Genomic DNA, 54627 nt, shown 5'->3' on the forward strand with positions numbered 1-54627 from the left:
TCCTGCTTCGTTTTAGTCATAAACACAGTCGTATGCCTACCCGCTATTGTAAGTGGGGGACTGTGTCCGGCGATTCAGGGGGCCGCTCCAAAGCCGCACCGCGCAAACGCGTGCGCGGAAGTTGGCACGCTGAGCCTCGGGCAAAGCTTGGTCGTCGACCGCGGGCCACGTCGCCAAGTTGATCTCGACGTCTGACGCATCAGCAGCAACGGTTCGGGCTCGCAGACGTAATCTGGCGCGCACTCTACGGCCCTCCATCCCGCTCCAACTAGACACAACATTAGGTGAAATCGCTTCCCCGGAACACAACTTTCCGTGGGAAAGGCAACGCACCTAGCGAGGTAGAGCCTAGCAGCGCCCTGATTTGAAGGGACTTCTCGAGTCTCGGTGTCGATTGACCAGAGTCACAACTTTAGGTGTGCGAGCGCCGAGCCGGTGTCGGCGAGATTCTATTGGCGGCCGGGCAGGGCGGAGGGGGAGGGTGATAGTTCGGTAGAGCCATGCGTATGACCTCGCGAAAGATCGGAAAAATAGGCATATTCTGGCGATCCGCGTTCACGCCACGATCTGCGCGCCAGTGAGATCTCCATTGAAAGCGCCCGCGAGCGTCGGCAGGAAAAAGGGCATTTTTCCTTCATCATATCCATCCATCCTGGCTAGCCCCCACACTTGCAGAATTAGTGAGCGCCATTAGCCGAAATAGTGATCTGCAACAGCAGCACGCTTCGGTGTGGGCCAGAAAGCAGATTGATGCGCGCTCTAGTTAGCACGCGCACCATGGAGCCGCTGAAGATAATGGGACGCTCTTTGGTCATGCTAGGATTCCTTCCAACACATTTGGAGGCTTCCCGATGCATCAGCGTCAAGATAAGACTTTCGCTCTGCAGGCCTCTGGCGATTTTCTGGAGAAGCTCCGTGGGAGTTTGGGCGCCTCACGGGTATGGTCTCGCATGAGAGGGGCTATCTTTATCAGGTAGTGACGTGTGCGAGCGATGCTTGGCACATGGCGGACTGGGCCTTCCTGGCGTTAGGCAACTGCGTGCACGCTACTAGCGGTATCCGTCACTCGTCGCTTTCTTGTTCTGGCGGCCGAGAATCGCTCGGAGTTTCGCTTGCTTGCTTCCGCGCGTCGCAATCAAGGGAAGCCATATCTGGCAGGGTGCAATTTTGGAGTCCTGCGGGGAAATTGGTGGGACTGTAGCGACGCGACGAATCGAGCATTCGCCGCGGTTTGTGCTGGCCAGAAGTGGACGTTGGCGCGAGCTCATATACTGCACGAGTGAGTATCCGTCCGAGCGCCTCCTGGCAATAAGAAGCTGTTGCGAACTTACCTCATGAGTGGCTGCTTACCGTCATAAGAACCCTAGGCGCGCTAGTAAAACGTCAGCCGTCGCGCCAGCTCCACGCCCCGTGGCGCGGCTGCTCCGGGTGCCGCAGCTGGTGAAAAAGCCAATGTTGCTGGTTCGGCCCGCATTCTGACTTGCCTATTCTGTAATCTTCCTTGGGCCCGCACGCAGGCCGCATGTACTGTGGAAGCAAGTCTTTCAGCGGGTACCACAAGGCGCGTCCGCATCAGCGATGCATGCAGGCGGCCGCGCGCCTGCGAAGGCCCGCAGGCAGGAGCTGCCATGATCGAAATCCTGGAAGGATTCCCCGGCAACGTCGTCGCCGTGCGTGCGTCCGGCGAAGTAACACGAGATGATTACGAGCGGGTTCTGATTCCCGCCGTGGCAACCACGATGGAGCGACACGACAAGGTTCGCGTCTACTATGAGCTCGGGCCCGGTTTCACGCGGATGGCCGCAGGTGCGGCATGGGATGACCTGAAACTGGGAATCGCCCATTACTGGCACTGGGAAGCCATAGCCGTTCTGACAGATCATGACTGGATCCGCCGCGCAGTCGATGTCTTCCGCTTCGTGGTGCCGGGCCACATCAGGACATTCCGGGTCGATCAGGCCTCGGAGGCGCGGGACTGGATCGTAAGCCCTCTCGACCAGCCCACGACTCGCCCGAGCTGATTCGAAAGCCGTGACAGCGCATCCGGCCGCGCGGGCCTGCCGTCCAAGCGCTGCTCGGGCATGCCTCGGTGCAGGCCACAGCGGCCTACGCCAGGACCGACCTGGGCCAGTTGCGGACCTTCGTCGAGCAGACATTTACGGAACCCGCGCGGCAGCTCAGACGGTCCTGGCCTACAAGAGCCTGGCGCAGGTCGAGCGGGCCTTCCGCTCGATGAAGACCATCGATCTGCACGTGCGTCCGATCTATCACTTCAGCGTGTCGCGCGTGCACGCACATGTGTTTCTATGCATGCTCGCCTACTCCGTCGAGTGGCATCTGCGCGAAGGGCTCAAGCGACTGCTCCACGACGATGAGGATCTGGCAACGCTGGGTGATCAGAAATCCGGGGTGCCGACGCCAAAGCTGCGCCACCGTACCGACGACGACCTACCCGTGCATAGCCCGCAAACGCTGCTGCGAGACCTCGCCACGTTGACCTATGAACCGCGAACGGTACGTCAGCGGCATCCCGGCCGGTGCCGATACGGAGCAGCCCCGTCGGGATCGATAAGCCAGAGGGATCGAGCAGGTATCACCGGTGGGACAAGTACACTTCTACCACCGCATGGAAATCCGGCGGGTCCGTTGTCGGGTCCGATCCATAGTCCAGGCATGCTGGACATGCGCGCCGGAATGCTCAGGGCGCGGCAGATCGCAATCATCAGGTGGGCGAAGTCTCGGCAGACACCGGTGCGTTCAACGATGGTATCGACCGCCGACGTGCGCTCGTTGGTGGAGCGCGAGCGAAAACGCACGTGATTGCGCACCCACTCCCGAATCGCATAGACGCGGGCATAACCGCACTGCATGCCCCCGAACTCACGCATCGCAAATTCCATCAGACGGTCAGATTCACAATCTAGGTGCCAGGTAGTGCCAGGCAACGAACGGTAGTTCGGCAACAGGCACTTCTGACAATCGATCGCTGTCGTCCAGGCAGTGATCGATATCAACGACTGCCTCATAGCGGATGGTAAGGCAGTCCTTCGTACGCGCATCCTAAGCAGGCGGTTGCACAAGATCTGTGTAGTGGGTTGCCTGAATTGACGGGGGAAAAATCAATCGCTCGGCGACGACGAACTGCCGGGAAGTCCTGGCAGCTTCAATGTTGAGCAGGAAGTCCACCATGGGATCCATGACCTCGTAGGACAGGCTCACCGAGTATCGGAGACGGTTCATCTCAGGCCTCGCGTTAACGACGATCTGAAGAAAAAGAAAAGAGATCCGGCCAGCGAAGTTTGCTGTGGATTTCCATTTCAGTGTAGAGCCAGCGGTGGACGACCGGTCCGGGTTAGTGGGCGCCGCAGGTGCGCGCGCAACGCCTGCCAGGCCATTTTGTAAGGGCGTTAGGACGGCATGCAACGGCCCCCTATACTGTTAGTTGTAGCGTCCTTGAAGCCGCGTGCTTTTGGTTCGCCTATCACTCGTTTCCGGGCCTTCCCCCTCGATGACGTCTTAGGACTGGTGACTCCTGAAGTCACTCACGGGGATTCCTGGAAATTTCATGCAAGATGCCACGCGGCGACCTCTGTTCGCCCACTCCCCCAGTAACCAAGGAAGCCGGTCGTTCGCCAAGATCGATGCAATCGATGTCCGGCGATTGGGATTATTTGCCGAAAAACCGATCGCAAGGTTGATTTCCGCTTTCCTTGCTGCTCTTCCGCGTTTCAGGCTAGCCGAGTCGCGATCTCATCGTGACGATGATGCCGTAAAGATCCTCAGCAATGCGGGACGGATGGAAATGATTACCCGTTCGCAATGGAAGATCGGAGCCCACAGCGGTGGCGCTTGGTCACAACTGCAGCACAACCTTGCAAGCAATAAAGGAAAAATCGTGCCGAACAATCCTGCAAAGACCACCTACCGGGCCATTCCCGCCACGCGCCTACTGCGCGACCGCCAGGTCGGCCAGTCGCCGAAGGGAACCATCCAGCGATTTGGATTCATACGATTGGTGGCAACACAATGGCATCAGGCAGCCACGCTACTGATTGACTGGGATCGCGCTGTCAACGAAGGCTGGCCTAACCTGCGCTGGAGCCTAAGCCGGAATCATTCCGCAAACATCCGCCGGTTCGCCGGAAGTGGAAATTGAGATTGAGTGAGGTAACACCATGCGCACGCTGCTGTATTTCAGGCTGAAAGACGCCGTCACGGCGAGGCTGGCGCAAGCGCGATTAGGCGACTTGGCCGGTACATCAGCACTCGTCGCGGGACCGTGGTTTGTCCAGCGCGACAATCAGCCAGTTGACGGATTGCCGAAGATTGACGTCGGCCAGACTACGTATCGCGAAGAAGCGGCGATCACCGGGATTTTCGTGGGCGCGATCCTCGCCGCGCTGGTAATTTTCAGATACGGAGTCTCCGCCGGTACGGGCGCCACTGCCATTGCGTATGTTGGCGCCATCATGCTCGGCGCGATGATCGGCTGGTGGATCGGCGGATTGGTCGGCGCCAAGATCGGCCGCCTCGGGCTGGGGCGGCAGAAGGCGCAAATGACACCGGGCCAGTTGCTGATGATTGCCAGTTGCGACTCGAAATCCAAGGAATCCATGAAGCAGATGATCAACGAACTGGGCGGCGTCAGTATCGACGAGCACAGCGACCTGATGCCGAACTTCAGGTGGGTATGATTGGGGCTTCGCGTCACCGACGGCGGCGACCATGGCGGTGGCGGTGGCGGTGATCGGAGCGATGCCAACCTTACTCATCCACGGGGCGCGGGCGGTCCTGCGCTACGCAACGACGAAAGCCGATCCGCAGAGCGTCTGGCTGCAGCAGATGATTGCGCGATGCGGGGGCACAACTGCGCGGTGGTCGCGCTGGCCAACACGAACCGAACGCGCGCGTCATCCAGGCGCTGCTCAGCAGCGACTCGACCTATATGACGCGAAGCGCGGCAGCATAACAAGGCTGCTTGCAAGGAGAGGGATACCCACGCAGGTTTGCGAAGCTTCTCAAAGCGATGACGAAATTGGTTGAACCAGCATCCTGTTTTTTCGTGCCGGCTGCCGTGTTCGGCGATCCGCGGCGCGTCATGGGTGCCGCGATCTCATATAGCCGCGCGTCATAAGCCCGATAAGAAAACCGTCTGCTGCGATGCGTCGGCGTGACGCTTACGGGCCTATGCTATGGGGACGGTGCCCCGGGTGACTGACCGGCGCGACGTGTTCTCCGATGGAGCTCGGGTGTAAGTGACCGGCGCGACGTGTTCTCCGATGGGGCCTGCACGGAGGGCGACCGGTAGCGTGTTTGCTGGCCAGCAATTAGTGTGAATTATTGGCTAGCAATAATTTATGGCGCTAGATTTCGACTGATCGAGAGGTGGCATGCGGCCCGAAGCGGGGCACGCAGCTTGCACCCTTTCATAAACGCGGCATTCCGCCGCACCATGGAGAGCACGATGGGACAGCAACAGCAACCCGGCCAAGGCCAGCAAGACCAAAGCAAGCAACAGCAGCAATCCGGCCAGCAAGGCGGCCAGTCTGGCAGCCAGGACCAGAAGGGCGGCCAACAACAGCAACAGGATCGTGGCCAAGGCCAACAAGGCGGCCAGCACGACAAGGAAGGGCAACAAGGCCAACGGACCGACCAGGCTGGGCAGCAGAACCAGCAAGGCCAGAAAGGCGGCCAGCAATAATTACCTGCTGGCATAAAGACTAAAAGCTCGCGGCGGCAATCCAGGCCGCCGCCAAGCGCCGCTTCCGCGTGCATGCGTGGAGGCGGCTTTTTTTGCCTGATGTGCGGCAGCATGTCGGCGGGCAGCACCTTCGAGGAGGCTGTCACATTACCCGCCGCGGGCCCACGTCCTGCGCACCAATGCCCCGTGCACAGGACTCGCGTCGGCTGGCGTGTTGGACGCCTTCCTGTGGGGGGTAAAGCCGTTCAGTTAAGAACTGAACGGCATTTTTTATGTGCGCCCAGCATGGGCGCACTCTTGTGGGTGTCCCCCCGTAAGTTGATCACAGCGAACGAAGCGAAGCGCAACTGCTAAAGGGCGACCGATCGTGGGGAGGAAGCTGCGAGCCGAGGAACACGAACCGGATCGAAGGCGGTGCCGACCAGGGCGAGCGGGCATAGAACCGCGAAGTTCTCGTGATCAAGGGAAGGCGGCGTAAATCCGGCGGTTGTGCAGCGAAATTGCTGGCACCAACTGCCGAGCCGGCGACCAGGCCTTCCCCGGCGCCTACGGCCGCACCGGAACCGCCGTTGATGGCCGCCCCTGCCGTAGAACAAAGCAATTCTGTCACTCCGGAATGGGAGCGTTAAAAACCTTGGGGTTCGGCTTCAGCCATCCGTCCTAACCGGTCGAGGAACTCGGCCACTTCGGGGGGCATCTCCTTTTCTGGGTGTTGCATTCGCCCCAATCGGTGATGGTCTCCTCGCGAATGATGACTTTCATCTCGGACCTCGGCAGGCGACAAGTCGCTCAATGCTAAACGCCGACCCCAAGGTTCTTAACACTCCCAGATGGCTGTTTGAGGCGTGCTTTCTCCGCCTTGGCCAGATAGGAGTGCAGCTTCTTAAGGTGCTCGGACATCAACAGGGAGGCTTGTTCGACCTCGCGCGCCCGAAGGTGTTGCAGAATGCGGAAGTGCGTCTTAACGGTCGTCGGCAAGGGCACCGCATTGTCCCGCTGCAGTAGCGAGGAAACCAGGTCGGTAAGGGCGCCGACCAGCAGCACCATCACCTCGTTGTGTGTGGCCCGTGCGAGGACGCGATAGTAGTCCAGCAGTTGGGCTCGGCGCTCTATCAGTTTGCCTTCCTTGGTGAGCGCCTCAGTCAACTCGATGCTGCGCTGTAGCGCGTCGAAGTCCGCCTCGGTGCCGCGCATGCAGGCGAGGCGAATGACTGCGTCCTGAACGATGGCCCGGCTCTCCGTCAGATCGTGGATCGAGATGCTGCCAAAACTCAGCAGGTCGTTCAGCGAGCTGGAGACCACGGACGAGCCAACCTGCGCGATGTAGGTTCCGCCCTTTGGACCTTTGCGCAGTTCGATCACGCCTGAACGCTCGAGGCTTCTCAGTGCCTCCCGGACTGCCGACCTGGAGGTTTGAAATCCCTCGGCGAGATCCCGTTCCGAAGGCAGCCTGTCGCCTGGCTTGAGGGCGCCGCTTGCCAGCTGCTCTTTGATCCTTTCGCAGATGTCCTCGAAGACCCGTGGCGGCCTGTCAGTCGTCGCGCTTGAATCTGGAGTTGGCACCATACTTGGAAATCGCACTGGATAGATGAGCAAAATGTGGGGCCGAGGATGAACAGCTCTCTTGTCGCGCTGGCGCTACTCAGCAACTACGCCGGCAGCCTTGATCATGGCGGAGGTCTGCTGGCTTTCGGCTCGGATTGTATCAGCCAGCATCTTGCCATCGCCGGCTACAACGGTGAGACCCTTCGCATGGACTTGCTGCTCGACGAACACCGGATCCCTCAGCACTTCCGCTACGGCCGCCCGGATCTCTTTGACTACGGCGTCGGGTGTACCGGCCGGCGCAAACAGCGCATACCAGATCGAGCTCTTGGCATAGGGAAAACCTTGTTCCACCGTGGTTGGCACGGACGGGTACTGGCTCAGTCTGGTATTTCCTGCCACTGCCAGCGGCTTGAGCCTGCCGGACTTGATATGGGTTTCCATCACGGCGACGCTGCCGCTGGCAAGCTGCACGTCACCCGCGAGCAATGCGGTCAGATTCTGCGAGATGCCGTTGTAGGGGACATGCAGGAGTTGAATCTTCTCGTGATCGTTGATCGCGGAGAAGAGCAGGTGCGGCTGGCTGCCGTTCCCGTAGGAGCCGAAGTTCAGGCTGTCCGGTTTCTTCCTGGCCAGTTCCACCAGCTCCCTGAGGGAATTTGCGGGTAGCTTGGCATTGGCCACGATCAACTGGTCGGCCTTGACCATCATGATGACTGGCGCAAAACTCGTCTCGGGATCGTACGACAGCTTTTTGTACAGGAAGCGGTTCGAGACGACAGTCTGGTTCACCGTTGCCAGCAGTGTGTAGCCGTCTGCAGGCGCGCGCGCCACGAATGCCGCGCCAATCGCGGAGCCCGCGCCGGCCTTGTTATCCACGACGATCGGCTGCTTCCAGCGGGCAGTCAACCGACTTGTCATGGCGCGGACGAGGACGTCGATGCCGCCCCCGGCGGCGAACGGGACAATGACGGTGACGGGCTTTTCCGGATAGGCAGCCAGCACCGGCGCGGCAGCGAGCAGCAGGGCGCTGGATGCGAACAGCGTTATCTTCTTGAACATGTTGTCTCCTGATCTTCTTGTCCGGGTGCCGCCGGCAGTCCTTGCCTGCACCGGGTTATCGGACATCGTGGCGCGGTCGTCGCGATGTTGGTCACAAGGCCCGGTCCGTTTTAGTACGCACGTGGTGCAACGGCTTCGCGTTCCTTGACGTCCAGACTCATTTCACCCACGCCCTCGATGGCGATCTTCAACGTATCGCCTGCCGCGAACGGTCCAACGCCTTCCGGCGTGCCGGTGGCAATGACATCGCCAGGCGACAGCGGCAGCACCGACGAGATCAACTCGATCAGCTCCGCCACGCCGACGATCATGTGCTGTGTTGAAGCTTGCTGGCGCAGTTCGCCATTGACCCATAGCTGGTTGCTCAACCCCTGCGGATCGCCGACCTCGTCGGCCGTGACGATCCATGGCCCCAGCGGGGTGAAACCCTCGAAGGATTTGCGCATCGAGCGCTCTTCTTCCGCGACGCCGGGTTCGATACGCATGGTGGCGTCGATCAGGCAGGCATAGCCGAACACGTATTCCATGGCGTGTTCGCGCGGAACATCGCGACCCGCTTTCCCAATGATGACCGCCAGCTCGGATTCGTGATCGAAGCGCCGGGTGGAACCCTTGGGCAGGAAAATCGTACCGCCGGCCCCAATTAGGGAGCCGGGTGCTTTCAAGAAGAAGCCTTGTTCCCTGGCGCTGCGGCCGCCCTTGGTGACGACGCGGTCCCCCAGTTCGCCGATGTGCTTGCGGTAGTTTGCCGGCGCGGCAAATACATGCGGCGGGCAGGGCGCGGCGGGAAGCAGGCGCACCGTATCCAGGCGTCGAGGGAGGCTTGCCGCGCGGCATCGCTTGAGTTCCTCCTGAACACTGTCCCAGTTCGCGACGAGCCAGTTCAATCGCTGCTGCGGAAAAGCGTCGATACCGGAAGGCACCACCGCGGTGACATCGTACAGTTGGTCTCCTTCCACCAGACCAATCCGGTAATTGTCGAACGACCCGATCTTCATGCCAGTTCCTCTCTAAAGTAACCCAATGATTTCAGTACCGGCAGATCGTTGACCTGCCACAGCAGGGCGTCTTGCCCGCCGGTGTTCTCATGTGCGTGCCAATCCCATGGCGCAACCGTGAAGAGGTCGCCGGCGCACCACGCGAAGCGCTGGTCCCCGACGCTGGTCGCCCCTTCGCCGCGCATGACGTAGTAGAGCTTGCTGCCGGTGTGGCGCCGCTTCCGCCCGACAAAGCCGGACCTCAGCAGCTGCATCCTCATGGCGAGCGTTGGCATGGCAGGGCCGCCGCCCAGCGGATTGCGATACTCGAGCGCAACATCGTCATACGCATCACCCGGCATGCCGGCGGCGGCAGCGATAGCCTTCTCGGCAATGTCGAAAGGGTAGGCCAGCAGCGGGTTGGCGCCGCCGGCGCGAGGCTGCGCGCCGGGAGGCATCATCAAGCCGCTGCCGAACTGGCGCCAGCTCCGATCCGGCACCGTGTCCACCGGCTGCAGGTCATCCGTGTAGGGTTCGAAGAACGTGGCCTCCAGCGCTTGCATCAGCGAGATGTCAAGGACATCGAGCCAGATCATCGGCTGGTCGCCCCGATGCACGTGATCGTGCCACGCCCATGATGGCGTCAGCACGAGATCGCCCGTGCGCATCGGATAGCACTCGCCATCCACCGTCGTCCATGCTCCCTCGCCTTGCATGATGAATCGCAGGGCGTTGGCAGTGTGGCGGTGCGCGGTGGCGACTTCGCCGGGCAGGATGACCTGGATCGACGCCCAGAACGTATTGGTGGTGCCGCGCGGCAGGCCGGGATTGTGCAGGCGCAGTGTCCGGCGCGGCCCACCTGCGGTCAGGTCGACCTCCTGTCCGATGCGTTCCAGCAAGGGGGACAGATCCTCCCAGCGCCAATGTACGGACTGGGTCGCAGGCCGCGGGCTGCGCGTGAACAATGGGGGATCATCTGGCTGGTGCACTCGGCAGTGGTACTTTGCCAGGTCCTGCTTCAGGGCACGTCTGCGATCCGCGTCCTGGCCGATGAACTCGTCTGACATATCAGACCTCCGCCAGTTGGTAAGCGCGGCGCGGAACAGGACTGCCGGCGGCGCCCATGCCCCGCACGACATCGACGATGCGGCGGGCATCTGCGGGGACAGTGTCGCCACGCCATGCCACTGAGCCGTCCGGTCGTACCAGCACCAGGCGGCGTCCATAGACGGCCTGGGCTTCGCCTTGCGCGATATCGGCCACCTCCAGCGGCAGACCGACCTCCGCAGCCGCCTGCGTGATGGCATCCACCCCGGGAGGATGATCGCCAAAGCGCAGCAGTACGTAATGCTTGCCGAAAAGGTCCAGCGTGGACTTTTCTTTGGAAAGCCACACGTGGGGCGCGCGCGATCCCGGCCTCGCGCTCTGCGTGTACCGTGCCACCTCGTTGGGCGGGGCGGGCGTGCCATCGGGAACGACGATCGGCGAATCCTCATAGACATAACCGAGATGGATGCCGATGGAGAACCATTCGCGCTTCATCATCTCCGTATAACGCGCACCGTACTCACGGCGTGCCGCATCGATATGCACGTTGTCGCTGTCGAAGATGGCCGCTTCGGGCTTGACCACCCGCGGCGACAGCATCCGCCGGAGATTCTCTCCGGCTTCTGTGACGTTGCGCACCGCGACCGGCCGCTGCTCATCCTCGTAGGAATCGAGCAGAAGGGGGCCGCCCCAGCCCTGCAGCGTGCCAGTCAGCTTCCAGCTCAGGTTAACCACATCGAGGATGCCCGTGTTCATACCGAAGCCGCCTGTCGGGGAGGTCAGGTGCGCAGCGTCGCCGGCGATGAAAACCCGTCCCTTGCGGTAATGGTCCGCCACCAGTTGCCGCCTGACCCAGGGCAGGACCGAGAGGATCTCGAAGTCGAACTCCCGTCCCACGGCTCGAACGATGGCGCGGCGGATCTCGTCCTCGCCGAGCGTGCGCTTTTCGGCGTTGCCTACCAGAGAGAATCGCCATTGATCACGGCCATTGATGGCCACCAGCGTCGCCCAGGTGCCCTCTGGTCCGATGAAGATATAGCGGTAGCCGGGCTGCTTGGTGTGGAGCCGCTCGAGCCCGTCGCAGCGGAAGATGACGTTGGTCGTGTAAGTCAGCACGGCATCGCCCGACATGCCGATGCCGAGTGCCTGGCGCACTGCGCTGGCACCGCCGTCGCAGCCCACCACGTACTGCGCTTCGATCTGGCGGCGTGCTCCGGTTTTCCCATCCTTGACCGTCACGGTTACGTGGTCGCCACGGTCTTCCAGTGTTTCCAGCTCCGTCTCGTACACCAACTCCGCGGCCCCCGTGCTGGCGGCAAAGCGCTGCAGCACCGGATCAAAGAAGTTCTGTGGGCAGCGCTCACGCTTTTGCGGGCTTTGCGGCGGACATGCTTCGTTTTTTGGCGCCGGGAATGTCTCCCGGCCGAACTCATATCCATTCAAGTCGGTCACCCAGGCACAGTCCTGCGGGTAGTCCCGGTTGTAGCCGGCCTGTTCCACCGCCTCGACGATGCCCCAACGCCGGCAGAACTCCATGGTTCTGATGCCGACCATGTCCATGCGAGGCTGAGGAACGATTCCGTTGCTCCTTTCGATCAGGGTGCACTCGACACCACGCCATCCGAGATCGCCCGCCAATGCCAGGCCGACTGGTCCACCTCCCACGATCAGCACCGGGGTCTTCTGAATCATCTGTCCCTCCATTCTTCATTTAAGCCGACGCTGCCGCCCGCTAGCCAGAACCGTCGACATGACTCGACAAAGCAGTCCGTACCTCGGGGCATGCGCCGGACAATATTAATTGGTCAGACCATGTTGGTAGGACCATGTTGGTCTGACCAAATTGTAGCGAAATAGATGGTGTGCGCGAGTTGGTAGAAACCCTGGGGGCGACGATCGAGGGCAGCTATACCGTTGTGGCGTATAATTTCACTATCATGAAACAACCTGGCGAGCAGCCTTCATGCTGACTTCCCTTCTTCACGGGACGGGTCTCCATGCCGCGACCACTACCTGATCCGACACCACCTTCGCGCGCGACAATTCGCAGCATTCACCAACTGGGCGACCGCATTCGCGCAACGCGGGCAGGGGAAGGGATGCCAATTGACCAGGCGGCGAGGCATTGCGGTGTCTCCATCGGCATGCTGTCCAAGCTAGAGAACGGCAAAGGTGTCAATCTCGAGCACGCCCTGCGTGTGATGGACGGACTGGGTTTAACGATGCTGGTCGTTCCCAAGGCTCATGCACCTTGGCTTGAACAGGCAGCGGCCCATGCGGCCAAGATCGGCGAGGATGCGGCCAGGGAATAGCATGCCTGGCTGGAAGCGTAGGGGCGCGATTTGGATGGGCGTCATTCTCGGATGCGGTCCTCGATCGGTGCGGAAATGCAATTCGCTTGGCGTGCGGGCGCGCCTTACGTCTTGCTGGTTCATCCGATGCGGTGCCGCTCCTGCGGGCGGCAACCCATGGGGGCGGAATCGGCGAAGAAGCGCTCGTAGGAACCCAGCTGCAGGGAAACAATCATTCTGTCCCGGCTCCTCCCACCATCCGATACCCCATTGCCCGGTACCCTCGTTGGCGCTTGTCCCACATCCGCAGAAATGCCGCATGGCCCGTATCGACAAAATCGATGATCCGGACGTCGGTCTTGTCGGCATGCTCCCGGTGCAGCCGGCCCGCGTACTGTTGCAGGGTTCCCCTCCACGACACAGGCATCGCCAGCACCAGGGTGTCGAGTGGCGGGTGGTCGAAACCCTCACCAACCAGCTTGCCGATCGCCAGCAAGACGTGAGGTGCGTCGGCTGGCAGGGCGTCGAGCGCCGTGATCAATGCGGCGCGTTGCGGCTTCGACATCCGTCCGTGCAGCACGAATAGCGGGGAAATTTGCCCGTCCAACGCAGCCTGGATGGCGTTGAGATGTTCGGTGCGTTCCGTCAGCAGCAAAATCTTGATTGCTTGCAGGACAGCTATTAGGCTTGCACCGTTCTTCGGTGTACCGGTTGCGTCGACGCTTTCTAGAAGACCAGGTGACAGCGTCATTGCTCCCGTCTCCGCCTGGACCACGGCGAGGGCAATACATGTTATCGGAGCAGGTGGAGGCAATCGTTCAGGATGTCCTATCCGATTGGCTTCCGCGGCAGAAGCATCTAGCCCATCCCCTTCATGCCATTTGTCGAGAGGTCCGCATGCGGTGCACCGCTGCATGCGCCACACCACCTTCGCGCGCAACGATATCCCGCCGGTGGGCTGACCACCGTGACAAAGAATGCATGAAGCTTTCGGACGCAGCGCCGGGCCACTTTGCGGCACGGCATCCATTGGATATTGTGCAGATCGATCACACGCTTGCCGACATCATCCTGGTTGATGAGGCGTATCGCCACACGATTGGCAGACCGTGGCTTACTTTGGCAATCGACGTTGCCACACGATCGGTCGTGGCCCTGTATGTCGGTTTCGACCGCCCTAATGCGGCGACTGTCGCTCTACTTCTCACGCGGATGGTCCTGTCGAAGGCGCCCTGGTTGGCGAGCCGGGAGGTCGCCGTAGACTGGCCGATGCATGGCGTGCCGAAGGTATTGCATCTCGACAACGCTGCTGAGTTCAAAAGTAAAGCGCTGCGAGCGGGTTGCAATCAGTACGGAATCGAACTGATGTATCGCACGCCTGGCCGACCCTACTTCGGGGGCCACATAGAAAGACTGAACCGGACCATGATGGAGAAGGTGCACAGTCTGCCAGGCTCGACTGGATCGTCGACGAAAGGACGAAAAGCTCGCAAGCCAGAAGCCGAGGCCGCATTGACCCTCCGAGAGTTTGAGCAATGGTTGATGTATGAAATCGGACAGACCTACCATCACAGTGCCCATCGAGGGTTAAGCGGCGCGACACCATACTCCGCGTGGTCGACGTTGTCTGAAGCATCGAAGCCGCGGCTTCTTCCCGACTCGGCTGCCGAAGAACTTCGCTTCCTTATTCAGTTCCTGCCAATGGCCCGTCGCACCATCCAGGCTGACGGCTTGATGCTGTTCTATCTGCATTATTGGCATCCGATCTTCGCCGCCTGGCGGGCGGCTAACCGTCGCGTCGTGGTGCGATACCATCCGGAGGACTTATCGAAAGTCTGAGGCAAGCTTTGCCGACTTGCGGCGTGGCCGAAGGCCAAGCCGTTACGCCGAACTTAAAATGCAATTAATCGCCGAGCTTCGCCTGCAACCGTCGATCGCTGGCTGGCATATGAGGCAGTTCCCCTCGGGATAGAAAGTCATCAGCGTTGCAGCGTAAAATTTCACAATCATGAAACAACCTGGCGAGCAGCCTCCACGCTGGGCTTTTCCTTCTGCACAAACCCGCCCCATGCCGCGACCACTCCCTGATCCGACGCCTCCTTCGCGGGCAACCATTCGCACAATTCAGCAACTGGGCGACCGCATTCGAGCCACCCGGGAAGGGGACGGGATGCCCATTGACCAGGCGGCGAGGCATTGCGGTGTCTCTGTCATGCTGTCCAAGCTCGAAAACGGCAAGGGCGTCAATCTCGAGCACGCCCTGCGTGTGCTGGACGGACTCGGTTTGACGATGCTGGTCGTGCCCAAGGCCCATGCGCCTTGGCTCGAACAGGCAGCGGCCCATGCGGCCAAGATTGGCGAGGATGCGACCAGGGAACAGCATACCTGGCTGGAAGCGTAGAGACGCGATCAGGCTGGGCGTCATTCTCGGAGGCGGTCCTTGATAGGTGCGGAAATGCCATTCGCTTGGAGGGGCGGACGCGCCTTACGCCTTGCTAGTCCATCCGATTCGATGCCGCTCCTGCGTCGCCTCGTGCCGCGCATCCTCTTCGCTGTGCAGGTAAGCGCTGGTGGTGGCGATCGAGGCATGGCCAAAGTTGTCGCGGACATAGCGCAGGTCGACCTGCTGGTCGGTCATGTGCGAGCCGGCGGTGTGGCGCAGCCAGTGCGCATGCGCTGGCCAGCACAGCGACCTGCGCCTCCCACTCGGGCCCGCGCGCCCGCAGGCGCGCGGCCGCCATGCCGAACACTTCCTTCAGAACCAGGTGCAGCGCCCCGCGTGACAGGGCCTTCTCGTCGTTCTGACCGCCGATGACCGGCAGCACCAGCGGGCGCGCTTCCCCAGGCTGCGGGGTAGGCGGCAGTCCGTGGGCGCGGCGGTAGCGCGCCAGTTCGGCGATCAGCTCATCAGTGGCCGGTACCAGGCGCACCTTGTTGCCCTTGCCGGTCACCTCCAGCCACCAGCGCTCGATGCCCTGGGCGTCGCGCCGGCAGAAGAACGCCCCCATGGGCGTGCTCGTGACTTCCGACGCGCGCAACCCACCCAGATAGAGCGCCGTCAGTACCCAGCGGCAGCGCGCCGCATGCAGGCGCTCGCGCACGGTGCCGACCGGCATCGCCTCGACGGCTTCCTTGACGGTCGCCCACAGCTCATGGCTCAGATAGCGCGTGATGCGCGGCCGGCTGGCGTAGCGGATCGATGGCGGCAGTAGAACACTTTGCCGAGTGTGGTCTTCAGTTCGGAGCATGCCCGTCGTGCACGCGACGGAGCCGGCCGCAAGCTTGTGATCCTCAACAGCCGAATTAACTGAACACCAGCGGCTGTGCAAGAGCCTGGAACAGGGAAAGCGTCGCACGCGGGCCGCACGCGAATCAAGCCGAATGAAGCACACGGCGCAAGCTGGTGCGGACGAACGCCGTGCTCGTCTTTTTGATATTGACTAAATCGTCAGGATGACGATAATGTCGTCAGATAGTCAGTCATGTGCGAACCGGCGGTGTGGCGCAGCCAGTGCGCCGAGGCGCTGGCCAGCACCGCGGCTTGCGGTTCCCATTCTGGCCCGCGCCCGCGCCCGCGCCCGCGCCCGCGCCCGCGGCCATGCCAAACACCTCTTTCAGGATCAGGTGCAGAAGGGCGCATTCCCCAACTTCATCCCGCTCCCCCAACAGCAGGCACCGCGACCCTGGCAACGGAGTTGCCCCAGCCAACGCACAGGTCTGGATAAATCGTCCCGGCCGCAGCTTCAATCGTTGCCACATCGATGCACGCTGGGCCCTGCGTACCAAACAACACCACCTCGTCCCCAGGCAGGATGTCAGGACTCTCCGTGACATCGACCATCAGCGTGTTCATTGTCACGCGCCCGACCACAGGATAGGCGGTGCCGCGAATCAGTGCCAAGCATACAACCCCAAGGATTTTAACACTCCCCGCCGACGGTGCTGTTGGCATTGATCTTCGCCAACGGCATCGGACTCGCAATGCGCATGCCTGTGCTGGCAGCCGCCTTGCCCGAAGTGGTACCCCGCACGCAACTGCCAGCAGCGATGGCGCTCAGCGCGATATCGGTCAACACCTCACGAATCCTTGGTACTGTTGCGGCTCGGAATCTTCTTCCACTGCGCAACCGCATTGATGGGCATGCTGCGTCTGCTCGCGCGCCGGATGGAAGGAGGGGGCGCCGGCGCTTACACGCTGCCGATCGCGTCCATGGGCGCCGGGGCAATCGCCTCCGCTTACTGGCTGCCGTGGTTGCGAGAGCGCTACTCGCGCGATGCCCTGGTGCTGCGCGGCGCAGCCGTGCAGGCGGCCGCGATGATAGCGATGGCATTAGCGGACCGGATGTGGCTGGCCATGCCAGCAATGTTCGTCGCCGGATCAGCCTGCATTTCCATCGGCAATACCTTGACGCTGGCCTCCCACTTGAACTTGCCCGATTGGGTTCGCGCGCGCGGTCTGTCAATCAACCAGATGACCGTCATGGGCGCGAGTGCCATCGGCGCAGCGGTATGGGGACAGATTGCTGCCTGGACCAGTGTGCCGCTGAGCCTGGCAAGCGCCGCCGCCCTCGTCTTTGTTGCCATCGCCTTGGTTAATCGGATATGGCCCGACCTCGGCACTGTTGTAGACCTGACGCCCAAGCGAGTATCGCCAATGCCCGAACTTGAAGAGCCACCCGTGGCCGGCCAGGTGATGGTGACAATTGAATACAGTGTCGACGTCGCACGCGCTTCCGAATTTCGCGCGCTCATGTTGAACGAAGGCCGCTCGAGCCGCCTTCGTCATGGCGCGATGTCGTGAGAACTGCTGCATGATCTTCACGATCCCGGGCGTTTTGTGGAGATGATCGTCGATTCATCGTGGAACGACCACCTACGGCGACTGGACCGCATCACCAACAGTGATGCAGAGCTACGCGATCGCAAGCCGGCCTTCCATAACGCACAGGAGGAGCCTCGGATAAGGCACAGCCTTATGGAGTCCACTGTCAGGGATAACCGCTCCACGATGTGACGACAACCGCAAGACAGGGATATAAGCAGGGACGCAGTCTCGTAAGCAGCCACGCTCTTCCTTCTGCCGAAATCGCCACCCCCACGCTGGTAATCTGGGGCCGCGACGACCGCTTCGTGCCGATGGATGTGGGCCTGCGGCTGATCGCCGCACTGCTCCGCGAACGCCAACATCCCGGTGAGACATTGCCATTCGCATCAGAGGCGATGGCCGACATCCGAGTTGCCCAAGAGCAGATTCGCCCCTTCGCGCAGATTCAAAAAGGCGCATGGCATGCATGTGGGTCGTCTGAAAGCGGTCGTCGAGGCATCCTTATCCCACTGTCGGCGTCTCGCGCTCGCATCCACTTGGGTTGACCGGCCATTGCTGTAAGGCTGAGAGCTGCCGATCCGTAGCAGCTCCGGTGCAAATTGCGCTGACCTCGTCGCCCGGCGGCAGCCGAGCGCGGGCATGGCCGCGAGCAGGGCGGCGCAGTAGCCGGCCTAATCATGCCTGCCGCGCTGCCGCGCGCTCTACCAGTACCGCTTCAATCCTCGCCGCGATTTCCTGCAGCGGTTCGGCAAATCGCGCGACGGCCTCCTGCGGGCTAATTGCGCGCGACAGGTACACCACGTTCAGACTGCCAAGCGTGCGCTGCTCATGCCTGACGGGCACGGCGATCGCGCTGATCTTGCGCTGCTCGGCCCAGTCGCCGCGGTTTGTGCTGTAGCCATCGGCCTGTACACGTTCCACCAGCTTGCGCACGAAGGCAGGATTGTCAGCCAGGGCCGCCTGCTCCGCGCCGCCCGCGCCCGAGCGCAGCATGTCCAGGATGCCTTCGCGTTCGTTTGCGCCACAGTATGCGAAGTAAGCCCGCCCGGCCGCTGTCAGCAGCATCGGCAGGCGCCGCCCGACCATCGCCCGGTGGAAGGACAAGGGGCTGAAGCGGTGCGTGGTTTCACGGATGATCATGGCATCGCCGTCGGGCGTGGTCAGGTCCGACGGCCACACCACGCGCTGCAGCAGTTCGCCCATCAGCGGGGCCGCCAGCGTCGAGATCCATTCGTCGTCAGTGAAGCCTTCGCTGAGCGCGCGTACCTGCAGCGTCAGGCGATAGCTGTCGTCTGATCCGCTGCGTCTGACCAGCCCTTCCGCGATCAATGTCTCCAGCAAACGGCGCACGGTGGTGCGGTGCAGGCCGGTGTGCTCGCTCAGCTGCTGCGCCGTGGCGCGGCCGCTTTCCATGCGGTTCAGGGCCGTGAGCACGGCTAGCCCGCGCGACAGGCCGCGCACGCTGGCATAGGTCGAACTTTGCTGCAGTGCTTTGTCGGACACGAAAAAATCCTTATAAATCAACGCTGTGCACTCCTTGCACATGTTGAACGTTTTTTTGTCCGCAGGCAAGCCGATCCCTAGACTTTGCTCCATACCAGAACCGACAACAGGAGCAGACAAATGTCCAACCTCGCCACCTCACCCGCCACCGTCCCGGCGTTGGAGCCTGAACTCCAGAGCATCTGGAGCGAACTGCGCGGCGTCACGTTCAGCCAGGGATGGCTCGACGCGGGCGGCATCCGCACCCGCTACCTGCACGCCGGCAGCGAAGACAAGCCCGCGTTGATCCTGCTGCACGGCGTCGGCGGCCACGCCGAGGCTTATGTGCGCAACCTGCAGGCGCATGCCGAGCATTTCAACGTCTGGGCCATCGACATGATCGGCCATGGCTGGACCGACAAGCCGGCCGGCCCGCGCGAGGTGCCAGCCTATGTGGACCACGTGATCCGGGTAATGGACACGCTCGGCATCGAGCGCGCTTCCATCAGCGGCGAATCGCTGGGTGGCTGGGTCGCCTCGCGCCTGGCCATCGACCATCCCGAGCGCGTCGAGCGGCTGGTGCTCAATACCGCGGGCGGCTCGCAAGCCGACCCGGTGGTGATGGAGCGCCTCAAGACGCTGTCGATGCGCGCGGTCGAGGACCCGGGCTGGGACTTCATAAAGGCGCGCGTGGAATGGCTGATGGCCGACAAGCGCAAGGCCTTCGATGACCTGATCGCGACGCGCCAGGCCATCTACATGCAGCCGGGCATGGTCGAGGCCCAGCGCGACAACATGGTGCTGCAGGACATGGAAACGCGCCAGCGCAACATCCTGCGCGCCGACGACTACGGCCGCATCCAGGCGCCCACGCTGGTGCTGTGGACCTCGGACGATCCCACCGCCGACGTTTCCGAAGGCCGGCGCATTGCCAGCATGATCCCCGGCGCCTTCTTCACCGTGATGGACGGCTGCGGCCACTGGCCCCAGTTCGAGGACGCGCCCACCTTCAACCGCATCCACATCGACTTCCTGCTGGGCCATCCGGTGCCAGAAGCCACCACGGTCTGACCGCGGCAAGCCCGCAGTAAGCGTAAGGAGGAGACATGACAAACGCCATCGAGATGGCGGCTGGAGACGGCCGCCCGCAAGATCTGTCCGCCGACGTCGCCATCATCGGCGCCGGGCCGGTGGGCCTGATGATCGCCAACATCCTCGGCCTGCAGGGTGTGCGCGTCGTGCTGGTCGAGAAGCTCGACGAGATTATCGACTACCCGCGCGCGATCGGCCTGGACGACGAGGCCCTGCGCGTATTCCAGTCGGTCGGCCTGGTCGACGCGCTGCTGCCGCATACCACGCCGCACCACTGGATGCGCTTTGTCACGCCGGGCGGTCGCTGCTTTGCCTCGATCGAGCCGCGCACCGACGAGTTCGGCTGGTCGCGCCGCAACGCCTTTATCCAGCCCCTGGCCGACCGGCTGCTGTATGAAGGGCTGGCGCGCTTCGCGCACGTGCAGGTGCGGTTCGGCCACAGCGTGGCCGGCTTCACGCAGGACGACAGCGGCGTGAGTATCGACGCCGCCGACGCGCAGGGCCGGCCGGTCCGCATCCGCGCCGCCTACCTGGTCGGCGCCGACGGCGGCAACAGCTTCGTGCGCCGCACGCTGGACGTTCCCTTCGAAGGCCGCACCAAGCCCAACCAGTGGATCGTGGTGGACGTGCGCAACGACCCGGTCGGCACGCCGCACATTTATATGCACTGCGACCCCGAGCGTCCCTATGTGTCGGCGGCGCTGCCACACGGCATCCGGCGTTTTGAGTTCATGGTGATGCCCGGCGAAACCGAAGAGGAACTGTCCCGCCCCGAGAACATGGCCGCGCTGATCCGCAAGGTGGTGCCCGAGCCGGACCAGGTGGACTACATCCGCAAGCGCGTCTACACGCACAACGCGCGGCTGGCGCGCAGCTTCCGCGCGGGGCGTGTGCTGCTGGCGGGCGACGCCGCGCACATCATGCCGGTGTGGCAGGGGCAGGGCTACAACAGCGGCATCCGCGATGCCGCCAACCTGGGCTGGAAGCTGGCGATGGTGGTCAAGGGCCAGTCGGGCGATGCGCTGCTCGACACCTATGGCCAGGAGCGCCGCGCCCATGCGCGTTCGATGATCCACCTGTCGGAAGTGGCGGGCGACATCTTCGCGCCGGCGAGCCGCTTCGGCGCCCGTGTGCGCGATGGCTTCACCCGCGTGATGAACGCCTTCCCCTCGGTCAAGCAGTATTTCGTCGAGATGCGCTTCAAGCCGATGCCGCGCTACGAGCACGGCGTGGTGCTGCTGCCCGAGCGCGATACCCGGCCCGGCTTCCTCGCGCGCCGGCTGGAGCGCGCCGGCAATTCGGCGTTCGGCCGCCTGCTGGGCCTGATGAGTGAGAAGCGCGAGTCGCTGTTCGGGCGCATTGTCCATGGCCGCGATCCGCTCGGCAGTTCGCCGGTGGGCCGGATGTTCATCCAGCCCATGGTGCGCACCGCGGACGGGCGCATCGAGCGCCTCGACGACGTGATCGGCAACCGCCTTGCCATCCTCAGCTGGGGCACCGATCCCACCTTCGGGCTGACGCCGCAGGCACGCGCGGTATGGGAGGGGCTGGGCGCCTGCTTCGTGATGGGCAAGCCCGATACGCAACTGTCGTATCGCGACGACGTGCCCGCCGGCGTGATCGCCGTCGGCGACGTGCAGGGACGGCTCAAGGACTGGTTTGGCAAGCTGCCCGATTCCGTGGTGCTGCTGCGTCCGGACCGCTTCGTTGCCGGCACATGTTCGCCGCAGCGGATATCGCCATCGATCCTGGCGCTGGCCGACAAGCTGGCGCTGACCGAAGCGGTGAGCGCGCAAAGGCCGGTGCAGGTCCCGCGCCAGCCCGAACTTGACGGCCAGGTGCTGGCCTTTGCCAGGGGAGCCTGAGATGCCGATTCATCTCGAATGCCTGTCCCACACGCCGCTGCACGGCTACCTCGATCCGCGCCCGGAGGTGGTGGCGGAGGTGGAGCGTGCGCAGGCCGAAGCGCGTGCGCGCGTGGAAGCCTTCGACCCGGAACTGGTGATCGCCTTTGCGCCGGACCACTACAACGGCTTCTTCTACGACCTGATGCCGCCGTTCTGCATCGGCGTGGCCGCCAGCGCGGTGGGCGACTTCAAGAGCCTGGCGGGGCCGCTCGACGTGCCGCGCGACACCGCGCTGGCATTGGCCGAGTCGGTGCTGGCGGCGGATATCGACGTAGCGGTGTCCTATCGCATGCAGGTTGACCACGGCTGCGCCCAGGCGCTGGAAGTGCTGACCGGCGGGCTCGATCGTTATCCCGTGATTCCGGTCTTTATCAACTCCGTCGCGCCGCCGATGGCAACCTGCCGCCGCGCGCGGCTGCTGGGCGATGCGATCGGCCGTTTTGCCGGCCGCCTGGACAAGCGCGTGCTGGTCGTGGGCTCGGGCGGCATCTCGCATGAGCCGCCGGTGCCGGAGATTGCCGCCGCCAATGCGGAAACCGCCGAAAGGCTGATTGCCGGCCGCAATCCCACGCCGGACTCCCGCGCGGCGCGGCAGGCGCGCACCGTGGCTGCCGCGCAGGCGTTCGCCGCTGGCGACAGCCACCTGCGCGCGCTCAATCCGGAGTGGGACCAGGCCTTCCTAGCGTTGCTCGCCAGTGGCGAGCTGTGCGCGGTCGACGGCATGACCAACGACGCCATCACCCGCGACGGCGGCAAGTCGGGGCACGAGATCCGCACCTGGATCGCCGCTTTCGGCGCGCTTGCGGCGAACGGGCCCTATCGGGCGCAGCTCGATTACTACCGCGCCATTCCCGAGTGGATTGCCGGCTTTGCGCTCATGCATGCGCAGCCGGCCGCCTGATCCGCCTTTCATTGATTTCATCAAGGACGCCCCCAACGATGACCAGCAAGGAAACCGTGCTCGCGCTCGCCGAGCGCCTGCGCCGCGCAGACGAGATGCGCGCCCCCATCGAACCCCTGCGCGGCGAAATCGCGGCCGGCGATGCCGTCACCGCCTACGCCATCCAGCGTGCCAACGTCGAGTTCTGGCGCGGGCAGGGCCGCCGCGTGATCGGCCGCAAGATCGGCCTTACCTCGCCCGCGGTGCAGCGCCAGCTCGGCGTGGATCAGCCGGACTTCGGCACGCTGTTCGCCGACATGGTGTTCGGCGACGACGAGCGCATTCCGGTAGCGCGCACGCTGCAGCCGAAGGTCGAGGCGGAGGTCGCGCTCGTGCTCAAGCACGATGTGGCGGCAAAGGATGCGACGCTGGTCGACCTGATTGGCGCCGTCGACTATGTGCTGCCCGCCATCGAGGTGGTCGGCAGCCGCATCGACAAATGGAACATTTCTTACGTCGACACCGTGGCGGACAACGCCTCGAGCGGACTGGTGGTGCTTGGCGCCGTGCCGGTTCCGCTGGCCGGCCTGGACCTGAAGACGGTGCAGATGGAGATGCTCCGTGACGAAGGCGGGGCACAGTCGCGCGTGTCCCTTGGGCAGGGTTCGGACTGTCTCGGCCATCCGCTCAACGCCGCCGTGTGGCTGGCCCGCAAGCTCGCCTCGCTTGGCGATCCGCTACGTGCTGGCGACCTGATCCTGACTGGCGCCCTCGGCCCGATGGTGGCCGTGGAGCCGGGCCAGTGCTACGAGGCACGCATCAGCGGCGTCGGCAGCGTGCGCGCCCGCTTCGCGCAGGCCTGAACAAGAGGCTTGACCAGCCCATTCAAACAGATAAGACGGAGACAACAGCATGACCACCCCCAAGCATTTCGTCATGGCCGCAATGGTTGCGGCCACCACATGGCTGACCGCACCGGCGGCCATGGCCGACATCTATCCGAGCCGCCCGCTCACCATCGTGGTGCCGTTCCCCGCGGGTGGCATCACCGACATGATCGCGCGCCAGGTCGCGGTGCAGATGGCGACCGGGCTGGGCAAGCCGGTGGTGGTCGAGAACCGACCCGGCGGCGGTGGTCAGATCGCGGCTCAATCGGTCAAGCGGGCTGACGCCGACGGATACACCGTCTTCGTGGCGGCCACCGAGATGTTTGCCATCAACCCCGGCCTGTACCGCAGCTTTTCCTACGACCCGCTCAAGGATTTCAAGCCGGTGACGGCGCTGGCCTCGTCGCCGCTGGTGCTGGTGGTGCCGCAGAACAGTCCGGTGAACTCGGTCAAGGACCTGATGGCGCTGTCCAAAAGCAAGCCGGCCGGGGTGAACTATGCCTCCCAGGGGATCGGCTCGATCGGCCATCTGCTCGGCGGGCTGTTCGCAGAAAAGAGCGGCGGCCAACTGACGCACGTGGCCTACAAGGGCTCGGCGCCCGCGCTGCAGGACGTGATGGCCGGGCAGGTGGACATGATGTTCGATCCGGTCATCACCACTTCGCCGCTGATCAAGGGCGGCAAGGTCAAGCCGCTGGCGATCGCCGCCGCGCGCCGCTCGCCTTCGCTGCCTGACGTGCGCACGCTGGCCGAGCTGGGTATTGCCGGACTCGATGCCGGCGTGTGGTTCGGCATGGTGGTCAAGGCCGGCACGCCGGATGCCATCGTTGCCCGCCTCAATCAGGAAGCGATCAAGGCACTCAAGGCGCCGGAAGTGGCCAAGCGCTTCGCCGACCAGGGCCTTGAGGCCATGCCGATGACGCCGCAGCAGTTCGGCGCCTTTCTCAACAGCGAAAGCGCGCGTTGGTATCCGCTGGTGAAGGCCAGCGGCGCCAGCGTGGAATGAACCTAATTGGAGAGACAAAGATGACCCGCAAGCTCAAAGCGGCCATTGTCGGCTCGGGCAATATCGGCACCGACCTGATGATCAAGATCCTGCGCCACGGCAGGCATATCGAGATGGGCGCCATGGTCGGCATCGACCCGGCCTCGGACGGCCTGGCGCGCGCCGGGCGGCTGGGCGTGGCAACGACGCACGAAGGCGTGGAGGGGCTCACCCGCCTGCCGGTGTTTGCCGAAATCGACGTGGTGTTCGACGCCACCAGCGCCGGCGCGCACGTGAAGAACGACGCCTTCCTGCGCGAGCTCAAGCCCGGCATCCGCATCATCGACCTGACCCCCGCGGCGATCGGCCCTTACTGCATCCCGGTGGTGAACGGCGACGCCCACCTCGACGCGCTCAACGTCAATATGGTCACCTGCGGCGGCCAGGCCACCATCCCGATGGTGGCCGCCGTGTCGCGCGTGGCGCCAGTGCTGTACGGGGAGATTGTTGCCAGCATCTCCAGCAAGAGCGCCGGGCCGGGCACGCGCGCCAATATCGACGAGTTCACCGAGACCACGTCCCGCGCCATCGAAGTGATCGGCGGCGCGAGGAAGGGCAAGGCCATCATCGTGCTGAACCCCGCCGAGCCGCCGCTGATCATGCGCGACACGGTTTATTGCCTGAGCGAGTCCGCCGACGAGGACGCCATCGCGCGCTCCGTCGAGGAGATGGCCGCGGCCGTGCAGCAGTATGTGCCGGGCTATCGCCTGAAGCAGAAGGTGCAATTCGACCGCATCCCCGCCGACGCGCCGCTGCTGGTGCCGGGCGTGGGCCGCGTGAGCGGGCTTAAGACCTCCGTCTTCCTGGAAGTGGAAGGCGCCGCGCACTACCTGCCCGCCTACGCCGGCAACCTCGACATCATGACCAGTGCCGCGCTGACCACCGCCGAGCGCATGGCCGAATCCATGCTGGCCAGAAAAGCCGCCGCCTGACTTCACCAAGGACAACTTGCCATGAGCAACCGCAAGAAACTTTATATCTCCGACGTGACGCTGCGCGACGGCAGCCATGCCGTGCGCCACCAGTACAGCGTCGAGCAGGCCAGGGCCATCGCCCGTGCGCTTGACGAGGCCCGCGTGGACTCCATCGAAGTCGCGCACGGCGACGGCCTGCAGGGCGGCAGCTTCAACTACGGCTTCGGCGCCCACACCGACCTGGAATGGATCGAGGCCGTCGCCAGCGTGGTCAAGCACGCCCGGATCGCCACGCTGCTGCTGCCGGGCATCGGCACCGTGCATGACCTCAAGGCCGCCTACGAGGCCGGCGCGCGCATCGTGCGCGTGGCCACCCATTGCACCGAGGCCGACATCTCGCGCCAGCATATCGAGTACGCCCGTCACCTCGGCATGGAAGCGGTCGGCTTCCTGATGATGAGCCACATGCACACCCCGCAGGGGCTGGCCGAGCAGGCCAGGCTGATGGAGAGCTACGGCGCCACCTGCGTCTACGTGGTCGACTCGGGCGGCGCGCTGAGCATGAACGATGTGCGCGACCGCATGCGTGCCTTCAAGGACGTGCTCCGGCCCGAGACCGAGACCGGCATCCACGCCCACCATAACCTGAGCCTGGGCGTGGCCAACAGCATTGTCGCGGTGGAAGAAGGCTGCGACCGCGTCGACGCCAGCCTGGCCGGCATGGGCGCCGGCGCCGGCAATGCGCCGCTGGAAGTGTTCGTCGCCGCCGCCGAACGCATGGGCTGGGAGCACGGCTGCGACCTGTACAAGCTGATGGATGCTGCCGACGACATCGTGCGCCCGTTGCAGGACCGCCCGGTGCGGGTCGACCGCGAGACGCTCGCGCTCGGCTATGCCGGTGTGTACTCAAGCTTCCTACGTCACAGCGAGGCGGCGGCGCAGAAGTACGGCCTGAAGACGGTCGACGTGCTGGTCGAACTGGGCCGCCGCCGCATGGTGGGCGGCCAGGAAGACATGATCGTCGATGTGGCGCTGGATCTGCTGCGCGAGCGGCAGGGCGCCTAGCCTGGGCATTCCGGCAAGCTGTTCCTTCAGGGGCGGCTTGGAATGCCAGCGGGTACATTTGGTATACTTCGGCAGCGCGCTCCGGTCCCGCCGGAACTACCGGCCGGTCGCCGCCAGTGCAGGCGGCGTCACCGGCTGGCGTATTCGCCTACCAAACACCCGCCATGACACAACCGCAAAAGCAGAGCATGGCCGCCGAGATCCGCGCGGCCATCGAGGCCGAGATCGAGAGCGGCGCAATGCCTCCCGGAACGCCGCTGGACGAACGCAGCCTGGCGGAGCGCTTCGGCGTCTCGCGCACGCCGGTGCGCGAGGCCCTGCAGCAACTGGCGGTGCAGAATCTCGTTCGCATCGCGCCGCGCGTCGGGGTCTTTGTCTCGCGCCTGTCCATCACGCAGCTACGCGAAACGCTTGAACTGCTGGGCGAACTGGAGGCCGTTGCCGCCAAGCTTGCGGCGCGCCGCATGGACGACGAGCAGCGCGTCCAGCTCAAGGCAAGCATGCAGCAGTGCGTCGAGGCGTTCTCGCAGGAAGACGGAAAGAAGTTTGCGGAAGCCAATGCAGACTTCCATGACCTCCTCTATGCCGGCAGCCACAACGAATACCTGGTCGAGCAGATCCAGGGGATCCGGCGGCTGATGCAGCGCTATCGGCCGAAGATCTTCCTGACCCAGGGGCAGCGCCAGCGCGCGCTGCAGGACCACCAGAGGCTGGCAGATGCGATCCTGAGCGGCGATGAAGCGGCGGCACACGAAGCCATGCTGCAGCATGCGCCGGTGGGTACTACCGGATTCTCCGAGTTTCTCTCCACGCTGCCGATGAGTTATCTCGAGTCCGAGAGCGGACAGGGCGCTGGAGTCGCGGCGGCATCGGGCGGCAAGCGTCCCAGGCGGACGGCCACGGGAGAAGAAGGTGAGGCCACGCCCAAGGCCCGGCGCAAGCGGGGCCCCGTCAGCGTGGCCTGAGTCCGGCTACCGTTCAGAAGCGGTGCCGCAGGCCGACCGCGACGCCGATCTGGTTGTGATCGTTGGGCGCGATCCGGTAGGCGGCGGTGGCGCCGTTGAAGTTCTCGAAATTCAGCGCGGCGTTCCTGGTATAAGCGGCACTGAGATAGGCATCGGTGCGCTTGGACAGGAAATAATCCGCAATGAACGTGACCTGCCAGGGGTTGGCCGGATTGCCCGCGGTGCCATGGACCGACCGGAGGTTGTCGTAGTAGACCGCGCCGGTCAGCTGCAGCGCCTGGGTTGCCTGGTAATTGAGGGCGAACCACCAGAGGTCGTCGCGCGCGATCGACCCTGGCACTGCCACATCGTTCTTGCCATAGCGATACGCGGCCTGGGCCAGCAGCTGCGGCGTGATCTGGTAGCGCAGGCCCAGTGCTGCCTTCTGGCTGCGCTGGTAGTCGCCCGCCACCTTCGGGCTGTTCACGTTGTCATAGGCCGCGGCGATGCCGAACGATCCGATGCGGTAGTCCAGGCCGGCACCGTAGCCTGCGGAACCCGTCATCGATCCCGGCTGCTCGCCAAAGCTCCAGTGCAGTTCCGTTGCCAGTGGGCCGAAGTCCCCGTGGTACTTCACCATATTGTCCTGCCGCAGCCCGGCGCCGGCGATGGTGGTTACCGGCTCGTACAGGGTTGCGTACGCGGTGGGCGAGTAGTTCGCCATGGTCAGGAATAGCGACGAGTATTGCCGGCCGAAGGTCAGCTTCTGCTGGCCCGCCGCCAGGCCGACCCAGGCCTGGCGCCCGAACAGCCTGCCGCCCTGCGTGGAAATCCCCGTATCAACGCTGAAGCCGCTCTCCAGGGCGAAGATCGCCTGCTTGCCGCCGCCCAGGTCTTCCGCGCCGCGCAGGCCCCAGCGGCTGGGCGACAGGCCGCCCGAACTGAGCGCCACCTTTGACTTGCCGTCCGGCCCGGTCGCCAGGTTGTGATTGCTGTACTCGATATTGGCGTCGACCACGCCGTATAGCGTGACCGAAGCTTGCGCCGTGCCGGCCAGGCCGGCCAGGGCGCACGCGATGCCGATGGTGCGATTTTTCATTGCTTTTCTCCTCCAGGGTGAACGGATTGCGCGGCGAGTTCCCGCCGCTGCATCGGGATGCCAATGCACAAGTGGCATGAACGAAATGGCTATTGGTATGCGAATGGACCGGAAATGGCGTTTTCTGGCGGCATGAACCCGCGCCCGAGGCGCAGCCCCGGACAGGGCGGCCAATCCTTCGGGCAGTCGGGTAGCGAGGGGTAGAGACTCAGGCCGGCACGACGCCAGGCTCGAGGTCAGCGAAGCGACGGCCTTCGCGCGCCAGGCGCTGCAGCAGTGCGGACGGGGTCCACCAGTAGCCGTGCCGGGCGTGGAAGCGCTCGATATCCGCGCAGACGTTGGCCAGGCCGAGCTGGTCCGCGAGATACATCGGTCCGCCGCGGTGCGCGGGGAAGCCGTAGCCGGTGACGTAGACGACGTCGATATCGCTCGCGCGCAGCGCAACGCCCTGTTCGAGCAGCTTCGCGCCTTCATTGATCATGCCGTACAGGCAGCGCTTGAGGATTTCTTCTTCGCTGACCGGTTGGCGCTCGATGCCCAGCCGGGCGGATTCGTCGGCGATAAACTGCTCGACCACCGGATCGCGCATCGGCGTGCGGCTGCCTTGCTCGTAGCGATACCACCCCGCACCGGACTTCTGGCCCAGGCGTCCCATCTCGGTCAGCTTGAGGATCAAGTCGTTCCAGCGCCGGTCGGTCGGGCGCGTGGCCAGTTGCGCTTTGCGAGTCTGGTAGCCCACGTCGTTGCCGGCCATGTCGTGCACGGCAAAGATCCCCATCGCGTAGCCGAAGCGCGTCAGCGCCTGGTCGACCTCATGCGGCAGCGCGCCTTCCTCCAGCAGGAAATGCGCCTCGCGCGTGTAGTTGCGGAACAGCGCATTGCCGATAAAGCCCGGATAGACGCGCGCGAGCACCGAGACCTTGCCCAGGCGCCGGCCCAGGTCCATCAGCGTGGCGATCACGTCCGGCGCGGTCTGCTGCGCGCGCACTACCTCAAGCAGGCGCATCACATGGGCCGGGCTGAAGAAATGCGCGCCGACCACATCCTGCGGCCGCTGCGTGACAGCCGCGATGGCATCCACATCGAGCCCCGAGGTATTGGTGGCCAGGATCGCGCCGGGCCGAGCCAGCGCATCGAGCTTGCGGAAGATCTCCTGCTTGAGCGCCATGTCTTCGAACACGGCTTCCACGATCAGGTCGGCCTGCGCCACCTCGGCGAGATCGACCGAGCCGTGGATCAGCGCCAGGCGTTGGTCCATCTCCGCCTGCTGCAGGCGGCCGCGCGCCACGCTGCCCGCATAGTTGTCGCGCACGCGCTGCAGGCCGCGCTCCAGCGCGGCGGGCTCGGCATCGATCACGGTGACGGCAATGCCGGCATTGGCGAGTGCCATGGCAATGCCGCCGCCCATGGTGCCGGCGCCGATCACGGCAACGCGTTCCACCGGGCGCAGCGGCAAGTCTGCCGGAATGTCGGGAATCCTGGCCGCCTCGGCGGTTGCAAATCGGATGTGGGCCGCCGCGGCGTCGCGCTCCTGCTGGCTCACGGTGTCATCGGCAAGGGTAGGGGTTGGCTTTGTCATGACGGGTCTCAGCTTTGTTTGCCAGCCGGGGCGACCAGCGGCTGGGCACGCCCTTCGACGAAATCGCGCAGCCGCTCGGCGGTTTCCGGGGAGCGCTCCATATTCGAGTTCAGGTACTCCATAAACAGGCCGTCGTCATGCGACAGGTCGTTGATGCGCGGCAGCACATTGGTGATGCGCCAGTTGGTGTCGGGCGTATTGCGGGCGATCTTGGCGGCCAGCTCGCGCGCCTTGTCCAGGGCCTGCCCGGTCGGCACGACGTAGCGCACGATGTGCTCGCGCTCGCCTTCGGCCGCCGACAGCAGGCGGCCGGTCAGCATCATGTCGGCCATCACGGTGTAGCCCACCACACGCTGCACGCGCACCGTGCCGCCACCGCCGACAAAGATGCCGCGCTGGCCTTCGGGCAAGCCGAAGAAGGCAGATTCGTCCGCCACGCGCACATGCGCCGCGGTGGCCAGCTCCAGTCCGCCGCCGACCACCGCACCGTGGAGCGCGGCGACGAAGGGGATGGGACCGCGCGCGATGATGTCGAACACGGTGTGCCAGGAATGCCGCTGGCGCTTGCGTGGCCGCGGCGCGGCGCCGGCCGCTCGGGCCAGCGCCTCTTTCAGGTCCAGGCCCGCGCAGAAGTTGCTGCCATGGCCATACAGCACGCCCACGTCGGCCTCTTCGCCGGCGCGCACCACGGCGTCGCGCAGGGCCCAGACCACCTCTTCGTTGATGGCATTGCGCTTGTCGGGCCGGTTGAGGCCGATCAGCGCAACCGGCCCGTCGAGTTCATAGGTAACCAGTTCGGTGCTCATGATTGGAGTTCCAGTTGGCAGGAGCGGATCTCGCTCGTTCGTTCATTCGGTGGATGGGGCGGTCAGAGGTCCAGCACGAGCTTGCTGCTCCTGGCGCCGGAGCAGCAGATCATCATGCGTTGGTTCGATGCTTTCTCGGCCTCGCTGAGCACGAGGTCGCGATGGTCCGGCACGCCGTCGAGCACGCGCACTTCGCAGGTGCCGCAGATGCCCTCCTGGCACGAATACGGCGGCTCGATCCCCTGGCCGAGCAGGCAGTCGAGGATGGTCTGGCCCGCCTGCACTTCGACGCTGCGGCCGCTGCGCGCCAGCTCCACGGTGAAGCCGCCATCGGTGGCGGCGCTTTCGCGCGCGGCGAAATACTCCCGGTGGACCTGGGCAGGGGGCAGGCCGACAGTGGCCTGCTCGAAGGCTTCCAGCATCGGCAGCGGGCCACAGCAGTAGACGTGGGCGCTGGCCGGCAGCGCGCCGACGATGCCGGCGATGTCCAGCATGCGCCCACCAGGCTCGCGGTCGAAACAGAGCTGCACTTCAGCTCCGGCTTCATCGCGCAGCGCCTGCACGGTGTCGAGGAAGCCGGCGTTCCGGCGCGTGCGTGCCGCGTAGTGAAGCTGCCAGTGCCCGCCGAGCGCCTGCAGGCGGCGGATCATGCCGAGGATCGGCGTAATGCCGATGCCGCCTGCGATGAACACGCTGAGCGACGCCGACTCGTCGAGCGGAAAGTTGTTGCGCGGGGCACTGACGGCCAGCGTGTCGCCGGGGCGCAGCACCTCGTGCAGGTAGCGCGAGCCGCCGCGGCTGTTCGCATCCTTGTTGACGCCAATTACGTAGCGGTGCCACTCGTGCGGCGCGTTGAGCAGCGAGTAGTTGCGGATCAGGCCATTGGGCAGGTGCACGTCGATATGGGAGCCGGCCGAGAATGGCGGCAGCGCCTTGCGCGGCGGCTCGGGCCACAGCTCGTAGCTGAGAATGCCGTCGGCCTCCCAGGCCATGGACTTGACCCTGACCTGCAGTGTTTCGGAAATGCTCATGGGTGCTTCCTTCGGTTTTCCTGTCGGGGCGCGTCGGCGCGGCGCGTTGTCATTCCGGGCGGAAGCCGGAGGACTTGATGATGGGTTCCCAGGTCGCCAGCTCGGCGCGTTGCCGGCGGGCCATGTCCGCAGCATTGAGAAAGTCAGGCACGACCGACAGGCGCTGCATGAGGAACGCCCCGGTCTCGGGCGCGGACAGGATCTTGCGCAAGGCCTGCTGCATGCGCTCGAGTTCCGCCGCCGGCGTGCGGGCAGGTGCCCACATCGCGGTCCAGCCTTCGGCGAACGGCATGTCCACGCCTTGCTCGGCCATGGTCGGGATGTCAGGCGCCAGCGGCGAGCGCTTGGGGCTGAAGATGCCGATCACGCGGACCTTGCCGCTGCGGTGGTACTTCAGCATGTCGTCCAGCAGGGTGACGGCAGCGGGCACATGGCCGCCCACCAGGTCGGTGATCATCGGCGGCGTGCCCTTGTAGGGCGCCGCGGTCAGCGTGATGCCGGCCGCCCGGGCGAACTGCATGCCGAGGAAGTGGTTCTGCCCGCCCAGCCCGGGCGTGCCGAAGGTGGCTTCGGCCGGATGGCTTTTGGCCCAGCGGATGAACTCGCGGGCGCTTGCGCCGGTATCCGGGCGCACGGCCATGCCCAGCGGGTAAGACACCAGCCCGGCCACCGGGGCGAAGTCGCGCCACAGGTCCCATTTGAGTTGCCGCCCGAATACCAGGGTCTGGAAGGTCGGCGTCGCGTTGGGGGCGATCATGTAGGTGAGGCCGTCGGGTTTGGCGGCCATCAGCACGTCGGCGGCGAGGCGCCCGCCCACGCCGACATGGCTTTCGATGATGACCGGCTGGCCCAGTAGCCCGGGCAACTTGTCGGCGAAGTAGCGGGCGATCGCGTCGGTGCCGCCACCGGGCGGCAGCCCGAGCAGGATGCGGATCACGGGTTTGCCCTGCATGCCGGCGTACGCCGCCGCGGGGGCGGCTGGGGCGGCGATGGCGGCACAGGCCGCCAGCAAAAGCCGGCGTCGGCGCGTGCTTGTCATGCTGTTGTCTCCGTTTCTCTTTGTCTTGGTTCTCAGTGCCGGCGCGCTTCAGGCCGGCTGGGTCAGCACGCGCCAGTCCGTGCCGGCGGGCAGCACGCCGCCGACCGATACCGCCTGCGCGTAGTCGAGCCCGGGGTTGTCCGCCAGCGTGGGGGTGTTGCCGGCCATGAACTCGCGCACGGACTTCAGCAGCGCCTGGCGCACGCGCAGCACGGCGCCGTCGGCCGAGCACAACTGTTCGGTGGTGCGGTCGGCGATCGGGCCCTGGCCCAGGAACATGGCGAAGTCCTCGGTCCCCAGGTGCTGCGGGAAGCCGGTGGCGTGGCCGCGCCGCATCAGGTCGCGGTTCTGGCCCCAATTGTTGTCGGGGCCGCCCGGCGGCAGCGGCGGGAAGTTCCACACATCCGGCGTGGCCGACATCACCGTCATGCCCAGCGGCCGGTGCGGATTGAAATGGACGAACCAGGCGCGGTGCGTGACGTCGTCGACCGGGGTCGAGAAAAACACCGTGCCGGGGCCCTTGGCGTCGGGGGCGCAGATGATGCCGAACCACGGCATCACGAAGTTGTTGACGCGGGCATAGACCTTGTCGTCGGCCAGGGGGCGGATGGCCGCATAACGGTAGCCGTAGGGCCGGTCCTCGAACTCCAGCCGCGGCGCCAGGGCCTGCGTCATGTGCAGGCGCTCGTTGCCGGAGCCGGCGGTGATCTGCGTGGTGGACTCGTGCAGCACGCCGACGTGGGAGGAATCCATCGACGCTTCCACGCCCTGCACCCAGTTGGTCGGCACTTCCTGGCTGGTGACCGAACGCTGGTCTTCCGGCAGGCTGGTGAAGGGCAGGTCGGGGAACTTCGGCGGTTGCTCGCCCTTGCCCAGCCACACCCAGACGATGCCGCCGCGCTCCTGTACCGCATAGCGGTTGACGCGCACATGCTTGCAGAACTGCGCCTGCTCGCCCGTGTGATTGGGCGCCTCCACCACCTCGCCGCGGGTGTTGAGCTTCCAGCCGTGGAAGATGCAGCGCAGGCCGTTGTCCTCGTTGCGGCCCATCAGCAGCGAGGTCTTGCGGTGCGGGCACAGCTCGTCGACCATGCCCACGCTGCCGTCGGTCGCGCGGAAGGCTGCGTAGTTGCTGCCGAGCAGGCGCACGCGCACCGGCGCGCCGTCCGCCACCAGCTTGGCCGACGGCACCGCCGGCAGCCAGTAATGCTGGCGGATCATCTCGCCCATCGGCGCGCCGCCTTCGACGCGGGTGAGCAGTTCGTTGTCTTCGCGGGTCATTGCCATGTCAGCACTCCTCGTCCTTGCGGAAGGCGCGCGAGTAGAGGCGCGTGCAGTTGCACTCGAAGATGTTGCGGCGCTGTTCCTCGGTCAGCCAGTCGATGCTTTCGATCACCGGCTTCATGTCGTCGAAATCGCGGCCCGAGACCGGATCGCGCGCGCTGCCCGTGCCGGGCTTCTCGGTGCCGAACAGCACGTTGTCGGTGCCGGCCACCTTGAGCAGCAGCTCGATCGCCTCGCGCGAGTAGTTGCACGTATCGAAGTACAGGTGCTTGAGCTGGTCGTCGAAGCTGGTGGCTTCGCCCTTGCGCACGTTCCACGCGCGGAAGCGGCCCATCTGGTAGGGGATCGCGCCGCCGCCATGCGCCACCACGATCTTCAGGTCCGGGTACTTGTCGAAAACCTTGGCGCCCAGCAGCGAGACGATGGCGATGCTTTCCTCGTTGATGAACTTCAGCGTGTACGACTCGCGTGCGCTGCAGCTGCCCGCGGAGTGGATCAGGCCCGGCACGTCCAGGCGCGTCATGGCGTCGTAGAGCGGATGCCAGAACGGGTCGCCCAGCCCCGGCGGGGTCGGGCCTTCGCCTTCGGTGGGATCCGGATTGATCAGGCAGCCGACAAAGCCCAGCTCCTTGACGCAGCGCTCCAGCTCGGGCACCGCGCGCAGCGCCGGCGATTCGTCCATGTACTGGGGCAGGCCCGCCACGCCACGGAAGCGATCGGGGAACAGCTCGACGAAGCGCGCGATCAGGTCGTTGCAATGGCGCGACCACAGCTCCGTGACGCGGCCGGGTTTGACCGAATGCATCTGCAGGTACGGGCGCGGCGAGATGAACTGCACGTCGGTGCCGACGTTGTCCATGCTCCGCACCAGTTCCTCGGCCACCTTGCGCACCGATTCATCCGGGATGCGCGGCGTGGTCGAAGGGTTGGCGCGGCCGCCGACCAGCTCCGCCATGTAGCGGAAGCTCTCGGGGGGCATGACGATGTGGGCGTGGGAATCGATGATCATGGGTTTCAGCCTTGGGTATCGCTGGCCACCACGGCCAGGCATTCGAGTTGCAGCAACATGCCGTGCTGGAGGTCGTGCACGACGATGTGCCGTGCGGGCCGGTCGCGCGGGTCCGGGAAGCAGCGCAGCCATGCGCCGTTGACGGCGTCGCGCACGCTGTCGTCCTTGACATACACGGTGAGCTTGAGCACGTCGGCGAGCGAGGCACCGCCGGCATCGAGCACGCACTGCAGGTTGTGGAAGGCGAGTGCGGCCTGCGCGGCGGCATCAGCCGGCAGCTCGCCGCTGCGTGCGTCTTTGCCGGCGATCGCCGACGTGCAGATCAGGTTGCCCACGCGTGCGCCGACCGGGATCGGAGCCTTGTGCGCGAGGCCGGGAACATCGAGTGAGCGGAGCGGACGGGTCATGGAATCCTCTGTCAGGAGATCTCGGCGCCGTGGTCGCCGTCGAAGAAATGGCGGGGAACGGTGGCCAGGAATTCGGAGAAACCGGTGGTGCCGGCCGGCACGTGCAGCAGCATTGCCCGGCCGGCCTGGGTCTCGTCGCCGGCCTGGATGGCGCGGGCGATCTGCTGGTGGTCGTGCAGCGACTTGGCAAGCTGGGCCGGGCTGACGAAGTCGCGTGTGCGGTAGCGCTGCAGGCGCCGGCGCGCGTGGCGGATGTGCTCGGCCAGGTAGTCGTTGCGGCTGCCGGCATAGATGGCTTCGTGGAACACCACGTTGGCGGCCGCGTACTCGGCCGCGCCGCCGCTGTCGGCGGCCAGCTGGCAGCAGCGCAAGCTCTCGTCGAGCGCCGCCTGCACGGTTTCATCGACGCGCCGCGCGGCCAGCTTCGCGCTCAGCGCTTCCAGTTCTCCCACGTACTCGAGCATCGCCCGCACCTTTGCGATCGACAGGCGCGCCACCGTGGCGCCCTGGCGCGGCGAAATGCATACCAGTTCGCGCGCGGCCAGCTGCTGCAGCGCCTCGCGTACCGGCGTGCGCGACACGCCGAAGCGGTCTGCCAGCGCGCGCTCGTCCAGCAGCGCGCCGGGCGGCAGGACACCTTTCTCGATCTCGTCCTCAAGCGTGGCCCGGATGTCGTTGGCCAGCCCGGCACGTGCCGGCGCGTCAGCGGCGGCGGTGCCATGGCCTGCCGCTGGGGCGGGCAAGTGGGAGTGAAGAGCGTGCGAAGTCATCGGTGGGTTTGCCCCGTACGGGCACATCAAGCCTTGTTGCGAAAAAATATACAACACATGGTTTGTGGTATGCAAATGAACTTTTCAGGCATTCAAGTAAAGTGAGCCTGATGCGCCGCTGCGAAAGTGCTGGTGCTACGCCTGCTTGTACGTGTCGGAGCCACCCCTGCGACTTGCCGCAGCAGCGCAGAATTTCCCGCAAAGTCTTGGCTGGGGCGGAAATGGCGTCCTAATCTGTTGCTGCGGGAAAGGCCCGAAGAGCAGTGCCGTCAGCGCCGCGTCGCCACCTGTCGGGCAGCCTCCGCCTAGGGAAAACACCGATCAGTGAATGCCAAGAAATTATTCTGGTGTGTTGAAAATGGTGTTCTGGTATGCCAGAATGAATTCAACAAGCCGAATTCACGAACCAATCACGGCTCTCGTGGGGCCTGAATGGCCCGGGCCGCAACATCCAACAGGAAGCTGCAATTCCATGAACAGTCCCACTCCCGTCCCTGCATCCGAGCTGGTGCCGATGGATCGCATCCTGAAGCCGCGTTCGATCGCCATCGTCGGCGCCTCGGCGGACCCGAGGTCCTTTGGCGGCTTCGTGCTCGATAACCTGGAGCGCTTCGGCTATGCCGGCGCCATCCACCTGGTCAGCCGCAGCAGTACCGAGATCAACGGCCGTGCCTGCGTGAAGACCGTGGATGAACTGCCGGACGGCATCGACCTGGCCGTGCTGGCGATTCCCGAAGCCGGTGTGCTCGATGCCGTGCGCGCGCTTGCCGCACGCCGTGCCCGCGCGGCGGTGTTGTTTGCCTCGGGCTATGCCGAAACCGGTGACGAAGGCCGTGCGAAGCAGGAGGAACTCTCCGCCGCCGCGCGTGCGGCCGGCATCGTGCTGCTGGGCCCCAACTGCATGGGCTTCACCAACTTCGAAGCCGGTGTGCCGGTCACCTTCGAGCCCGTGCAGCCCTATCCCTGCGGCGGCCGTCCCGGCATTGGCGTGGTGGCGCAGAGCGGCGCCATGGCGGCCAACCTGCGCGATGCCTTTATCGGCCGTGGGCTGCCGATGACGGCCACGGTATCCACTGGCAACGAGGCGTCGGTCGGCATCGAGGATGTGCTGTCGTATTACATTGCCGATCCGCAGACGCGCGTCATCGCGGTCTACGCCGAGCAGGTGCGCAGGCCAAGCCTGTTCCTGCAACTGGCGCGCGCAGCCCGCGCCGCCGGCAAGCCCGTCGTGATGCTGATGCCGGGCCGCAGCGCCCGGGCGCGCGAGGCAGCGCAGTCGCATACCGGTGCGCTGGCCGGTGACCACGCCACGGCTTCGGTGCTGCTGGCGCGCGAGGCGGTGGTGCTGGTCGATTCGCTCGACGAACTGTTCGACACAGCGGCGATCCTGCTGCGTTTTCCGGTCCCGCCCAGCGGCGGGCCGGCCTTTATGACCGGGTCGGGCGCGATGAAGAACATCGCGCTCGACTTCTGCGACGGACTTGGCCTGGACCTGCCCGCGCTGACCGCGTCGACCACGCAGCGTCTCACTGACATGCTGCCCGGCTACGCCGTTGCCGAAAATCCGCTGGACTACACCACCATCGGCGTGCGCCAGCCCGGCCTGATCGGCGAGATCCTGCTGACCATGCTGGCCGATCCCAACGTGGGCAGCATCGTGCTGAGCATTCCGGCCGGCCCCGAAGTGGCGCAGCGTGACAAGGCCGAGCACATCGTGCCGGCGCTGGCCCGCGCGGACAAGCCGGCGGTGCTGGTGGTGACCGGCGACAGCGGGCCGATCGAACCGTTCTTCGTGGAGGCGATCCGCGCCAGCGGCGTGCCGTTCTTCCGCTCACCGGATCGCGCGCTGCGGGCGCTGGCACGCGTGGCCGCTTACGGCGAGACGCTGCAGCGCGCCGGCCGTGCCATGCAGGGGGCGCCTCGTGCGCTGCCGCTGCCGGGTCCGGTGCCACCGTCGGGTGTGTTCGCCGAATACCAGGGCAAGGCCTGGCTGGCCGGTGCCGGGATGCCGGTGCCGCAGGGTGGTCTCGCCGCCAGCGCCGATGAAGCGGTCGCGGTGACCGCGCGCATCGGCTATCCGGTGGTGATCAAGGCGCAGGCCAGCGAGCTGCCGCACAAGAGCGACGTCGGCGGCGTGATTGTCGGGCTGGCGGACGAGGCCGCCTTGCGTGCCGGCTGGCAGCAATTGCACGACAACATCGGCAAGCACCGTCCCGGGCTGCGCCTGGACGGCGTGCTGGTCGAGGCGATGGGCCCGCGCGGGCTCGAACTGGTGGTCGGCGCGCGGCGCGATGCCGACTGGGGGCCGGTGGTGCTGGTGGGCCTGGGCGGGATCTGGATCGAGGCGCTGAAGGACGTGCGGCTGCTGCCGGCCGACCTGGCCGAGGCCGACATCCTGCAGGAGCTTGGCCGGCTGAAGGGGGCATCGCTGCTGCGCGGCATCCGCGGCGCGGCCGCGGTCGACACCGCGGCCATCGCCAGGGTGGTTGCGCTGATCGGCGAGCAGATGCGGGCCAATCCTGACATTGCGGAAATCGACATCAATCCGCTGGTGGCCTACCCGGACCGCGTGCTGGCGCTGGATGCGCTGGTCGTCCTGAAGCCGCAGGCATGAGGCAAGCCCGATGAGACTGACTTTCTCCCCCGCAGAAGAAGCCTTTCGCCAGGAAGTGCGCGCCTTCGTGAAAGAGCGCCTGCCGGCCGACATCAAGCGCAAGGTCGAGCTCGGCCTGCGGCTCGAACACGCCGACTATGTGAACTGGTTCCGCATCCTGGAAGCGCGCGGCTGGCTGACGCCGGGCTGGCCGGTCGAGCACGGCGGCCCGGGCTGGACGCACGTGCAGCGCTACCTCTTCGATGAAGAGACCATGCTCGGCGGCGCGCCGCGCATCATCGCCAGCGGCATCCAGATGCTGGGCCCGGTGCTGATTGCCTTCGGCACACCCGAGCAGAAGGCCCGGTACCTGCCCGACATCCGGCAAAGCAATACCTGGTGGGCGCAGGGCTTTTCCGAGCCGGGCGCCGGTTCGGACCTGGCGGCGGTGCGCACGACCGCGGTGCTGGAACCCGACGGCAGGCATTTCGTCGTGAACGGGCACAAGGTGTGGACCTCCTACGCGCACTGGTGCTCGATGATGTTCGCGCTGGTGCGCACCGATCCGAATGCCGCCAAGCCGCAGGAGGGCATCTCCTTCCTGCTGATCGACATGAACTCGCCCGGCGTGGAGGTTCGCCCGATCCGCATGCTCGAAGGCGGCACCGACCTGAACGAGTGCTACCTGGACAACGTGCGCGTGCCGGTCGAGAACCTGGTGGGCGAGCTGCACAAGGGCTGGTCCTACGGCAAGTACCTGCTGGGCCATGAGCGCACCGGCATCGCCGGCATCGGGTCTTGCAAGCAGCAGCTTGCGCGGGCACGGGCGCTGGCCGGCGGGCAGGGGCTGGAGCAGGATCCGGTGCTGCAGTCGCGGCTCGTGCAGTTCGAGATCGAGCTGATGGCGCTCGAGTTCACCGCGCTGCGCCTGCTGAGCCCGAACCAGCAAAGCCGCGTGCCGGCCGTCGAGGCATCGATGCTGAAAGTGCGCGGGACCGAATTGCGCCAGGCCATCTATGAGCTGCTGGTGGAGATCGCCGGCCCGCATGCGGTGCCGTTCGAAGAAGCCGCGCTGCTGGGGGATGCCGGCGATGACGCGGACGCAGCCAGCCCGCCGGAGCTCGCCGCGCTGGCCGCCAACTACCTCGATGCACGCAAGCTGTCGATCTACGGCGGCGTCAATGAAGTGCAGCGCAACCTGATCAGCAAGGCCTTCCTTTCGGCCTGACACCGTACCCGACCATGGACTTTTCTCTTAGCGACGAACACCTGGCGCTGCGCGACGCGGTACGCCGATTCTGCGACGGCGAGTATCCCGCCCACCGGCGCGGCGAGGCCGAGCCGGCGGAACTGGCCGCCACGCGCTGGGCCGGCATGGCCGATCTCGGCCTGCTGGGGCTGCCGCTGGCCGACGATGTCGGCGGCAGTGCGCAGGGCCCCGTGGAAATGATGCTGGTGGCGCAGGAACTCGGCCGCGCACTCGGTGGCGCGGGCTGGCTTTCCAGCGTGGTGCTGGCCGGCCAGCTGCTGGACGAGGCAGGCAGCCAGGCACAGCGCCAACGCTGGCTGCCGGCGCTGGCCGCGGGCGAAGCGCGCATGGCGCTGGCATGCGGCGAAGCCGAGGCACGCTACGACCTGTCCCGCGTCGGCACGCTGGCACGGCGCGATGGCGCGGGCTGGGTGCTGGATGGCACCAAGACCCTGGTGCTGGAGGCCGGCAGAGCGGACGTGTTCCTGGTAGTCGCGCGCACCGCCGGCGAAGTCGACGATGCTGCCGGCCTCTCGCTCTTTCTCGTCGAATCAGGTCTGGCCGGCCTGTCGCTCAAAGAATTCAGCACGCTCGACGGGCGCTGCGCCGCACACCTCACGCTGCGTGGCGTGCGCGTAGCGGCCGATGCCCTGGTGGGAGAGGCCGGCGCCGCGCTGCCGCTGGTCGAGGCCGCCACCGACCGCGCCAGCGCCATGCTGTGCGCGGAGGCGGTGGGCGCGCTGGAGGCGCTGATCGAACTGACCGCCGAGCAGCTCAAGACCCGCAAGCAGTTCGGCACCACGCTGGCGAAGTTCCAGGTTCTGCAGCACCGCATCGCCGACATGCTGATCGCGCTGGAGCAGGACAAGTCGATGGCCTGCGCGGCCGCGATGGCGGTGCAGGAGGGCGAGCCGGCACAACGGCGCCGGCTGGTGTCCGCGGCGAAGGTGCTGGCCGGTCAGGCGGGCCGACAGCTCGGGCAATGGGCCATCCAGATGCACGGCGCCATGGGCATGACCGACGAATGCCGCGTCGGCCATTACGCCAAGCGGCTGATGGTGATCAACCAGCTGTTCGGCGACGCCTCGTACCACTTGCGCCGCTTTGCCGGACAAGCATAGCTGCGCGGACCGCGCATCCATAAAGATAGAAGGAGACAACGCATGGCTATATTCAAGACCCTCAGGACGGCGTGCTGCGCCCTGGCGCTGGGCTTTACCCTGGCAGCCCACGCCCAGGACAAGCCGCCGATCAGGCTGCTGGTGGGCTTTCCGCCGGGCGGATCCACCGATACCGTCGCCCGCGTGCTGGCCGACAAGCTGCAAGGCGTGCTCGGCCAGGTGGTGATCGTCGACAACAAGCCCGGCGCGGGCGGCCGCATTGCCACTGGCATGCTCAAGCACAGCGCGCCCGATGGACTTACCTACATGGTGGCGCCGAATGCCACCGCGATCTTCCCGACGCTGCTCTATCCGCCGGCAACGCTCAAGTACGACCTGCTGACCGACCTGAGCCCCGTCGCCGTGGTGATTTCCTACCCGCTGGCGCTGGTGGTGAGCAGCCAGACCGGGGTGACCAACGTCAAGGAATACGTGGCCTGGCTCAAGGCCCACCCCAAGGAGACCGTGTTCGGCAGCGCCGGCCTTGGCGGCCAGACGCACTTTACCGGGCTGCAGTTCGGCAAGGCTGCCGGCGTGCCGCTGAACGTGGTGCCCTACAAGGGCAACGGGCCGCTGGCGACGGACCTGATCGGCGGCCAGCTCGCCGCCGCGGTGATGACCGCCGGCGACATCCTGCCGCACACGCGCGGCGGCAAGGTCCGCATCATCGGCGTGTTCAGCAGCAAGCGCTCGCCGCTGCTGCCCGATGTGCCCACGGTGGCCGAGCAGGGCGTCAAGGTGGATGCCGGCGAGGCCTGGACCGGCGTCTGGGCGCCGGCGAAAACACCCAAGGCTGAACTCGAACGCATGCAGGCAGCGCTCGGCAAGGTGCTGGCCATGCCCGATGTGCGCAGCATGCTGGAAGAAAAGGCCGTATTGCAGCCGGACTTCCGCGACGCCGCGGACCTTGACCGCCTGCAGCGCAAAGAGCTGGCCTATTGGGGCCCCGTCATCAAGGCCAGCGGGTTCAAGCCCGAACAGTGACCCTTCCATCTATCCCGCTATGACTCTGAACGGATCCGCATATATCGTGGGGGCCTACGAGCACCCCACCCGCAAGGCCGACGATCTCTCGGTGGCCCGCCTCCATGCCGACGTCGCGCTTGGGGCCCTGGCCGATGCCGGCCTCTCGGCGAGCGATATCGACGGCTACTTCTGCGCCGGCGACGCGCCGGGGCTCGGCACCAGCACCATCGTCGAATACCTCGGCCTGCGGCCGCGCCACGTCGATTCCACCGAATGCGGCGGCTCGGCGCCGATCCTGCACGTGGCACACGCCGCCGAGGCGATTGCCGCGGGCCGCTGCAACGTGGCGCTGATCACGCTGGCCGGGCGCCCCCGCGCGGCCGGCGCGGCGCTCTCGCTCAAGGCGCCGGACCCGGACGCGCCCGAGCTGGCTTTCGAGCTGCCGTTCGGGCCGGCCACGCAGAACCTGTATGGCCTGGTGGCCCGGCGCCACATGCACGAATTTGGCACCACCAGCGAGCAGCTGGCGTGGATCAAGGTCGCCGCCTCACACCATGCCCAGCACAACCCGCACGCGATGCTGCGCAATGTGGTGACGGTGGAAGACGTGGTGAACTCGCCCATGGTCTCCGACCCGCTGCATCGCCTGGACTGCTGCGTCATGAGCGACGGTGGCGGCGCGCTGATCGTGGCGCGTCCCGAGATTGCCAGGCAGCTCAAGCGCCCGCTGGTCAAGGTGAAGGGCACCGGCGAGGCGCCCAAGCACGCCATGGGCGGCAAGATCGACCTGACCTGGTCCGCGGCAGCGTGGTCCGGCCCCGCGGCATTCGCCGAAGCCGGAGTGACGCCGGCCGACATCAAGTACGCCTCGCTCTACGACAGCTTCACCATCACCGTGCTGATGCAGCTGGAAGACCTGGGCTTCTGCAAGAAGGGCGAAGGCGGCAAGTTCGTCGCCGACGGCGGCCTGATCTCCGGCGTGGGCAAGCTGCCCTTCAATACCGACGGCGGCGGGCTGTGCAACAACCACCCGGCCAATCGCGGCGGCGTCACCAAGGTGATCGAGGCCGTGCGCCAGCTGCGCGGCGAAGCGCATCCCGCCGTGCAGGTGAAGAACTGCGATCTGGCGCTGGCCAGCGGCATCGGCGGCGCGCTCGCCTCGCGCCACACCGCGGCCACGCTCATCCTGGAAAGGGTCTGAAACCATGAGCACCACTACTACCAACACCGCCGCCGCGAACACTGCCGGCGCCGCGCGCAAGATCCCCGCGCCGCGCACGCTGCCTGAGAGCCTGCCGTTCTGGGAAGCCGCCGACCAGGGCCGCCTGCTGGTCAAGTTCTGCCTGGATTGCGGCGAGGCGCATCACTACCCGCGCGACGTCTGTCCGCACTGCCAGTCCCTGCGTACCGAATGGCGCGAGGCCAGCGGCCAGGGTACGGTCTATTCGCACAGCACCATGGGGCGGGGCGAGGCGGCGTACACGCTTGCCTTCATCCAGCTCGACGAAGGCGTGACCATGATGAGCAACCTGGTGGACTGCGATCCTCGCGAGGTGGCCATCGGCCAGCGCGTGCGGGTGGTGTTCAAGCCCAGCGACGGCGGCCATGCGGTGCCGATGTTCACGCCGGCATGACCGGAGAGAGTCTGAAGATGGAAGAGAACGCAACCAACCCCCGGCAAGCGGAACCGAAGCGCCACGGCCCTTTGTCGCGCTTCACCGTGATCGACGCCTCGCGCGTGCGGGCCGGCCCCACCGCCGTGCGGCTGTTCGCCGACATGGGCGCGCGCGTGATCAAGCTGGAGATCCCTCCCGGCGCGCCCGGCGGCGACGACATGATCGGCGGGCGCGACCACAACCGGGCCGACTACGAGAACCTGCACCGCAACAAGGAAAGCCTGACGCTCAACATGAAGTCGCCGCAGGGCGTGGCGATCCTGCATGACCTGGTCAGGCGCGCCGATGTCTTCATCGAGAACTACCGGCCGGACGTGAAGCATCGCCTGGGCATCGGGCCCGATGCGCTGCGCGCGATCAATCCGCGTCTGGTCTACGCCAGCATCTCCGGCTTTGGCCAGGACGGCCCCTATGCGGGCTGGCCGGGCTTTGACTCCATCGCGCAGGGCATGGGCGGGCTGATGAGCGTGACCGGCAAGCCGGGCGAGGGGCCGATGCGGGTGGGCATTCCCATTGCCGACTTGTGCGCAGGCCATTTCTGCGCCATGGGCATCCTGACCGCGCTGCTCGAACGCGAAGCTTCGGGCCAGGGGCAGTGGGTGCAGACCTCGCTGCTGGAAGCGCAGATCGCCATGCTGGACTTCCAGGCCGCTCAATGGCTCATCGATAGCAAGGTGCCGGCGCAGAGCGGCAACGAGCATCCGCTCACGGTGCCGACCGGCGTGTTCGCCACGCAGGACGGCTACCTCAATATCGCGGCGATCGGCCAGACCATGTGGAAGCGGCTGTGCGAGGCGCTCGAGCTGCCCCACCTGGTCGACGAACCCGGCATGGGATCGGATCCCGAACGCGTGCACAACCGCGACAAGGTCAACGCCGCCATCCAGGCCGCGCTGCGCCAGCGCACCACGGGCGAGTGGACCGAGCGTCTGCTCAAGGCCGGCGTGCCGTGCGGCCCGATCCACAACATCGACCAAGTCTTCTCCGACGCCCAGGTGCGCCACCTGGGTATGGCTTGGCCGATGCGGCATCCGGAGCTAGGCGATGTCTCGCTGGTGGGCCAGCCCATGCGCCTGTCGCGCTATCCGCGCGAAGCGCCGCCGCGGATGGCGCCCGAACAGGGCAGCGATACCGACACCATCCTCGCGGAGATTGGCTACAGCGCGGCGCGCATTGCCGAACTGCGCGCGGCATTCATCGTTTGATCGAAGGACACTTCCATGGCAAAAATCGTTGCCGCATTCGGCTCTTCCCACAGCATCATGCTGGCCGCCCAGCGCGAGGACTGGCAATACGGCTTTCCGCAGGTAGACCCCAAGAACCCGTACTACTTCGACCGCGCGGGAGAGCCCACTACCTACGAGAAACTGCTTGCCGTGGCGCCGCCCGAGGCCGAGGCAATGGTCACGCCCGAACGCATGGGTGAACGCTACGACCGCGCCGAGGCCGCCATGGACGAGCTGCGCGAGCGCATCCGCGCCGCCCGGCTGGACGTGCTGCTGGTGGTGGGGGACGACCAGACCGAGCTGTTCCGCACCACCAACAACCCGGCCTTCGCGATCTACTACGGCGACACCATCCGCAATGCCAAGCGCGACGTGGGCGCCTCTGACGGCTGGTACAAGAAGGCGCGCATGGCGCGCCAGGAGCCGGACGCCGATCGTGACTACCCCGTGCATGCGCCATTGGCGCGCTGGCTGATCCGAGCGCTGTGCGACCGCGATTTCGACATCACGGCGATGGATGGCCTGGAGCGCGGGCAGTTCGAGGGCCATGCCTTCTCGTTCATCCATCGCCGCTACCTGCAGGATATCGACCTGCCGGTCGTGCCGGTGATCGTCAACACCTTCGATCCGCCCAACCAGCCCACGCCGCGGCGCTGCATCCAGCTTGGCGCCGCGCTGCGCGAGCTGATCGCGAGCTATCCCGAAGACCTGCGCGTGGGGGTGCTGGCCTCCGGCGGCCTGAGCCACTTCGTGGTGGACGAAGCGCTGGACGAAGCCATCATCGCCGCCATCCGCAACAAGGACACCGGTTTTCTGGCTTCGCTCGATCCCAAGCAGCTGCAGGCCGGCAGCTCCGAGATCCGCAACTGGCTGATCGCCGTGGAAGCGGTGCGCGAGCTGGACCTGGAATGGGTCAGCTACGTGCCGGGCTACCGCACCCCCGCGCTGACCGGCACCGGCCTGTGTTTTGCCGCCTGGCGCACGCTGGGCTGAGGCTGATCGCATCTCGCAACACAAGACAAGACAACACCATGACTCATCCTGATCCCTACGTACAGCGCCTGCGCCGGCTCGATTGCTGCGCCGTCTCGGACGCGCTCGACAAGCTGCAACTGCCCGGCGTGGTCACGGGCCTGCCGCAGCGTAGCGGCGCCGGCCGCATTGCCGGGCGCGCCATCACCGTCAAGCTCGGCACCGGGGCGCCGCCGGCCGGCCCGCTGCGGCACCTTGGCTGCACCGCCATCGAAGAAGCCGGTCCCGACAACATCATCGTGGTCGAGCAGCGCAGCGGCCTCGAAGCCGGCAGCTGGGGCGGCCTGCTGTCGCTGGGCGCCAAGGTGCGCGGCGTGGCCGGCGTGGTCGCCGATGGCCCGGTGCGCGATATCGACGAGGCCATCGCCTTCGATTTCCCGGTGTTCAGCCGGGGCCTGACCTCCTTCACCGCACGCGGCCGTGTCGTGGAAAAGGGCACCAACGTGCCGGTCGAGATTGCGGACGTGACCGTGGCGGGCGGCGACTACGTGCTTGCCGACCGCAGTGCCGTGATCTTCATCGCGGCGGGCGAGATCGATCGCGTGCTCGACACCGCCGAGGCCATTGTCCTCAAGGAGGCTGCCATGTCGAAAGCCATCCTGGCCGGCACGCCGATCGGGCAGGTGATGGGTGGCAATTACGAACACATGCTGAAGGACTGAATACCATGAGCGAATCAACGGACATCAACGTGGGCCGCGCGGCGCGGTTCGATACTGCCACCCTGAGCGATGCGCTCGACAAGCTCGGCATCGCCGGGCAGTGCTACCGCATCAAGCCGCGCGGAGACAGCTTCGCCATGGCGGGGCGCGCATGGACGCTGCAGTACGGCCCGGCTGCCAACCCCCCCGGCACGGTGGGCGATTACATCGACGACGTGCCGCCGGGCAGCGTGCTGGTGCTCGACAACGGCGGGCGCGACAACGCCACCGTGTGGGGCGACATCCTGACCGAGATCGCGCACCGCCGCGGCATCGCCGGCACCGTGATCGACGGCGTGTGCCGCGACGTGGCGCTGTGCCGCCAGCTCGGCTACCCGGTCTTCAGCAAGGACCACTGGATGCGCACCGGCAAGGACCGCGTGCAGGTGGAAGCCACCAATATCCCCGTCAATATCGGCGATGCGCGCGTGCAGCCCGGCGATATCGTGCGCGGCGATGCCGACGGCGTGGTGGTGATCCCCCGCGAGCATGAAGCGGCGGTGCTGGACACGGCCGAGGCCGTCGAGCACGCCGAGAACGCGATCCGCGAAGCCGTGCGCGGCGGCATGCGCCTGGACGAGGCGCGCCGCCAGTTCCGCTATCACCAGCTGCAGACGAAGGGGGCTTGAGCATGAAGGAACATGACGCAGCCAGCACCACGCGTGCTGATTTCGAGCGCGTGCCGGCGGAGGTTGTCGCCGCCGCAGCTACGCTGCCAACCGCCACCCTGCACGAGGCCGGCGGCAAGATCGGCGTGCTGCCGCCGGTGATCAAGCCGGTGGCGCCGCGCTTCCGCCTGTGCGGGCCGGCGCTGACCGTGCACTCGCCCGGCGGCGACAACCTGTGGCTGCATCGCGCCATGGAAGCCGCCCGGCCCGGCGATGTGCTGGTGGTCCATGTCGGCGGCGCCTACGAGCATGGTTATTGGGGCGAGATCATGACCACGGCCGCTAAGGTGAAGGGCTTGGCGGGACTGGTGATCGACGGCTGCGTGCGCGACGGCGTACTGCTGGATGAAATCGGCTTCCCCGTCTTCGCGCGCGGACTGTGCATACGCGGCACGGGCAAGGACTACGGCGCCATCGGCTGGCTCAACGAGCCGGTGCTGTTCGGCGAAACCCGCGTGGAAGCCGGCGACCTGATTGTCGGCGACGCTGACGGCGTGGTGGTCGTGCCGCGCCAGCGTGCGGCTGACGTGGTGGCGCGCGCGCAGCAGCGCGAAGCCGCCGAAGCCGCCATTCTCGGCCGCGTGCGCGCGGGCGAATCGACCATGCAGATCTATGGCTTCCACTGACGGCATGACGAAAGCGACCGCGCCGGGGCAGCAGCCCGACCTTGCCATCGACGGTGCGGTGGCGGTCATCACGTTGCGCCGGCCCGAGGTCGCGAACCGCCTCGAGCCGGAAGACCTTGATTTGATGCGCGAGCAGATCGCCGCCGTCAATGCCCGTCCCGACGTGCTGGTGCTGCGCATCGAGGCGCAGGGCCGGCATTTCTGCAGCGGCTTCAATATCGGAAAGGTCGGCGGCAGCGACGCCGGCAGGCGCTTCGAAGCGCTGGCCAACGCGCTGGAAGCGGCGCGGCCCGTCACCATCGCTGTGATCCAGGGCGGCGTGTACGGCGGCGCTACCGATCTCGCGCTGGCCTGCGATTTCCGGCTGGGCGCGCAGGGCGTTGACATGTTCGTGCCGGCGGCGCGGCTGGGGCTGCTGTTCTACCGCGGCGGGCTGGAGCGCTACGTGTCTCGGCTCGGCCTGGCCACCGCCAAGCGCGTACTACTGTCCGTCGACAAGCTCGATGCCGCGCAGATGCTGGCATGCGGCTTCCTGGACCGCCTGGTCGCGGATCCGCATGCGCTGCAGGCGCAGGCCGTGCAGTTGAGCGAAAGCCTGGCCGGCATGGCGCCGCTGGCCCTGCTTGGCATGAAGAAGCACCTGAACCGGATTGCGGAGGGCACGCTCGACCCGGCGGAGATTGCCGCAGATATTGCGCACGCCGATGCGTCCGAAGACCTGCGCGAAGGTTCGCAGGCCTGGCTGGAGAAGCGTGCGCCGCGCTTTCACGGCTGCTGATGGGGAGGATCGGGAATGACAACGTTGGATATGGCCTCGGACAACTACTTCACCAGGATGCAGAGCGGAGAGGTGCCGCCACCCCCCATCTGCGCGTTGCTTGGCGGCAGCATCGGTGCGGTGGATCTGCAAGCGGGAACGCTGGAATCCGCCTATTTCGCTACGCCGGCCTTCCTGAACCCGGCGCGCCAGGTCCAGGGCGGCATGCTCGGGGCGATGCTTGACGACGTGACGGCCATGCTGGTGACGGCCACGCTGGGAGAAGAGGAGTTCTGCGCGACGCTGAATCTCAATATCTCCTTCCTGCGGCCGGCCAGGGCAGGCGATCTGCTCGGGCGCGCCAGGCTGGAGCGCCGCGGCAGGAACGTCTGCCACGTCGCGGCGGAACTCCTGCAGGACGGCCGGGCGGTCGCCACCGCGACTGCAACCTGCATGCTCGTCAGCCGGGCATCAGCCTGACGGGAGACAAGAGAAAAAGCGGACGCTTTCACTCCGACCGGTTCGGCTGCCGAAATTCGGAGACCCCAATGGAGTTCATCAGGTTTTCCCGCCAGGGCGCCGACACCTTCGGCGCGGTCATCAACCACGGCGTGGTCGACCTCGGAGCGCGCCTGTCACTGGCCAATCTGGGCGTCGCGCTTCGCGAGCATGGCATGGACTACCTGAAGAACGAAGCCATCAAGGCGGATACCGATTTCGCGCTCGATGCCATCGATGCCTATCGCCCCTGCAGCAAGATGTCGGGTTCGGCGCCATGCTGATCGCCGGCACGTCACAGCAGGTAGGGTTCGCCGCGCAGCGTCACGAACACCTCGTCGAGAAGCCAGGTTGAGCCCGGCTTGCGGCGCGCGGATCTGACATGCGCAAAGCCCGCGCCGAATTTGTCACACCATCGCCGGATCGTTTCGTAGCTGACGACAACGCCTCGCTCGAACAACAGTTCCTCGATATCGCGCAGACTCAGTTGAAAGCGAAAGTACCAGCGCACCGCTTGGCTGATGGCCGCAGCCGGAAACCGATGGCCGTGATAGAGCGCTTTGTCTTTCGCATCGTTGGATCTTACGCTATGCACTGTCCAATGTGACAATGCCGTTCAAGGTGCAGGCGGATGCGGAAGGGGGACGACGGGAGCGCGGCTAGGGCGTGCCAGAGGCCACGTGTTCCGGAACTCCTTCGGCGCCGCGCGTGGAATCACTCCGGAACGATATTCGCGCGCTTGGCGATCTCCCCCCAACGGGCGTGCTCGTCCTTTACAAGGCCGGCAAATGCCTGCGGCGATTCGGAAGTCCCCGGCGTCATTGCCGCGCGCTTGAGCTGTGCCTTGACTTCGGGATCCCTGGCCACCGCTTGCATTGCAGTAAAGAGCTTGTCCAGGACCGGCTTGGGCGCCTTCGCGGGCGCGAAGAGTCCGATCCAGTTTTCCGCGATGACAGTCCCCATTCCTGCTTCCGCCGCAGCCGGAACGTTGGGAAGGGCTTCGGTTCGTTGCCGCGCCGTCACCACCAGGGCGCGCAGCTTTCCTTCTTGGATCAGGCTGTACACGGGCGGCAGATCCATGACGACGCCATCGACATGGCCTGCGACCGTGTCCATCACTGCCGGTGAGGCGCCCTTGTATGGCACGTGCAGCAGGTTGCCTTGGCCCAGGCCCCGGATTTGCTCGATGGCCAGGTGCGGCATGCCGCCGTTGCCGGAAGACGCCAGCCGCATCTGACGTGTCTTCGACAGCGCAAGCAGGTCTTTGGCACTGGTGGCCGGGACCGACGGGTTGACGGCCAGAACCTCCGGAACGACGGCCAGCAGCGAAATCGGCGCGAAGTCCTTCAGCGTATCGTACGGAACCTTGGTAAAGGTGTGCGGTGCGATGACAAGCGGCGAGGCACTGGCCACCAACAGGGTGTTGCCATCGGGCACGGCGCGAGCCACATAACTGGCCCCGATGACGGCATTGGCGCCCGCGCGATTCTCCACCACCACCGTTGTGCCTAGCAGCGCGCCGAGCTTGGGCGCAATAATGCGTGCGGCAATATCGTTGGAGCCGCCGGGCGGATAGCCCACCACCAGTGTCATGGTCTTGCCCGGGAAGCCTTGGGCCAATGCCGGCAGCGGCGCCGACCCGGCCAGGCATAGCCATAGCGCGGAACCCAGGAGCGCTGCGCGGCGTTTGCGAAATGCCATCGAAGGGACCGGCCGTCTCGATGCCGTGGCTGGTGTGGTCATGCTGTCTGTCTCCTGCGTTGCCTTGTTTGTTTGTAGTCTACTGTCATTGCGCCTCCGGCCTGCCACTGCATCCCGAAAGGTGCATTCGGTTTTTCCGGCAGCCGCCAGCGCAGACCTGACCTAAGCTGGCCACCGTTTCGATCTCGGAGGGATTCGCGCATGCAGCTCAGCCGTCAAATCGTCCGCCGCTTTGGCGACCGCCAGGGCCAGATACCCAAGGCCGTGCTCCGGCAAGTTGGGGTGCACATGGCCGATGCGATCGCGATCGGTTATGCCGGTAGCCGTTCACGGGAGGGCGAACCTGCCCGCCAGTGGCTTGGCGCTTGCCTCGCCGGAAGCGCGGGCGGCAGCAGTACGGTGCTGGGACATCGTGCACGCCTACCGCCGGCGTTGGCTGCAGGGGCCAACGCCGCCAGCATGCACGTCCTCGACTTCGACGACATCCATGATGCAGCACGGCTGCATCCCTCAAGCGTATGCGTGCCGGCTGCGCTCGCGGTTGCGGAAGTCGCGAGCGCGGAGGAAGAGACCATCGTGCATGCGGTGGCATCGAGCGTGGAGCTGATGTGCCGACTCGGCGCCGTTCTTGCGCCATGCGGCACGGGTCCCGCCAGTCGCTGGTTCCTGACACAACTCCTTGGCTATCTGGGTGCGTCGCTTGCGGCGGGTGTGGTGCTCGGGCTGGATGAGGACGCCATGGTCAGCGCGATTGGCTTGGCCTACATGCAGGCCGCGGGCGGCAAGGAGGCGGCAAACGGTTTCGGCGCGAATGCGCGTGGCATCTATCCAGCGTTCGCAGCGATGGGGGGAACGCATGCCGCGCTGGCGGCGCGTGCCGGCCTGGCAGGCCCGCCAAGTGCGCTGGATGGCAAGACCGGACTATTCTCGCTCTATCTGGGCGGGCCCCTGGACCAGGCCGCAATGGACGAACTGCTGCGGTTGCCGGAAGCGGCGGACGGGTGGGCCTTCAGCGCCACTGAGATCAAGCCGTGGCCATGCTGCAGGCTGGCCCAGCCTTATGTCGCGGCTGCGCGCGCGGTGCGGGAGGCCATGCCAGACCGGGCGTTGATCGCGGTCGTCGACATCGCGATCAACGCCTCGGCCGGAAAGCTGTGCGAACCGTTGCAGCGACGGTGTCAGCCGACCACCTTGCAGGACGCGAAGTACAGCATTCCCTTCCTGGTGGCGTTCACGCTCGTCCATGGCGACATCGGGCTGGACTCGCTAACCGCCGAAAGCCTCACCGACGCTGACGTGCTGGACATGGCAGGGCGCATACGTCTGGACCCCTGCCTGGCCGACAGTCCGGGGCATCCGCCCGCCCGGGTCGCAGTGGCAACAACCGCAGGCGGCCGTGTCGAGAGCGATACCGTGCGCACCCTTGGATCGACACCCGAGGAGGTACACGACAAGTTCATGCGCTGCCTGCTGGTGGGTGGCATCGACGGTGCGCCCGTGCGCGATACCGCCTGGAAGCTGCTGACACAACAGGCGGCCTTGCCACGCCAAGCTGTCGGCCTGCTGCAGGCGGCACTGGAAACACGCTAAGGGCTGCGGCATCCCGGCGCAACCAGGTGGCGGTGCGACGGGATGCCATGCCGCCTCACGGCACCGCAAACCGCGCCGCATGGCGGCCTGCCCGCCGCCCGAAGACCGAACCGGAGGTCAATCCCGCACCGCCCGGATACTTGCCGTAATACAAACCTCCCACCATCTCACCGGCGGCGTACAAGCCGGGCACGGCCGGACCCGCTTCGGACAGCACTTCGCCTTCCGCGTTGATCGCGATGCCGCCGTAAGTGCAAGTAATCCCGCATGTCACTTCAAATGCCACGAACGGGCCTTGTTCAAGCGGCATGGCCCAGTTGCTCTTGTCGATCGGCAGGCCGCGCGTGCACCTGCCGTCCTTGACCGATGGATCGAAGGGGATATCCCGTTGCACCGACGCATTGAATGCTTCGATGGTCGACGCCAGGCGCTCACGGTCCACCCCGTCCAGCTTGGCGATCAGCGACGCCAGGGTGTCGGCTTGCTCGCGAGTGGCATGCCGGACGCGATACTCGTCGGGCAGCAGTGCGGCCGTGCGGGCGTCGAACAGCTGCCAGCCGCGGGCACCAGGTTGCTTCAGGAGCTCGGCGCCCATGCGAGAGTAGGTGTAGTTGCGGAAATCCTCGCCTTCGTCGATGAAGCGCTCGCCGAGCGCGTTGACAACGATGCCCAGCGTGAAGTAGTTCTTCTGCTGATTGAGCAGTTCGATGTCGCCGAAAGCAGGCGCATTGGCGTCGAAGAACACACTGTGGCAGCCGGACCAGTGGCCGGCGGTGCGCGCCCCCGCCTTGCGCGCCATGCGCAAGCCGTCCCCCGTGTTGTAGCGCGAGCCGCGCACCTTGGCGAGGTCCCAACCCGGCCCAAGGTAGCCCGCGCGCCAGGCCGCATTGGCGTGGAACCCGCCCGATGCAAGAATGACCGCCCGGCCCCGGATCCGGGCCTGGCGCCCATCGCAGACGACGTCGATGCCGCAGATCTGTCCATCTTCCACCACGAGACCGTGTGCCTGGCATCCGTACCGGATTGCCACGCCGTGCTTTTTCGCGCTGGCGAACAAGGCGTTGACCAACGCGAGGCCGCCACCGGACACCTCGACCGTGAGGCCGCCCCAGAAACGGTACTGGCCGTCGATCCGGAACGCTTGCCGGCCATAGATCGGGATAAAACGCACGCCATGCGACTGCATCCATTGCAATGTTGGCAGGCTGTCCTCGACCAGCGTTTCCACCAGGGGCATATCGGCACGGTTTCCGCTCATCGACATCAGGTCGTCGAAAAACCGCTCGCGCGTGTAGCTGCCGAAATCCGAGGTACGGCGCTCGTCCGCGGTGAGGTCGGGGACCAGCAAGGCGATATCGTCCACGCCATCGTAGGCGACACGGAACGCGCCGCCGGTGAAGGCGGAATTGCCGCCGCGCGCCGCTTCGGGCGCCCGTTCAACCACCACCACCTTTGCGCCGCCTTCCGCTGCAGAAAGCGCGGCACATAAGGCGGCG

The 54627-nt window shown here is 65.6% G+C and carries 51 protein-coding genes and 9 pseudogenes (1 of these 60 only partly in view); 36 read left to right on the forward strand and 24 right to left on the reverse strand.

Annotated elements, in window-relative coordinates; genetic code table 11:
• Window positions 1–677: 677 nt before the first annotated feature.
• The gene (locus ACW4E8_RS34070; RefSeq protein WP_456808534.1) at window positions 678–815 is read right to left on the reverse strand and encodes a hypothetical protein; all 138 of its coding nucleotides are present in this window, start codon (window positions 813–815) and stop codon (window positions 678–680) included.
• 813 nt (window positions 816–1628) lie between these two features.
• Here ACW4E8_RS34070 and ACW4E8_RS34075 point away from each other — a divergent pair.
• The 3 genes and pseudogenes from ACW4E8_RS34075 to ACW4E8_RS34085 form a co-directional block, all read left to right on the forward strand.
• The gene (locus tag ACW4E8_RS34075; RefSeq protein ID WP_456808535.1) at window positions 1629–2021 is read left to right on the forward strand and encodes an STAS/SEC14 domain-containing protein; all 393 of its coding nucleotides are present in this window, start codon (window positions 1629–1631) and stop codon (window positions 2019–2021) included.
• Between the two features lie 35 nt (window positions 2022–2056).
• Window positions 2057–2236 (forward strand): annotated as a pseudogene (locus ACW4E8_RS34080) (hypothetical protein); the annotation flags it as partial.
• Window positions 2179–2383 (forward strand): annotated as a pseudogene (locus ACW4E8_RS34085) (IS1634 family transposase); the annotation flags it as partial. The pseudogenes ACW4E8_RS34080 and ACW4E8_RS34085, both read left to right, overlap by 58 nt.
• 136 nt (window positions 2384–2519) lie before the next feature.
• Here ACW4E8_RS34085 and ACW4E8_RS34090 read toward each other — a convergent pair.
• Window positions 2520–3059, reverse strand: a complete 540-nt coding sequence (locus ACW4E8_RS34090; RefSeq protein WP_456808607.1) for a transglutaminase-like domain-containing protein — start codon at window positions 3057–3059, stop codon at window positions 2520–2522.
• Window positions 3060–3565: 506 nt separating this feature from the next.
• On the opposite strand from ACW4E8_RS34090, the gene ACW4E8_RS34095 reads away from it, so the two are divergent.
• The 4 genes and pseudogenes from ACW4E8_RS34095 (at window position 3566) to ACW4E8_RS34110 (ending at window position 5701) form a co-directional block, all read left to right on the forward strand.
• A complete protein-coding gene (locus tag ACW4E8_RS34095) occupies window positions 3566–4156 on the forward strand; it encodes a hypothetical protein (RefSeq protein WP_456808536.1) in 591 nt (196 codons plus the stop codon).
• Window positions 4157–4175: 19 nt separating this feature from the next.
• The gene (locus ACW4E8_RS34100) at window positions 4176–4694 is read left to right on the forward strand and encodes a hypothetical protein (RefSeq protein WP_456808537.1); all 519 of its coding nucleotides are present in this window, start codon (window positions 4176–4178) and stop codon (window positions 4692–4694) included.
• 67 nt (window positions 4695–4761) lie between these two features.
• A pseudogene (locus ACW4E8_RS34105) lies at window positions 4762–4969 on the forward strand (IS110 family transposase); the annotation flags it as partial.
• A gap of 495 nt (window positions 4970–5464) precedes the next feature.
• A complete protein-coding gene (locus ACW4E8_RS34110) occupies window positions 5465–5701 on the forward strand; it encodes a hypothetical protein (protein WP_456808538.1) in 237 nt (78 codons plus the stop codon).
• 795 nt (window positions 5702–6496) lie between these two features.
• Here the strand turns inward: ACW4E8_RS34110 and ACW4E8_RS34115 are convergent.
• From ACW4E8_RS34115 to ACW4E8_RS34135, 5 genes are all read right to left on the reverse strand, one after another.
• Window positions 6497–7267, reverse strand: a complete 771-nt coding sequence (locus tag ACW4E8_RS34115) for a FadR/GntR family transcriptional regulator (RefSeq protein WP_456808539.1) — start codon at window positions 7265–7267, stop codon at window positions 6497–6499.
• Window positions 7268–7339: 72 nt separating this feature from the next.
• Window positions 7340–8308: a Bug family tripartite tricarboxylate transporter substrate binding protein gene (locus ACW4E8_RS34120; RefSeq protein WP_456808540.1), complete on the reverse strand. Its 969-nt coding sequence runs from the start codon at window positions 8306–8308 to the stop codon at window positions 7340–7342.
• Between the two features lie 110 nt (window positions 8309–8418).
• Entirely contained in the window at window positions 8419–9306 is an 888-nt protein-coding gene (locus ACW4E8_RS34125) for a fumarylacetoacetate hydrolase family protein (RefSeq protein WP_456808541.1), read from the reverse strand.
• Complete coding sequence (locus tag ACW4E8_RS34130; protein WP_456808542.1) at window positions 9303–10442, reverse strand: cupin domain-containing protein; 1140 nt, start codon at window positions 10440–10442, stop codon at window positions 9303–9305. The genes ACW4E8_RS34125 and ACW4E8_RS34130 overlap by 4 nt, the downstream gene beginning before the upstream one ends.
• Window positions 10354–12024: an FAD-dependent oxidoreductase gene (locus ACW4E8_RS34135; protein WP_456808543.1), complete on the reverse strand. Its 1671-nt coding sequence runs from the start codon at window positions 12022–12024 to the stop codon at window positions 10354–10356. Before ACW4E8_RS34135 ends, ACW4E8_RS34130 begins: the two co-directional genes overlap by 89 nt.
• A 407-nt stretch (window positions 12025–12431) precedes the next feature.
• Between ACW4E8_RS34135 and ACW4E8_RS34140 the strand changes: the two genes are divergently transcribed.
• Window positions 12432–12644 carry a helix-turn-helix domain-containing protein gene (locus ACW4E8_RS34140; RefSeq protein WP_456808544.1) on the forward strand — a complete coding sequence of 71 codons (213 nt, stop codon included), beginning with the start codon at window positions 12432–12434 and terminating at the stop codon, window positions 12642–12644.
• Between the two features lie 211 nt (window positions 12645–12855).
• Here the strand turns inward: ACW4E8_RS34140 and ACW4E8_RS34145 are convergent, their stop codons facing one another.
• Window positions 12856–13374, reverse strand: coding sequence for a DEAD/DEAH box helicase (locus ACW4E8_RS34145; RefSeq protein ID WP_456808545.1), 519 nt, complete (start codon window positions 13372–13374; stop codon window positions 12856–12858).
• A 230-nt stretch (window positions 13375–13604) separates the two neighbouring features.
• On the opposite strand from ACW4E8_RS34145, the gene ACW4E8_RS34150 reads away from it, so the two are divergent.
• Complete coding sequence (locus tag ACW4E8_RS34150; RefSeq protein WP_456808546.1) at window positions 13605–14462, forward strand: Mu transposase C-terminal domain-containing protein; 858 nt, start codon at window positions 13605–13607, stop codon at window positions 14460–14462.
• Between the two features lie 373 nt (window positions 14463–14835).
• A complete protein-coding gene (locus ACW4E8_RS34155) occupies window positions 14836–15024 on the forward strand; it encodes a hypothetical protein (protein ID WP_456808547.1) in 189 nt (62 codons plus the stop codon).
• 84 nt (window positions 15025–15108) lie between these two features.
• Here the strand turns inward: ACW4E8_RS34155 and ACW4E8_RS34160 are convergent.
• The 3 genes and pseudogenes from ACW4E8_RS34160 to ACW4E8_RS34170 form a co-directional block, all read right to left on the reverse strand.
• Window positions 15109–15808, reverse strand: a pseudogene (locus ACW4E8_RS34160) (tyrosine-type recombinase/integrase); the annotation flags it as partial.
• Window positions 15809–16098: 290 nt separating this feature from the next.
• Window positions 16099–16253, reverse strand: a pseudogene (locus ACW4E8_RS34165) (tyrosine-type recombinase/integrase); the annotation flags it as partial.
• Between the two features lie 19 nt (window positions 16254–16272).
• Window positions 16273–16524: an alanine racemase C-terminal domain-containing protein gene (locus ACW4E8_RS34170; RefSeq protein WP_456808548.1), complete on the reverse strand. Its 252-nt coding sequence runs from the start codon at window positions 16522–16524 to the stop codon at window positions 16273–16275.
• 38 nt (window positions 16525–16562) lie between these two features.
• Between ACW4E8_RS34170 and ACW4E8_RS34175 the strand changes: the two are divergent.
• From ACW4E8_RS34175 to ACW4E8_RS34185, 3 pseudogenes are all read left to right on the forward strand, one after another.
• Window positions 16563–16683 (forward strand): annotated as a pseudogene (locus ACW4E8_RS34175) (hypothetical protein); the annotation flags it as partial.
• Between the two features lie 24 nt (window positions 16684–16707).
• A pseudogene (locus ACW4E8_RS34180) lies at window positions 16708–17637 on the forward strand (MFS transporter); the annotation flags it as partial.
• A gap of 68 nt (window positions 17638–17705) precedes the next feature.
• Window positions 17706–17792, forward strand: a pseudogene (locus tag ACW4E8_RS34185) (2-hydroxy-6-oxo-6-phenylhexa-2,4-dienoate hydrolase); the annotation flags it as partial.
• Window positions 17793–18123: 331 nt separating this feature from the next.
• Here ACW4E8_RS34185 and ACW4E8_RS34190 read toward each other — a convergent pair.
• On the reverse strand, window positions 18124–18951 hold the full coding sequence (locus ACW4E8_RS34190; protein ID WP_456808549.1) for a DNA-binding transcriptional regulator: 828 nt from the start codon (window positions 18949–18951) through the stop codon (window positions 18124–18126).
• A gap of 120 nt (window positions 18952–19071) precedes the next feature.
• Here ACW4E8_RS34190 and ACW4E8_RS34195 point away from each other — a divergent pair, with 120 nt between their 5' ends.
• From ACW4E8_RS34195 to ACW4E8_RS34230, 8 genes are all read left to right on the forward strand, one after another.
• Window positions 19072–20001, forward strand: coding sequence for an alpha/beta fold hydrolase (locus ACW4E8_RS34195; RefSeq protein WP_456808550.1), 930 nt, complete (start codon window positions 19072–19074; stop codon window positions 19999–20001).
• A 35-nt stretch (window positions 20002–20036) separates the two neighbouring features.
• A complete protein-coding gene (locus tag ACW4E8_RS34200; RefSeq protein WP_456808551.1) occupies window positions 20037–21887 on the forward strand; it encodes a bifunctional 3-(3-hydroxy-phenyl)propionate/3-hydroxycinnamic acid hydroxylase in 1851 nt (616 codons plus the stop codon).
• A gap of 1 nt (window position 21888) precedes the next feature.
• Window positions 21889–22830 carry a 3-carboxyethylcatechol 2,3-dioxygenase gene (locus ACW4E8_RS34205; RefSeq protein WP_456808552.1) on the forward strand — a complete coding sequence of 314 codons (942 nt, stop codon included), beginning with the start codon at window positions 21889–21891 and terminating at the stop codon, window positions 22828–22830.
• A gap of 38 nt (window positions 22831–22868) precedes the next feature.
• On the forward strand, window positions 22869–23672 hold the full coding sequence (gene mhpD, locus ACW4E8_RS34210; RefSeq protein WP_456808553.1) for a 2-keto-4-pentenoate hydratase: 804 nt from the start codon (window positions 22869–22871) through the stop codon (window positions 23670–23672).
• A gap of 49 nt (window positions 23673–23721) precedes the next feature.
• Window positions 23722–24702 (forward strand): Bug family tripartite tricarboxylate transporter substrate binding protein, encoded by a 981-nt coding sequence (locus ACW4E8_RS34215; protein ID WP_456808554.1) that lies wholly within the window; start codon window positions 23722–23724, stop codon window positions 24700–24702.
• Window positions 24703–24722: 20 nt separating this feature from the next.
• A complete protein-coding gene (locus ACW4E8_RS34220; RefSeq protein ID WP_456808555.1) occupies window positions 24723–25673 on the forward strand; it encodes an acetaldehyde dehydrogenase (acetylating) in 951 nt (316 codons plus the stop codon).
• Between the two features lie 21 nt (window positions 25674–25694).
• Entirely contained in the window at window positions 25695–26720 is a 1026-nt protein-coding gene (dmpG, locus tag ACW4E8_RS34225; protein WP_456808556.1) for a 4-hydroxy-2-oxovalerate aldolase, read from the forward strand.
• Window positions 26721–26884: 164 nt separating this feature from the next.
• A complete protein-coding gene (locus ACW4E8_RS34230; protein WP_456808557.1) occupies window positions 26885–27685 on the forward strand; it encodes a GntR family transcriptional regulator in 801 nt (266 codons plus the stop codon).
• Window positions 27686–27698: 13 nt separating this feature from the next.
• Here ACW4E8_RS34230 and ACW4E8_RS34235 read toward each other — a convergent pair whose 3' ends face one another.
• The 9 genes from ACW4E8_RS34235 to ACW4E8_RS34275 form a co-directional block, all read right to left on the reverse strand.
• Window positions 27699–28763, reverse strand: a complete 1065-nt coding sequence (locus ACW4E8_RS34235; protein WP_456808558.1) for a porin — start codon at window positions 28761–28763, stop codon at window positions 27699–27701.
• Between the two features lie 208 nt (window positions 28764–28971).
• The gene (locus tag ACW4E8_RS34240) at window positions 28972–30342 is read right to left on the reverse strand and encodes a 3-hydroxyacyl-CoA dehydrogenase NAD-binding domain-containing protein (RefSeq protein WP_456808559.1); all 1371 of its coding nucleotides are present in this window, start codon (window positions 30340–30342) and stop codon (window positions 28972–28974) included.
• A gap of 8 nt (window positions 30343–30350) precedes the next feature.
• Complete coding sequence (locus tag ACW4E8_RS34245; RefSeq protein ID WP_456808560.1) at window positions 30351–31148, reverse strand: crotonase/enoyl-CoA hydratase family protein; 798 nt, start codon at window positions 31146–31148, stop codon at window positions 30351–30353.
• 62 nt (window positions 31149–31210) lie between these two features.
• On the reverse strand, window positions 31211–32179 hold the full coding sequence (locus ACW4E8_RS34250; protein WP_456808561.1) for a PDR/VanB family oxidoreductase: 969 nt from the start codon (window positions 32177–32179) through the stop codon (window positions 31211–31213).
• Between the two features lie 49 nt (window positions 32180–32228).
• The gene (locus ACW4E8_RS34255) at window positions 32229–33218 is read right to left on the reverse strand and encodes a tripartite tricarboxylate transporter substrate-binding protein (RefSeq protein ID WP_456808562.1); all 990 of its coding nucleotides are present in this window, start codon (window positions 33216–33218) and stop codon (window positions 32229–32231) included.
• Window positions 33219–33266: 48 nt separating this feature from the next.
• Window positions 33267–34505 carry a Rieske 2Fe-2S domain-containing protein gene (locus ACW4E8_RS34260; RefSeq protein WP_456808563.1) on the reverse strand — a complete coding sequence of 413 codons (1239 nt, stop codon included), beginning with the start codon at window positions 34503–34505 and terminating at the stop codon, window positions 33267–33269.
• Window position 34506: 1 nt separating this feature from the next.
• Entirely contained in the window at window positions 34507–35511 is a 1005-nt protein-coding gene (locus tag ACW4E8_RS34265; protein ID WP_456808564.1) for an amidohydrolase family protein, read from the reverse strand.
• A 5-nt stretch (window positions 35512–35516) separates the two neighbouring features.
• Window positions 35517–35918 (reverse strand): RidA family protein, encoded by a 402-nt coding sequence (locus ACW4E8_RS34270; protein ID WP_456808565.1) that lies wholly within the window; start codon window positions 35916–35918, stop codon window positions 35517–35519.
• 11 nt (window positions 35919–35929) lie between these two features.
• A complete protein-coding gene (locus ACW4E8_RS34275; RefSeq protein WP_456808566.1) occupies window positions 35930–36688 on the reverse strand; it encodes a GntR family transcriptional regulator in 759 nt (252 codons plus the stop codon).
• 472 nt (window positions 36689–37160) lie between these two features.
• Here ACW4E8_RS34275 and ACW4E8_RS34280 point away from each other — a divergent pair, with 472 nt between their 5' ends.
• The 14 genes from ACW4E8_RS34280 to ACW4E8_RS34345 all read left to right on the forward strand — a co-directional run bounded on the left by ACW4E8_RS34280 (window position 37161) and on the right by ACW4E8_RS34345 (window position 50124).
• Window positions 37161–39302, forward strand: a complete 2142-nt coding sequence (locus ACW4E8_RS34280; protein WP_456808567.1) for an acetate--CoA ligase family protein — start codon at window positions 37161–37163, stop codon at window positions 39300–39302.
• A gap of 10 nt (window positions 39303–39312) precedes the next feature.
• Window positions 39313–40509, forward strand: coding sequence for an acyl-CoA dehydrogenase family protein (locus ACW4E8_RS34285; RefSeq protein ID WP_456808568.1), 1197 nt, complete (start codon window positions 39313–39315; stop codon window positions 40507–40509).
• 14 nt (window positions 40510–40523) lie between these two features.
• Window positions 40524–41651 carry an acyl-CoA dehydrogenase family protein gene (locus tag ACW4E8_RS34290; RefSeq protein WP_456808569.1) on the forward strand — a complete coding sequence of 376 codons (1128 nt, stop codon included), beginning with the start codon at window positions 40524–40526 and terminating at the stop codon, window positions 41649–41651.
• A 42-nt stretch (window positions 41652–41693) separates the two neighbouring features.
• On the forward strand, window positions 41694–42674 hold the full coding sequence (locus tag ACW4E8_RS34295) for a Bug family tripartite tricarboxylate transporter substrate binding protein (RefSeq protein WP_456808570.1): 981 nt from the start codon (window positions 41694–41696) through the stop codon (window positions 42672–42674).
• A gap of 19 nt (window positions 42675–42693) precedes the next feature.
• Entirely contained in the window at window positions 42694–43857 is a 1164-nt protein-coding gene (locus ACW4E8_RS34300; RefSeq protein ID WP_456808571.1) for a thiolase domain-containing protein, read from the forward strand.
• A gap of 4 nt (window positions 43858–43861) precedes the next feature.
• Window positions 43862–44290: a Zn-ribbon domain-containing OB-fold protein gene (locus ACW4E8_RS34305; RefSeq protein ID WP_456808572.1), complete on the forward strand. Its 429-nt coding sequence runs from the start codon at window positions 43862–43864 to the stop codon at window positions 44288–44290.
• Window positions 44291–44307: 17 nt separating this feature from the next.
• Window positions 44308–45537, forward strand: a complete 1230-nt coding sequence (locus ACW4E8_RS34310; RefSeq protein WP_456808573.1) for a CaiB/BaiF CoA transferase family protein — start codon at window positions 44308–44310, stop codon at window positions 45535–45537.
• 15 nt (window positions 45538–45552) lie between these two features.
• The gene (locus tag ACW4E8_RS34315) at window positions 45553–46551 is read left to right on the forward strand and encodes a DODA-type extradiol aromatic ring-opening family dioxygenase (protein ID WP_456808574.1); all 999 of its coding nucleotides are present in this window, start codon (window positions 45553–45555) and stop codon (window positions 46549–46551) included.
• Between the two features lie 38 nt (window positions 46552–46589).
• Complete coding sequence (locus tag ACW4E8_RS34320) at window positions 46590–47252, forward strand: RraA family protein (protein ID WP_456808575.1); 663 nt, start codon at window positions 46590–46592, stop codon at window positions 47250–47252.
• Between the two features lie 5 nt (window positions 47253–47257).
• Window positions 47258–47920: an RraA family protein gene (locus ACW4E8_RS34325; RefSeq protein WP_456808576.1), complete on the forward strand. Its 663-nt coding sequence runs from the start codon at window positions 47258–47260 to the stop codon at window positions 47918–47920.
• 2 nt (window positions 47921–47922) lie between these two features.
• Window positions 47923–48585 (forward strand): 4-carboxy-4-hydroxy-2-oxoadipate aldolase/oxaloacetate decarboxylase, encoded by a 663-nt coding sequence (locus ACW4E8_RS34330; protein ID WP_456808577.1) that lies wholly within the window; start codon window positions 47923–47925, stop codon window positions 48583–48585.
• Window positions 48572–49363: an enoyl-CoA hydratase/isomerase family protein gene (locus ACW4E8_RS34335; RefSeq protein ID WP_456808578.1), complete on the forward strand. Its 792-nt coding sequence runs from the start codon at window positions 48572–48574 to the stop codon at window positions 49361–49363. The genes ACW4E8_RS34330 and ACW4E8_RS34335 overlap by 14 nt, the downstream gene beginning before the upstream one ends.
• Window positions 49364–49378: 15 nt before the next feature.
• Window positions 49379–49822 (forward strand): PaaI family thioesterase, encoded by a 444-nt coding sequence (locus ACW4E8_RS34340; protein WP_456808579.1) that lies wholly within the window; start codon window positions 49379–49381, stop codon window positions 49820–49822.
• 68 nt (window positions 49823–49890) lie between these two features.
• On the forward strand, window positions 49891–50124 hold the full coding sequence (locus ACW4E8_RS34345) for a hypothetical protein (RefSeq protein WP_456808580.1): 234 nt from the start codon (window positions 49891–49893) through the stop codon (window positions 50122–50124).
• A 14-nt stretch (window positions 50125–50138) separates the two neighbouring features.
• Here ACW4E8_RS34345 and ACW4E8_RS34350 read toward each other — a convergent pair.
• Together ACW4E8_RS34350 and ACW4E8_RS34355 are read right to left on the reverse strand one after the other, a co-directional pair.
• Window positions 50139–50435: pseudogene (locus tag ACW4E8_RS34350) on the reverse strand (IS6 family transposase); the annotation flags it as partial.
• Between the two features lie 119 nt (window positions 50436–50554).
• Window positions 50555–51583, reverse strand: a complete 1029-nt coding sequence (locus ACW4E8_RS34355; RefSeq protein ID WP_456808581.1) for a Bug family tripartite tricarboxylate transporter substrate binding protein — start codon at window positions 51581–51583, stop codon at window positions 50555–50557.
• A gap of 159 nt (window positions 51584–51742) precedes the next feature.
• Here ACW4E8_RS34355 and ACW4E8_RS34360 point away from each other — a divergent pair, with 159 nt between their 5' ends.
• Entirely contained in the window at window positions 51743–53131 is a 1389-nt protein-coding gene (locus ACW4E8_RS34360) for an MmgE/PrpD family protein (protein WP_456808582.1), read from the forward strand.
• 55 nt (window positions 53132–53186) lie between these two features.
• Here the strand turns inward: ACW4E8_RS34360 and tcuA are convergent, their stop codons facing one another.
• Window positions 53187–54627, reverse strand: the 3' portion of a protein-coding gene (gene tcuA / locus ACW4E8_RS34365) for an FAD-dependent tricarballylate dehydrogenase TcuA (protein ID WP_456808583.1). The gene runs 59 nt beyond the window's last position; only the last 1441 of its 1500 coding nucleotides appear in the window; its start codon lies off the right edge, out of view — the gene reads right to left on this strand; the stop codon is at window positions 53187–53189.

The organism is Cupriavidus sp. CP313 (assembly GCF_054072015.1).

Bases quoted from the DNA above. Each gene is read 5' to 3' on its own strand.
- ACW4E8_RS34220 (WP_456808555.1), top strand. From the start codon at position 24,723: ATGACCCGCAAGCTCAAAGCGGCCATTGTCGGCTCGGGCAATATCGGC.
- ACW4E8_RS34275 (WP_456808566.1), bottom strand. From the start codon at position 36,688: ATGACTTCGCACGCTCTTCACTCCCACTTGCCCGCCCCAGCGGCAGGC.
- ACW4E8_RS34330 (WP_456808577.1), top strand. From the start codon at position 47,923: ATGAAGGAACATGACGCAGCCAGCACCACGCGTGCTGATTTCGAGCGC.
- ACW4E8_RS34145 (WP_456808545.1), bottom strand. From the start codon at position 13,374: ATGACGCTGTCACCTGGTCTTCTAGAAAGCGTCGACGCAACCGGTACA.
- ACW4E8_RS34340 (WP_456808579.1), top strand. From the start codon at position 49,379: ATGACAACGTTGGATATGGCCTCGGACAACTACTTCACCAGGATGCAG.
- ACW4E8_RS34240 (WP_456808559.1), bottom strand. From the start codon at position 30,342: ATGACAAAGCCAACCCCTACCCTTGCCGATGACACCGTGAGCCAGCAG.
- ACW4E8_RS34200 (WP_456808551.1), top strand. From the start codon at position 20,037: ATGACAAACGCCATCGAGATGGCGGCTGGAGACGGCCGCCCGCAAGAT.
- ACW4E8_RS34280 (WP_456808567.1), top strand. From the start codon at position 37,161: ATGAACAGTCCCACTCCCGTCCCTGCATCCGAGCTGGTGCCGATGGAT.
- ACW4E8_RS34155 (WP_456808547.1), top strand. From the start codon at position 14,836: ATGCTGTCCAAGCTCGAAAACGGCAAGGGCGTCAATCTCGAGCACGCC.
- ACW4E8_RS34355 (WP_456808581.1), bottom strand. From the start codon at position 51,583: ATGACCACACCAGCCACGGCATCGAGACGGCCGGTCCCTTCGATGGCA.
- ACW4E8_RS34235 (WP_456808558.1), bottom strand. From the start codon at position 28,763: ATGAAAAATCGCACCATCGGCATCGCGTGCGCCCTGGCCGGCCTGGCC.
- ACW4E8_RS34335 (WP_456808578.1), top strand. From the start codon at position 48,572: ATGGCTTCCACTGACGGCATGACGAAAGCGACCGCGCCGGGGCAGCAG.
- ACW4E8_RS34100 (WP_456808537.1), top strand. From the start codon at position 4,176: ATGCGCACGCTGCTGTATTTCAGGCTGAAAGACGCCGTCACGGCGAGG.
- ACW4E8_RS34345 (WP_456808580.1), top strand. From the start codon at position 49,891: ATGGAGTTCATCAGGTTTTCCCGCCAGGGCGCCGACACCTTCGGCGCG.
- mhpD (WP_456808553.1), top strand. From the start codon at position 22,869: ATGACCAGCAAGGAAACCGTGCTCGCGCTCGCCGAGCGCCTGCGCCGC.
- ACW4E8_RS34205 (WP_456808552.1), top strand. From the start codon at position 21,889: ATGCCGATTCATCTCGAATGCCTGTCCCACACGCCGCTGCACGGCTAC.
- ACW4E8_RS34285 (WP_456808568.1), top strand. From the start codon at position 39,313: ATGAGACTGACTTTCTCCCCCGCAGAAGAAGCCTTTCGCCAGGAAGTG.
- ACW4E8_RS34095 (WP_456808536.1), top strand. From the start codon at position 3,566: ATGCAAGATGCCACGCGGCGACCTCTGTTCGCCCACTCCCCCAGTAAC.
- ACW4E8_RS34305 (WP_456808572.1), top strand. From the start codon at position 43,862: ATGAGCACCACTACTACCAACACCGCCGCCGCGAACACTGCCGGCGCC.
- ACW4E8_RS34245 (WP_456808560.1), bottom strand. From the start codon at position 31,148: ATGAGCACCGAACTGGTTACCTATGAACTCGACGGGCCGGTTGCGCTG.
- ACW4E8_RS34320 (WP_456808575.1), top strand. From the start codon at position 46,590: ATGACTCATCCTGATCCCTACGTACAGCGCCTGCGCCGGCTCGATTGC.
- ACW4E8_RS34315 (WP_456808574.1), top strand. From the start codon at position 45,553: ATGGCAAAAATCGTTGCCGCATTCGGCTCTTCCCACAGCATCATGCTG.
- ACW4E8_RS34310 (WP_456808573.1), top strand. From the start codon at position 44,308: ATGGAAGAGAACGCAACCAACCCCCGGCAAGCGGAACCGAAGCGCCAC.
- ACW4E8_RS34130 (WP_456808542.1), bottom strand. From the start codon at position 10,442: ATGCCCGCCGCATCGTCGATGTCGTGCGGGGCATGGGCGCCGCCGGCA.
- ACW4E8_RS34120 (WP_456808540.1), bottom strand. From the start codon at position 8,308: ATGTTCAAGAAGATAACGCTGTTCGCATCCAGCGCCCTGCTGCTCGCT.
- ACW4E8_RS34270 (WP_456808565.1), bottom strand. From the start codon at position 35,918: ATGACCCGTCCGCTCCGCTCACTCGATGTTCCCGGCCTCGCGCACAAG.
- ACW4E8_RS34290 (WP_456808569.1), top strand. From the start codon at position 40,524: ATGGACTTTTCTCTTAGCGACGAACACCTGGCGCTGCGCGACGCGGTA.
- ACW4E8_RS34300 (WP_456808571.1), top strand. From the start codon at position 42,694: ATGACTCTGAACGGATCCGCATATATCGTGGGGGCCTACGAGCACCCC.
- ACW4E8_RS34075 (WP_456808535.1), top strand. From the start codon at position 1,629: ATGATCGAAATCCTGGAAGGATTCCCCGGCAACGTCGTCGCCGTGCGT.
- ACW4E8_RS34110 (WP_456808538.1), top strand. From the start codon at position 5,465: ATGGGACAGCAACAGCAACCCGGCCAAGGCCAGCAAGACCAAAGCAAG.
- ACW4E8_RS34360 (WP_456808582.1), top strand. From the start codon at position 51,743: ATGCAGCTCAGCCGTCAAATCGTCCGCCGCTTTGGCGACCGCCAGGGC.
- ACW4E8_RS34090 (WP_456808607.1), bottom strand. From the start codon at position 3,059: ATGCGCGTACGAAGGACTGCCTTACCATCCGCTATGAGGCAGTCGTTG.
- ACW4E8_RS34195 (WP_456808550.1), top strand. From the start codon at position 19,072: ATGTCCAACCTCGCCACCTCACCCGCCACCGTCCCGGCGTTGGAGCCT.
- ACW4E8_RS34150 (WP_456808546.1), top strand. From the start codon at position 13,605: ATGAAGCTTTCGGACGCAGCGCCGGGCCACTTTGCGGCACGGCATCCA.
- ACW4E8_RS34125 (WP_456808541.1), bottom strand. From the start codon at position 9,306: ATGAAGATCGGGTCGTTCGACAATTACCGGATTGGTCTGGTGGAAGGA.
- ACW4E8_RS34265 (WP_456808564.1), bottom strand. From the start codon at position 35,511: ATGATCATCGATTCCCACGCCCACATCGTCATGCCCCCCGAGAGCTTC.
- ACW4E8_RS34070 (WP_456808534.1), bottom strand. From the start codon at position 815: ATGACCAAAGAGCGTCCCATTATCTTCAGCGGCTCCATGGTGCGCGTG.
- ACW4E8_RS34325 (WP_456808576.1), top strand. From the start codon at position 47,258: ATGAGCGAATCAACGGACATCAACGTGGGCCGCGCGGCGCGGTTCGAT.
- ACW4E8_RS34250 (WP_456808561.1), bottom strand. From the start codon at position 32,179: ATGAGCATTTCCGAAACACTGCAGGTCAGGGTCAAGTCCATGGCCTGG.
- ACW4E8_RS34140 (WP_456808544.1), top strand. From the start codon at position 12,432: ATGCCAATTGACCAGGCGGCGAGGCATTGCGGTGTCTCCATCGGCATG.
- dmpG (WP_456808556.1), top strand. From the start codon at position 25,695: ATGAGCAACCGCAAGAAACTTTATATCTCCGACGTGACGCTGCGCGAC.
- ACW4E8_RS34230 (WP_456808557.1), top strand. From the start codon at position 26,885: ATGACACAACCGCAAAAGCAGAGCATGGCCGCCGAGATCCGCGCGGCC.
- ACW4E8_RS34215 (WP_456808554.1), top strand. From the start codon at position 23,722: ATGACCACCCCCAAGCATTTCGTCATGGCCGCAATGGTTGCGGCCACC.
- ACW4E8_RS34135 (WP_456808543.1), bottom strand. From the start codon at position 12,024: ATGATTCAGAAGACCCCGGTGCTGATCGTGGGAGGTGGACCAGTCGGC.
- ACW4E8_RS34115 (WP_456808539.1), bottom strand. From the start codon at position 7,267: ATGGTGCCAACTCCAGATTCAAGCGCGACGACTGACAGGCCGCCACGG.
- ACW4E8_RS34260 (WP_456808563.1), bottom strand. From the start codon at position 34,505: ATGGCAATGACCCGCGAAGACAACGAACTGCTCACCCGCGTCGAAGGC.
- ACW4E8_RS34295 (WP_456808570.1), top strand. From the start codon at position 41,694: ATGGCTATATTCAAGACCCTCAGGACGGCGTGCTGCGCCCTGGCGCTG.
- ACW4E8_RS34255 (WP_456808562.1), bottom strand. From the start codon at position 33,218: ATGACAAGCACGCGCCGACGCCGGCTTTTGCTGGCGGCCTGTGCCGCC.